This window comes from Pseudomonas moorei, assembly GCF_042846945.1.
Taxonomy (GTDB): Bacteria; Pseudomonadota; Gammaproteobacteria; order Pseudomonadales; family Pseudomonadaceae; genus Aquipseudomonas; species Aquipseudomonas moorei.
Genome location: NZ_AP035776.1, coordinates 2,401,154 through 2,458,824, shown reverse-complemented (window position 1 = coordinate 2,458,824; position 57,671 = coordinate 2,401,154). Strand labels below are relative to the sequence as shown.

General features: G+C 60.4%; 48 protein-coding genes and 2 pseudogenes (2 of these 50 running past the window's edge). 22 read left to right on the top strand and 28 right to left on the bottom strand.

Going from position 1 to position 57,671, the window contains the following annotated elements; translation table 11 throughout:
• The 3 genes and pseudogenes from ACGJAX_RS11365 to ACGJAX_RS11355 all read left to right on the top strand — a co-directional run.
• Positions 1-2,133, top strand: partial view of a transglycosylase domain-containing protein gene (locus tag ACGJAX_RS11365; protein WP_390959847.1) — the 3' portion only. It extends 987 nt beyond the left edge of the window; 2,133 of the gene's 3,120 nt are visible here — the last part of the coding sequence; its start codon lies off the left edge, out of view; its stop codon occupies positions 2,131-2,133.
• Positions 2,134-2,303: 170 nt separating this feature from the next.
• Positions 2,304-3,803: pseudogene (locus ACGJAX_RS11360) on the top strand (dermonecrotic toxin domain-containing protein); the annotation flags it as partial.
• A 32-nt stretch (positions 3,804-3,835) separates the two neighbouring features.
• The gene (locus ACGJAX_RS11355) at positions 3,836-4,123 is read left to right on the top strand and encodes an NEL-type E3 ubiquitin ligase domain-containing protein (protein ID WP_390958938.1); all 288 of its coding nucleotides are present in this window, start codon (positions 3,836-3,838) and stop codon (positions 4,121-4,123) included.
• Here ACGJAX_RS11355 and ACGJAX_RS11350 read toward each other — a convergent pair.
• Together ACGJAX_RS11350 and ACGJAX_RS11345 are read right to left on the bottom strand one after the other, a co-directional pair.
• Positions 4,039-5,490 (bottom strand): annotated as a pseudogene (locus tag ACGJAX_RS11350) (TcfC E-set like domain-containing protein); the annotation flags it as partial. The gene ACGJAX_RS11355 and the pseudogene ACGJAX_RS11350 overlap by 85 nt on opposite strands.
• A gap of 110 nt (positions 5,491-5,600) precedes the next feature.
• On the bottom strand, positions 5,601-6,077 hold the full coding sequence (locus ACGJAX_RS11345) for a CS1 type fimbrial major subunit (RefSeq protein WP_090316659.1): 477 nt from the start codon (positions 6,075-6,077) through the stop codon (positions 5,601-5,603).
• Between the two features lie 501 nt (positions 6,078-6,578).
• On the opposite strand from ACGJAX_RS11345, the gene ACGJAX_RS11340 reads away from it, so the two are divergent.
• On the top strand, positions 6,579-7,154 hold the full coding sequence (locus tag ACGJAX_RS11340) for a PadR family transcriptional regulator (RefSeq protein WP_247257982.1): 576 nt from the start codon (positions 6,579-6,581) through the stop codon (positions 7,152-7,154).
• A complete protein-coding gene (locus ACGJAX_RS11335) occupies positions 7,151-7,936 on the top strand; it encodes a siderophore-interacting protein (RefSeq protein WP_390958936.1) in 786 nt (261 codons plus the stop codon). The genes ACGJAX_RS11340 and ACGJAX_RS11335 overlap by 4 nt, the downstream gene beginning before the upstream one ends.
• A 104-nt stretch (positions 7,937-8,040) precedes the next feature.
• Here ACGJAX_RS11335 and ACGJAX_RS11330 read toward each other — a convergent pair whose 3' ends face one another.
• Together ACGJAX_RS11330 and ACGJAX_RS11325 are read right to left on the bottom strand one after the other, a co-directional pair.
• Entirely contained in the window at positions 8,041-8,700 is a 660-nt protein-coding gene (locus tag ACGJAX_RS11330) for a Pr6Pr family membrane protein (protein WP_390958934.1), read from the bottom strand.
• A gap of 14 nt (positions 8,701-8,714) precedes the next feature.
• Entirely contained in the window at positions 8,715-8,945 is a 231-nt protein-coding gene (locus ACGJAX_RS11325) for a VF530 family DNA-binding protein (RefSeq protein ID WP_007985772.1), read from the bottom strand.
• A gap of 367 nt (positions 8,946-9,312) precedes the next feature.
• Here ACGJAX_RS11325 and ACGJAX_RS11320 point away from each other — a divergent pair, with 367 nt between their 5' ends.
• From ACGJAX_RS11320 to cmoB, 7 genes are all read left to right on the top strand, one after another.
• The gene (locus tag ACGJAX_RS11320) at positions 9,313-10,695 is read left to right on the top strand and encodes a carbohydrate porin (RefSeq protein ID WP_390958932.1); all 1,383 of its coding nucleotides are present in this window, start codon (positions 9,313-9,315) and stop codon (positions 10,693-10,695) included.
• Between the two features lie 212 nt (positions 10,696-10,907).
• Positions 10,908-13,319 (top strand): membrane-bound PQQ-dependent dehydrogenase, glucose/quinate/shikimate family, encoded by a 2,412-nt coding sequence (locus ACGJAX_RS11315; protein ID WP_390958930.1) that lies wholly within the window; start codon positions 10,908-10,910, stop codon positions 13,317-13,319.
• A 311-nt stretch (positions 13,320-13,630) separates the two neighbouring features.
• Positions 13,631-16,048, top strand: coding sequence for an endopeptidase La (gene lon / locus ACGJAX_RS11310; protein ID WP_090316635.1), 2,418 nt, complete (start codon positions 13,631-13,633; stop codon positions 16,046-16,048).
• Positions 16,049-16,265: 217 nt separating this feature from the next.
• A complete protein-coding gene (locus ACGJAX_RS11305) occupies positions 16,266-16,658 on the top strand; it encodes a protease inhibitor I42 family protein (RefSeq protein WP_090316632.1) in 393 nt (130 codons plus the stop codon).
• Between the two features lie 2 nt (positions 16,659-16,660).
• Positions 16,661-17,296: a lysoplasmalogenase family protein gene (locus ACGJAX_RS11300; RefSeq protein WP_390958927.1), complete on the top strand. Its 636-nt coding sequence runs from the start codon at positions 16,661-16,663 to the stop codon at positions 17,294-17,296.
• A gap of 181 nt (positions 17,297-17,477) precedes the next feature.
• Positions 17,478-18,257, top strand: coding sequence for a carboxy-S-adenosyl-L-methionine synthase CmoA (cmoA, locus tag ACGJAX_RS11295; protein WP_390958925.1), 780 nt, complete (start codon positions 17,478-17,480; stop codon positions 18,255-18,257).
• Entirely contained in the window at positions 18,254-19,210 is a 957-nt protein-coding gene (cmoB, locus tag ACGJAX_RS11290) for a tRNA 5-methoxyuridine(34)/uridine 5-oxyacetic acid(34) synthase CmoB (protein WP_390958923.1), read from the top strand. Before cmoA ends, cmoB begins: the two co-directional genes overlap by 4 nt.
• A gap of 134 nt (positions 19,211-19,344) precedes the next feature.
• Here the strand turns inward: cmoB and tadA are convergent, their stop codons facing one another.
• Both tadA and ACGJAX_RS11280 read right to left on the bottom strand, forming a co-directional pair.
• Positions 19,345-19,842, bottom strand: a complete 498-nt coding sequence (gene tadA, locus ACGJAX_RS11285) for a tRNA adenosine(34) deaminase TadA (RefSeq protein ID WP_103405798.1) — start codon at positions 19,840-19,842, stop codon at positions 19,345-19,347.
• On the bottom strand, positions 19,842-21,218 hold the full coding sequence (locus ACGJAX_RS11280; protein ID WP_390958921.1) for a multicopper oxidase domain-containing protein: 1,377 nt from the start codon (positions 21,216-21,218) through the stop codon (positions 19,842-19,844). The genes tadA and ACGJAX_RS11280 overlap by 1 nt, the downstream gene beginning before the upstream one ends.
• A gap of 188 nt (positions 21,219-21,406) precedes the next feature.
• Here ACGJAX_RS11280 and ACGJAX_RS11275 point away from each other — a divergent pair, with 188 nt between their 5' ends.
• A complete protein-coding gene (locus tag ACGJAX_RS11275) occupies positions 21,407-24,409 on the top strand; it encodes a dermonecrotic toxin domain-containing protein (protein ID WP_390958919.1) in 3,003 nt (1,000 codons plus the stop codon).
• 121 nt (positions 24,410-24,530) lie between these two features.
• Here the strand turns inward: ACGJAX_RS11275 and guaA are convergent, their stop codons facing one another.
• The 8 genes from guaA to ACGJAX_RS11235 all read right to left on the bottom strand — a co-directional run bounded on the left by guaA (position 24,531) and on the right by ACGJAX_RS11235 (position 32,014).
• Positions 24,531-26,108, bottom strand: coding sequence for a glutamine-hydrolyzing GMP synthase (gene guaA, locus ACGJAX_RS11270; RefSeq protein WP_090316616.1), 1,578 nt, complete (start codon positions 26,106-26,108; stop codon positions 24,531-24,533).
• Positions 26,109-26,206: 98 nt separating this feature from the next.
• On the bottom strand, positions 26,207-27,676 hold the full coding sequence (gene guaB, locus ACGJAX_RS11265; protein ID WP_090316613.1) for an IMP dehydrogenase: 1,470 nt from the start codon (positions 27,674-27,676) through the stop codon (positions 26,207-26,209).
• A gap of 242 nt (positions 27,677-27,918) precedes the next feature.
• Positions 27,919-28,467: a sugar ABC transporter ATPase gene (locus ACGJAX_RS11260; RefSeq protein WP_390958917.1), complete on the bottom strand. Its 549-nt coding sequence runs from the start codon at positions 28,465-28,467 to the stop codon at positions 27,919-27,921.
• 204 nt (positions 28,468-28,671) lie between these two features.
• A complete protein-coding gene (purT, locus tag ACGJAX_RS11255) occupies positions 28,672-29,853 on the bottom strand; it encodes a formate-dependent phosphoribosylglycinamide formyltransferase (protein WP_103405827.1) in 1,182 nt (393 codons plus the stop codon).
• A 99-nt stretch (positions 29,854-29,952) separates the two neighbouring features.
• Complete coding sequence (locus tag ACGJAX_RS11250; protein WP_390958915.1) at positions 29,953-30,420, bottom strand: preQ0 transporter; 468 nt, start codon at positions 30,418-30,420, stop codon at positions 29,953-29,955.
• Positions 30,421-30,622: 202 nt separating this feature from the next.
• Positions 30,623-30,838 (bottom strand): DUF1289 domain-containing protein, encoded by a 216-nt coding sequence (locus tag ACGJAX_RS11245; RefSeq protein ID WP_390958913.1) that lies wholly within the window; start codon positions 30,836-30,838, stop codon positions 30,623-30,625.
• Entirely contained in the window at positions 30,835-31,359 is a 525-nt protein-coding gene (locus ACGJAX_RS11240) for a gamma carbonic anhydrase family protein (RefSeq protein ID WP_047538150.1), read from the bottom strand. The genes ACGJAX_RS11245 and ACGJAX_RS11240 overlap by 4 nt, the downstream gene beginning before the upstream one ends.
• A 55-nt stretch (positions 31,360-31,414) precedes the next feature.
• Entirely contained in the window at positions 31,415-32,014 is a 600-nt protein-coding gene (locus ACGJAX_RS11235; protein ID WP_090316600.1) for a CoA pyrophosphatase, read from the bottom strand.
• Between the two features lie 147 nt (positions 32,015-32,161).
• Here ACGJAX_RS11235 and ACGJAX_RS11230 point away from each other — a divergent pair, with 147 nt between their 5' ends.
• Both ACGJAX_RS11230 and ACGJAX_RS11225 read left to right on the top strand, forming a co-directional pair.
• Entirely contained in the window at positions 32,162-32,710 is a 549-nt protein-coding gene (locus ACGJAX_RS11230; protein ID WP_247255908.1) for an NUDIX hydrolase, read from the top strand.
• Between the two features lie 51 nt (positions 32,711-32,761).
• Positions 32,762-33,265 carry a murein L,D-transpeptidase family protein gene (locus tag ACGJAX_RS11225; protein ID WP_090316595.1) on the top strand — a complete coding sequence of 168 codons (504 nt, stop codon included), beginning with the start codon at positions 32,762-32,764 and terminating at the stop codon, positions 33,263-33,265.
• Positions 33,266-33,342: 77 nt separating this feature from the next.
• Here ACGJAX_RS11225 and ACGJAX_RS11220 read toward each other — a convergent pair whose 3' ends face one another.
• Entirely contained in the window at positions 33,343-33,654 is a 312-nt protein-coding gene (locus ACGJAX_RS11220; protein WP_390958910.1) for an NGG1p interacting factor NIF3, read from the bottom strand.
• A 5-nt stretch (positions 33,655-33,659) separates the two neighbouring features.
• On the bottom strand, positions 33,660-37,556 hold the full coding sequence (gene purL / locus ACGJAX_RS11215; protein WP_390958908.1) for a phosphoribosylformylglycinamidine synthase: 3,897 nt from the start codon (positions 37,554-37,556) through the stop codon (positions 33,660-33,662).
• A 286-nt stretch (positions 37,557-37,842) separates the two neighbouring features.
• On the opposite strand from purL, the gene mltF reads away from it, so the two are divergent.
• Complete coding sequence (mltF, locus tag ACGJAX_RS11210) at positions 37,843-39,303, top strand: membrane-bound lytic murein transglycosylase MltF (protein WP_248914426.1); 1,461 nt, start codon at positions 37,843-37,845, stop codon at positions 39,301-39,303.
• 124 nt (positions 39,304-39,427) lie between these two features.
• Here the strand turns inward: mltF and pdxJ are convergent, their stop codons facing one another.
• From pdxJ to lptF, 8 genes are all read right to left on the bottom strand, one after another.
• Positions 39,428-40,174: a pyridoxine 5'-phosphate synthase gene (pdxJ, locus tag ACGJAX_RS11205; protein ID WP_247255911.1), complete on the bottom strand. Its 747-nt coding sequence runs from the start codon at positions 40,172-40,174 to the stop codon at positions 39,428-39,430.
• Positions 40,175-40,225: 51 nt separating this feature from the next.
• The gene (gene recO / locus ACGJAX_RS11200; RefSeq protein ID WP_247255912.1) at positions 40,226-40,915 is read right to left on the bottom strand and encodes a DNA repair protein RecO; all 690 of its coding nucleotides are present in this window, start codon (positions 40,913-40,915) and stop codon (positions 40,226-40,228) included.
• Positions 40,916-41,046: 131 nt separating this feature from the next.
• Entirely contained in the window at positions 41,047-41,949 is a 903-nt protein-coding gene (gene era / locus ACGJAX_RS11195; RefSeq protein ID WP_390958906.1) for a GTPase Era, read from the bottom strand.
• Positions 41,942-42,631: a ribonuclease III gene (gene rnc / locus ACGJAX_RS11190; protein ID WP_008056598.1), complete on the bottom strand. Its 690-nt coding sequence runs from the start codon at positions 42,629-42,631 to the stop codon at positions 41,942-41,944. The genes era and rnc overlap by 8 nt, the downstream gene beginning before the upstream one ends.
• Positions 42,632-42,815: 184 nt before the next feature.
• On the bottom strand, positions 42,816-43,670 hold the full coding sequence (lepB, locus tag ACGJAX_RS11185; RefSeq protein ID WP_090316568.1) for a signal peptidase I: 855 nt from the start codon (positions 43,668-43,670) through the stop codon (positions 42,816-42,818).
• Between the two features lie 5 nt (positions 43,671-43,675).
• On the bottom strand, positions 43,676-45,475 hold the full coding sequence (gene lepA, locus ACGJAX_RS11180; protein WP_090316563.1) for a translation elongation factor 4: 1,800 nt from the start codon (positions 45,473-45,475) through the stop codon (positions 43,676-43,678).
• Between the two features lie 171 nt (positions 45,476-45,646).
• Positions 45,647-46,708, bottom strand: coding sequence for an LPS export ABC transporter permease LptG (gene lptG / locus ACGJAX_RS11175; protein ID WP_390958903.1), 1,062 nt, complete (start codon positions 46,706-46,708; stop codon positions 45,647-45,649).
• On the bottom strand, positions 46,701-47,819 hold the full coding sequence (lptF, locus tag ACGJAX_RS11170; protein ID WP_390958901.1) for an LPS export ABC transporter permease LptF: 1,119 nt from the start codon (positions 47,817-47,819) through the stop codon (positions 46,701-46,703). Before lptF ends, lptG begins: the two co-directional genes overlap by 8 nt.
• A 396-nt stretch (positions 47,820-48,215) precedes the next feature.
• Between lptF and ACGJAX_RS11165 the strand changes: the two genes are divergently transcribed.
• The 3 genes from ACGJAX_RS11165 to ACGJAX_RS11155 are packed head-to-tail and all read left to right on the top strand — an operon-like array spanning position 48,216 to position 50,593.
• Complete coding sequence (locus tag ACGJAX_RS11165) at positions 48,216-49,706, top strand: leucyl aminopeptidase (RefSeq protein WP_247255915.1); 1,491 nt, start codon at positions 48,216-48,218, stop codon at positions 49,704-49,706.
• Positions 49,707-49,766: 60 nt separating this feature from the next.
• Positions 49,767-50,195, top strand: coding sequence for a DNA polymerase III subunit chi (locus ACGJAX_RS11160; protein ID WP_090316547.1), 429 nt, complete (start codon positions 49,767-49,769; stop codon positions 50,193-50,195).
• Positions 50,196-50,203: 8 nt separating this feature from the next.
• The gene (locus ACGJAX_RS11155; protein WP_090316544.1) at positions 50,204-50,593 is read left to right on the top strand and encodes a DNA polymerase III subunit chi; all 390 of its coding nucleotides are present in this window, start codon (positions 50,204-50,206) and stop codon (positions 50,591-50,593) included.
• 139 nt (positions 50,594-50,732) lie between these two features.
• Here the strand turns inward: ACGJAX_RS11155 and ACGJAX_RS11150 are convergent, their stop codons facing one another.
• A complete protein-coding gene (locus ACGJAX_RS11150; RefSeq protein WP_247255917.1) occupies positions 50,733-51,500 on the bottom strand; it encodes a sulfite exporter TauE/SafE family protein in 768 nt (255 codons plus the stop codon).
• A gap of 197 nt (positions 51,501-51,697) precedes the next feature.
• Here ACGJAX_RS11150 and xseA point away from each other — a divergent pair, with 197 nt between their 5' ends.
• Both xseA and ACGJAX_RS11140 read left to right on the top strand, forming a co-directional pair.
• Positions 51,698-53,077, top strand: coding sequence for an exodeoxyribonuclease VII large subunit (gene xseA, locus ACGJAX_RS11145; RefSeq protein WP_390958898.1), 1,380 nt, complete (start codon positions 51,698-51,700; stop codon positions 53,075-53,077).
• A 3-nt stretch (positions 53,078-53,080) separates the two neighbouring features.
• Positions 53,081-53,902, top strand: a complete 822-nt coding sequence (locus ACGJAX_RS11140) for a peptidoglycan DD-metalloendopeptidase family protein (protein ID WP_390958896.1) — start codon at positions 53,081-53,083, stop codon at positions 53,900-53,902.
• Positions 53,903-54,021: 119 nt separating this feature from the next.
• Here ACGJAX_RS11140 and ACGJAX_RS11135 read toward each other — a convergent pair whose 3' ends face one another.
• Entirely contained in the window at positions 54,022-54,378 is a 357-nt protein-coding gene (locus ACGJAX_RS11135) for a hypothetical protein (protein ID WP_090316533.1), read from the bottom strand.
• A 387-nt stretch (positions 54,379-54,765) separates the two neighbouring features.
• On the opposite strand from ACGJAX_RS11135, the gene leuA reads away from it, so the two are divergent.
• On the top strand, positions 54,766-56,445 hold the full coding sequence (leuA, locus tag ACGJAX_RS11130; protein WP_247255921.1) for a 2-isopropylmalate synthase: 1,680 nt from the start codon (positions 54,766-54,768) through the stop codon (positions 56,443-56,445).
• A 187-nt stretch (positions 56,446-56,632) separates the two neighbouring features.
• Here leuA and ACGJAX_RS11125 read toward each other — a convergent pair whose 3' ends face one another.
• Positions 56,633-57,424, bottom strand: a complete 792-nt coding sequence (locus ACGJAX_RS11125) for an amidohydrolase (RefSeq protein ID WP_248914419.1) — start codon at positions 57,422-57,424, stop codon at positions 56,633-56,635.
• A protein-coding gene (locus ACGJAX_RS11120) for a methionine aminotransferase (protein ID WP_390958893.1) crosses the window boundary here: on the bottom strand, positions 57,412-57,671 show its 3' end. It continues 889 nt past the right edge of the window; only the last 260 of its 1,149 coding nucleotides appear in the window; its start codon lies beyond the right edge, outside the window; it ends in the stop codon at positions 57,412-57,414. Before ACGJAX_RS11120 ends, ACGJAX_RS11125 begins: the two co-directional genes overlap by 13 nt.

Here is a 57,671-nt window from a genome sequence, read left to right as displayed (position 1 = left end):
GCGGCGAAAGGTCTGGCCCTGCGCGAAATGTTGTCATTGATGATCGCCCAGCGCCGCCCTTCCCATTACCTGACCAAGGGTCGCGACGAACTGGTCGACCTCACCGACAGCCACATTCGCCTGTTGGCACAAAATGGCGTGATCGACGCGCCGTTCGCCGCCGCCGCATTGGCCAGCAAGGTGACCTACCGCGACTGGGCCACCCAGCCGACCATTCAGCCCATCGAAGCCAACAAGGGCATCAGCGTGGCACGCAGCCGCCTGGCCGGGATGCTCAATCGTCCGCTCTACGACCTCGACCGCCTCGACCTCTCGGCCACCAGCACCTTGCAAAATGAACTGCAAACCCAGGCCACCGAGTACCTGAAAAAACTCGCCGACCCGGCCTTCGCCTCGCAGATTGGCCTGATCGGCGAGCATCTGTTGACCCCCACCAGCACCACGCAAGTGCGCTACAGCTTCACCCTGTTCGAATTGACCCCGGACGGTTCGCGGGTGCGGGTGCAGACCGACAGCACCGATCAACCGTTCGACATCAATGAAGGCAGCAAACTGGAACTGGGCTCCACGGCAAAAATGCGCGTGCTGACCACCTATCTGCAGATCATTTCCGAGTTGCACGATAAATATGCCGGCATGACCATCCCGGAACTGAAGAAAGTCGACGTGCCGGAACAGGATCACCTGACCCGCTGGGTGGTCGATTATCTGATTCAGAACAAGGACCGCAGCCTGCAGCCCATGCTCGGTGCGGCGCTGGACCGCAAGTATTCCGCCAGCCCTGGCGAAGCGTTTTTCACCGGTGGCGGATTGCACGTGTTCCATAACTTCCGCAAGGAAGACAACGGCCGCATGCCGACCCTGCGCGATGCCATTCGCGAGTCGATCAACCTGCCCTTCATTCGCCTGATGCGCGACCTGGTGCGCTACACCACGTATTCGGGTCCCAACAACAGCTCCGAACTGCTCAAGGACGACAACGACCCGCGTCGCCAGGAATACCTGGCTTCGTTCGCCGACCGCGAAGGCACTTCGTTCCTGCTGAAATTCTGGAAAAAGTACAAAAACAAGGACACCCAGGCACGGCTCGATACCTTCCTCGACGGCATGCGCCCAACGCCGATCCGCCTGGCCGCCGTGCACCGTTACCTGCTGCCGCTAGCCAGCCAGGAAAGTTTCAACACATTCGTACGCTCGAACCTCAGTGGCGCCAAGCTCACCGAAAAACTGACCGATGATCGCCTCATCCGGCTCTACGACAGTTACGGCCCCGGCAAATACGACCTGCCGGACCAGGGCTTCATCGCCAAGGTTCACCCATTGGACCTGTGGATGATGGGCTACTTGCTGCACAACCCGGACGCGACCTTCAGCCAGATCGTCAAAGCCAGCCAGTTCGAACGCCAGGAAGTCTACAGCTGGCTGTTCAAGAGCAAACACAAGGGCGCCCGTGACAGCCGCATTCGCACCATGCTGGAAATCGAGGCCTTCCTCGACATCCACCAGCGCTGGCAAAAAGTCGGCTACCCGTTCGACCACCTGGTGCCGTCGCTGGCAACCGCCATCGGCAGCTCCGGCGACCGTCCCGCCGCGTTGGCCGAGCTGATTGGCACCATCCTCAATGACGGTGTACGCATGCCGACCCTGCGCATCGACAGCCTGCACTTCGCCGCCGGCACGCCCTATGAAACCAAACTGATCAATGACCCGGAGGTCGGCAAACGGGTGATGCCATCCGAAGTCGCCACCGCCATGCGCGACGCCCTGTCGCAAGTGGTGGATGCCGGCACCGCGAAACGGGTCGCCGGCACGTTCAAACTGCCCGACGGCAAGCCGCTGGCCATGGGCGGCAAGACCGGCACCGGTGACAACCGCATAGAAGCCATCGGTTCCGGCGGACGGGTCCTGAGCTCCAAGTCCCTCAACCGCACGGCGACTTTCGTGTTCTACATCGGCGATACCCACTTCGGCACCCTGACCGCTTTCGTGCCGGGGCGCTCGGCGGAGGCCTTCACCTTCACCTCGGCGTTGCCGGTGCAGGTACTCAAGGGCATGGCGCCGATCCTGACCCCTTACTTGCAACCGGGCACCCATACGATGTGTCAGCCAACCCAGGTGACCGCCGGCCGTTGAGCGATGGCCAACGGCTGAACCGGGTGGCGGTACATATGTATTTTTCACTCCTTGATTTTTGGAGAGTCGAGCCGCACCCGGCACCTTTTACAACCAATCTTTGAGCTTTTTTTGCGCCACAGGCCTACCTAGTCTGGTCGTCCGAATCATGATCAAAGGACGATCAAGCAATGCCCACGACCCCCTCGGCGATTCAGGGATCCGACCCGCTCGACATCGCCCCGCTCGATAAAAGCATCCACTTCCATCAGGTCAAAAAGGCGATTCCTGCCTGGCTGCTGAACACCTCGCCATCGCGTGTGGACGACCTGAAATCGGTCAGGCTGACGCTGCCCGACTGGCACAGGAAGGCGTCAACACTCGCTCACCGCAAGTTGAAAAAAGCCAACCAGCTCGGCTGGACCGCGCAGAACACGGCGGATACGGCACTCAAGGATGTGAAGGATATTTCCGACTTTGCCAAACCCCTGCTGCAGAACGCATTGAAAGACCGCTTCGACGTCGAAGACGATGTCGAGGAAACCTGGCTACGGCTCTATGCCCCGGTGACGACGGCTTGGTGGGTGCATGACTTCTCCGGCGGAACCACCAGCCGCACGGTCTCGCTGCTGGACGCCGCGCTGCATAACTTTTCCCGGGACGAAACCTTCACCGAGGACTCCGAGTTCATCACCCGCCCCGACACACGCGGGCATTTCAACGTCAAACCGCTCAAGCCCAAAGTGAGCATCGAGCAGTTCAAGGCCCTGTGTCGCGAACTGGACATCGGCGCCCGCTATCAACAGCACTTGAATGACGTTTTACTGCCAGCCGACAAAACGGCGAGCAATGTCCTGCGCCACAAAGTCGTTCAGAGCCAGAAAAGCGCACTGAATGCCGCCGCGTACATGGCCCTGATGAAGAACGACGTCGACCAGGCGGCCTTTGACGTGGTGCAAGGCATGCTCAACGACCGTTCGCGGCTGGAGTGGAACGGCAAACCCGTCGGCTATTACAACCTGTCGATGATGGACACACGCCTGAGCGGCATCATCCTGATCGCGTCCGATACCTCCAGCGCCAGCGGCCCGGTCCCGGTGATTGCCTATGTGCCCCACGATCCGCTGCACCCGCTCAAGCAATACCCCTCCTCACTCGATTTCATGGCTGAACTGACACGCCAGTTGCGCGATGGCGAATCCGCCAACAGCTATCAACGCTTCTTCAGCCAATTCGTGCCCCATGAGCAACGGGGCCATTTCTTTGCCGGATTGAACGCGCGCCTGAGCACCGTGAAATGGCAGCCGGCCCCCGCAGGTTCCAACTTGCCGAGCTGGCGCGAAACGCCTGTGGATAAACCCAATCTGCAATTCAGTGTGTCCAGCATCAAGATCGACCGGGAGACGACCTTCAACAATGACCTGTGGGGCTATCGCTACCGGCAGACCCTGAACAAGGTTTTCAACGATGCCCGGGAAATCGCCATCTCCACCGAATACGCCGACCGCATGGCTCGCTGGGCCTGGTGGGACAACCTGGAAAAAATGCTCTCGGACATCCTCAACATTGCCTTGCTGGTGGCGACGCCCTTGGTGCCGGGCCTGGGGCCATTGATGCTGGCGTATACGGCCTATCAACTGACGGATGGCGTGGTCGAGGGCCTTGTCGATCTGGCTGAGGGACGCCTGTCAGCTCCAATTACAGCGCGGAACACTGGAACGACGTGCCCGGCTGGGGCATTGACCGGGCCAATCACTGGTCGGAGCTGGCCGATGAGCCCCAGGCACAGGGCTTCCTGAAAGTATTGCTCGAAACCCAACTAAGCAAAGACTTCAAGGCCGGCGGCCCGGCCAAGGATCAACTGGTGCAGCGTGTCTGGCGCATGCTCGATGCCGTGTACGTCGACACGTCTCTGCGGGAAAAGCTGTTCAGCGCCAGCGATGAATTGCTGGTCTGGCCGGTGAACACATTGCGTTGGCGCACGCGGGTGCCGTCGGGCAGCGTGTCGTAGGTGTTGGTGGTGTCGAGCCAGCTACGGCTGTGGCTGATCACCAGGCTGCCGGCACCATAGTTGTACAGACCTTGCAGGTCGGCACCGGTGCCGTGGTCTTCGGTCTGGTAAAGGTTGGCGTAGACACTGGTGCTGTTGCCCAGGGTCCAGTCGATGGAGCTGCCGTACTGGAGCTTTTCCCGCACCTGGCGTGCCGACAGGCCGAGTATCACCCGTGGGTGCAGCAGATAGTTGATCGAGGCGCCCGCCGTGGCATCGCCACTGCTTTGTTGATCCCAGTTGCTCAACAGTTTGCTTTCCTGCCCGGCGAACAGGTTGTAGCGCCAGCGCTCATCGTGGTTGCGCCAGTTGTTCGGCTTGTAGATCAGCTCCTGAGTGGTCGAGGTGACTTGACCGTCCTCGATCAGCCGTACTTCCACTTCGTAAATGCCGCCAGGCAATGGCCGGGTGTCGAGGGTCTGCAAGCCGGCCGGGACCGACTGTGTATTGATCAACAGGCCATCGCGGTAGATCTCTACCGAGCCCTGACGGTTGGCGGTGACATAAACCGGGTACACGCTGGGTTTCGGACTGTCGATGGCCAGACTGTCGGAGCTGCCATACATCACGCCCACGGCGGTGTCGGGGCTGGTGCCGAACGAACGGGGTTGGCGCGTCAGGCCCTCGGAATTGGGCGTGAAGTAGCCCAGCCGGAGGAAACTGCCTTCCAGTTCGCGCTGAGTGAAAAGCTCATGCACCGCGTGGTAGGTCTTGTCATCCGGCCCGCCCAGACGTGCCAGTTGCATGTTGAAGGTCTGGCTCCAGTTGCCCAGGCTGCCGCTGGCTTCCAGACCGAAACGACCGCCCAGGTCTTGATCCTGGCCACCGTTGAGATTGAGTTGGTTACGCACCATCAGGCCGCTGCTGCCGCCTTCGGGTTGATCGTGGAAACGCTTGGTTTCGCTGTCGCGCTCGGCATTTTCGGTGACGATCGACAGCAATGAATTTTCCAGGTTGTAGTGCACCGCCAGCATTTGTTCCGGGCATTGCCCCGTGCAGGCACCCAAGGCGACGCCGGGCTTGAGAATATCCGCCCAGGTCTGGCGCTCCCCGGCACCGAAACGGCTTTCACTGGTATCGGTGAAATCGAGCAATGTCACCCGGTCATCGCGGGACAAAACAATCATCGCCTCGCCGAGCGGTTGCTGATCGAGTTCGACCCGAACCGCCAGCGGAACGTCGAAGAAATGCTCCTCGAACTCTGACGGCAAGCCTTTGGCCTGGGCCAGCAAACTTCGTGGCGTATTATCAACGGAAGTGGGCGCCGCAAATGCACTGCTACATAACAGCAACGCAAGCGCTGCCGCGATGGGCGTCATCGGGAACATGAACAAGTACTCTGATTACGAGAAAGTCAAAGCCCGGTCGACAGACAGATATGTTTGTCGACCGGTTACGCTACTTGAAGCAAGTAAGCGTTTTACCGTTGAGTTTTAACTTAGACGGAAGGTTCAACCACCAACATGACGACGCCGGTATAGTCGCCCGCATCAGGTTTGCCACCGACCGCACTGACTTTGAACGGCGCGCGATAACGAGTATTGGACTCGGTGTCGCCAACAACTTCTTGCGAAGTAGTTGTCAGCGCCTTGCCGTTGAGTTCGACTTTCAAATCGATGGTCTTGTTACCGGCAATCAGCTTCGGCACGCCTTCAAGTCGGGCGTTTACCTTGCCGGCGGTGTGGAGGACATCAAAGTGCCCGTCGACGGTTCGCATCGAACCGGTAGACGGGTTGTAGCTCATGTCCTGGTCTTTGTTGACCAGATCAGAATCCACCGGAACCGCGTAGAAGTCGTCGGCCGGAACGTGGGCAATCAGGTTGATGGCGTGCTTGGCTTCAGTGGCGGCAAACGCCATGGAAGAACTCAGTGCCAGAACAGCCAGAGGAGCAGCGAACGCGATTTTCTTGAACATCTTTCAGTACCTGTCTTTTAAAAAGGATTAACGCAGAAAGTTCAAGTTGAGCAAAACCGTCACGAGCAGCTATTTGCTCAGCTGAACTTTCAACGCCGAAAGATGATCGATCAATTTATCTGGAAAGTAAGCAGGAACGTTCCTGCAAGTGCGTAGCCAAAGTGCTATCAAGGCAGAAAGAAAAAAATCGATATTATTTAAAATGGAATGTCTTACTGTAAGAGAAATACTACAAATCGCACACTAACGAAAATGACTCGCAGATACTAACGAAGTTGCTTCTGTAAGACCAGTACCACAAGTCCCGCCTTTTAAAGGCCAAACCATAACATTAGAGAGTTAACACTAATTTAAACTTTTTCACCCGTTTTGGTCACACTTTTTTTGCGGTCTTGGCGGGCTCATCGGCTCGACGCTCGGGACGGCCACTGATCGGGGGGGCTTGCCTTTTTCTTAAGATATATCTTAAGTTGTATCTAAACACGACGAGAGAAAGCACAAATGAGAGACCATCATTCCCCCCACCGCGAGCACGGCGATGGCCGCGACGGCTTCGAGAAACGCCCCGGCCGCGAGCGCGGTGGCCGCGGTCCACGGGTCTTCGCCCCTGGTGATCTGAAATTGCTGTTACTGGCGCTGATCGCCGAACAGCCTTGCCACGGTTACGACCTGATCCGCCAGATCGAAGGCATGTTCGACGGCGCCTATAGCCCAAGCCCCGGCGTGATTTACCCGACCCTGACCTTTCTGGAAGAGAGCGAAATGATTCAGGGCGACGCTGAAGGCGGGAAAAAACGCTATTGCGTGACCGATGCCGGGCGTCAATTCCTGGCCGAGCAAGCTGTTGCCCTTGAAGGTGTGCGAGTGCGCATCGATGTCAGCAAACGCTCCCTGCGCGGCCATGATCGTCCGCCGGAAATCCACGAGGCGGTGCACAACCTGCGCCACGCCCTGCAACTGCACCACGGTCGCTGGAGCGCGGAAGAAATCCGGCGTGTCGCCGCCCTGCTCAACGACACCGCCAAAGCCATCGTCGACGGCCCTGCCGTTCAAGCTGTCCAGGAGAAAGCCGAATGACTGAAGTTGTTACCCAAAGCATTCATCGCGTCATGCACGAAATCAAACGCCGTCGCCTGGAAGTGTTGCGGGTGGTCGACCTGACGCCGCGCATGCGCCGGATCACCCTGGGCGGGCCCGAGCTGGCGGGTTTTGTCAGCCTTGGTACCGACGATCACGTCAAACTGCTGTTCCCGCAGAACGCGGCGGAACAGGCCGCGCTGGAAACCCTGGTGCTCGGCGCCGGCAAAGGCGATGGGCCGATGCCAGCCATGCGCGACTACACCCCGCGTCGCTATGACCTGGATACGCTGGAGCTGGACATCGACTTCGTGCTGCACGGCGACGGCCCTGCCTCGACCTGGGCCGAACAGGCCAAACCGGGGCAGTTCCTGCACATCGGCGGGCCGCGCGGTTCGATGATCGTGCCGGACATGTTCGACAGCTATCTGCTGATCGGCGACGAAACCGCCCTGCCCGCCATTGCCCGGCGTCTTGAAGGCTTGCCGGCGAACCGCCGCGCGCTGGTGATCGTCGAGGTGGAAAACGGCAAGGAGCAGCAAGTGCTGCAGAGCGCTGCCGAGGTCAATGTGATCTGGGTACTGCGCGAGGGTGGCAAGGACCATTTGCTGAGCACCGTGCGGCAGATCAAGGTGCCCACTGGCAGCCTGTATGCCTGGGTCGCGACCGAGACCAAGGTGTCACGACAGATCCGTCGGGTGTTGCTCGATGAGCACGGGCTGGACGAGCAGTTTGTCAAAGCGGTGGGTTACTGGCGGCTGGATAACACTGACGAAGAGTGACCGGCTTTAGGGCCCCATCGCGAGCAGGCTCGCTCCCACATTGAATCTATGTGCAGCAAACCTTTGTGGGAGCGAGCCTGCTCGCGATGGCGATGCCACAGACACTACAAATTCAGCCCCTTGGCACGGCGTCGCAGCCACCCATCCAATCCAATCAACAGCAACGCAATCAACACAAACCCCGCCAACAATCCCCCGGCATTGATGAACACCTGTGGATAACCCAGCTTCTCCACATCAATGAACGGATAGGGATAGACCGCCAGCACATGCCCGCGCCACAGCGAATAGCCGAAGTACAGCAGCGGATAAATCGCCCACCGCGCGATGTGCCCCAGCCGCAACCGGCCCTTGGGCACACACCACCACCAATACACCAGAAACAGCAGCGGCATGACGTCGTGCAGCAGCTCATCGGCCAGCCATTGCCAGCCTTCGGGGTGCCACAAATGGCGCAGCAACAGGTTGTAGGCGATGCCGACCACGGCGATGCTCACGGCAATGCCGCTACTGACCGACGGCTGCAGAAACCAGCGCCGCGCCGCCGACTCGCGGGACGTCAGTTCACAGGTCAGGACTGTCGCCACCAATGTGTTGCTCAGTACGGTGAAGTAGCTGAAAAAACTCATCAGCCCACCCAGCAGGCTGGCGCCCAGGGTCCACCGCGAGTAGAAAATCAGGTACATCTGGATGCTCAATCCGGCCCAGCCCAGGACCGCTGCCACGGCAATAAAATGACGACGCGCGCCTGACCCGGTCGCCATCGGGTTGACCCTGTTCAGAGCGGGCGCTTGGTGCGCATCAGTTTCACGTAGAGGCGCTCGACCTTCTCCCGTGCCCAGGGGGTTTTGCGCAGGAACGTCAGGCTCGACTTGATGCTCGGGTCACTCTTGAAGCAGCGAATATCAATACGCTCGGCCAGTCCCGACCACTCGTAGTGTTCAACCAGGGCGTTGAGGATCTGTTCCAGGGTCACGCCGTGCAGCGGGTCAGTATTGTGTTCGGTCATGCCGGGCCTTCAAGCAGAGTGAGGATTGGAAGCCGCGCACCTTAGCCGAGGGCTTCTTCGGGTGGAAGCGATCTATCAAATGTAGGTGATCCTGGGATCTTGGGATCCTGTGTGCGAGCTTGCTCGCGATAAACGCAATGACACCGCAGGGCATCTGGTTTTACGCGTTTTCGTTCAAGTCCATCGCGAGCAGGCTCGCTCCTACAATTGTTACCGAATCCGAAAGAATTCATCTCAACAAAGCGCTTTCTCTATTTGTAACAGAACATTATCCTTGCGCCCGCCTTAGCTGAAACGCTTCCGCCGATTCGCATCACGTCCTGCTGATTCCGATTATTCCCAGAAAAAGATCAAGAATTCCCCCTCTATGCCTGATTTCAAACTTCCGAAAGACAGCGCTGTCTTAATGCCTGTTACCTGCCGAAAAGCCCTGAACCTGATCGGCGGATTGACCGTGATGAGCCTCGCCACCTGCGCCCAGGCCGCTGCGGCCTTTGATGGCGACTCACCGTGGATGCTCGGCGACTGGAACGGCACGCGTACCGAACTGGCGGAAAAAGGCTACGACTTCAAACTCGATTACACCGGCGAAATGGGCAGCAACCTGCACGGCGGCTACGACCACGATCGCACTGCGCGCTACAGCGACCAGTTCGGCCTCGGTACGCATCTGGATCTGCAGAAGATCCTCGGCTGGAACGACGCCGAATTTCAGCTGACCGTGACCGAACGCAGCGGCAACAACATCAGCAACGACCGGATCAACGATCCGCGGGTCGGCGGCTTCACCTCGGCCCAGGAAGTCTGGGGCCGTGGCCAGACCTGGCGCCTGACGCAGATGTGGTATCAGCAGAAGTTCCTCGACCAGGCACTCGACATCAAGGTCGGCCGCTTTGGCGAGGGCGAGGACTTCAACAGCTTCCCTTGCGACTTCCAGAACCTGGCGTTCTGCGGCTCCCAGGTCGGTAACTGGGCCGGCGGCATCTGGTACAACTGGCCGGTCAGCCAATGGGCCATGCGGGTCAAATATCACCTGACATCCGAGCTGTACGCGCAGGTCGGTGCTTATGAGCAAAACCCGTCGAACCTCGACCGCGACAACGGCTTCAAACTCAGCGGCAGCGGCACCCAGGGCACGGTCCTGCCGGTGGAACTGGTGTGGACGCCGAAGCTCAACGGCCTGCCCGGCGAATACCGCGCCGGTTACTACTACAGCAGCGCCAAGGCCACCGACGTCTACAAGGACAGCAACGGTCAGCCCGCAGCCCTGAGCGGCGAGGCCTACCGCAGCGCGTCAAGCAAGCACGGTGTATGGCTCGGCCTTCAGCAGCAGGTCACCAGCGTCGCCAGCGATAACACCCGCGGCTTGAGCCTGTTCGCCAACGGCACGATGCACGACAAGAAAACCAACGCCATCGACAACTACGTCCAGGCCGGCCTCGTCTACAAAGGCCTGTTCGATGCCCGTGCCAAGGATGACATCGGCTTCGCCCTGGCCCGCGTCCACGTCAACCCGGCGTACCGCAAGAATGCCGAGGCGACCAATCAGGCCCATGCCGTTTTCGACTACGACGACCCGGCCTTCCTGCCGCCCCAGGACACCGAATACAGCGCCGAACTTTATTACGGCGTGCACGTCACGAACTGGCTCACCGTGCGCCCGAACCTGCAGTACATCCGCCATCCCGGTGGCGTGGACCAGGTCGACGACGCGCTGATTGGCGGGATCAAGGTCCAGTCGTCGTTCTGACCAATGCCACAAACCCTGTAGGAGCGAGCCTGCTCGCGATGGTCGTCAACGATAACGTTGGTTGCCTGACACCCCCGGGTAGTTCTCGGGTCCATCGCGAGCAGGCTCGCGCCTACAGGGATCACCGTTTTTATCTGAACCATGCCCGCGCGGGATCGTCATCTACAGTGAACTGACGCGGGACTATTTGAAACGTCACGGAGAATCACACTATGAGCACTGATGGTGCCTTGGGTCGAAGCCGGATATGGCCGACCCTGCTCGGCATACTGCTTCTGCTAATGGGTCTGGCCATGCTGGCCGGGGGAATCAAGCTGAGCATGCTCGGCGGCTCGCTGTACTACCTGCTGGCCGGTATCGGCATCGCGCTGACCGGCGTGCTGCTGATCGCCGCCCGTCGCGCGGCACTGGGCCTGTACGCGCTGGTGCTGTTCGCCAGCACGGTGTGGGCCTTGTGGGAAGTGGGCCTCGACTGGTGGCAACTGGTGCCGCGTCTGGCACTGTGGTTCGCCCTGGGCGTGGTGATGTTGTTGCCGTGGTTCCGTCGTCCATTGCTGCGTGACGGCCCCGCGACACTGGGCACCGGTGCGTTGAGCGTGGCCGTGGTGCTGGCCGGTGCGACCGCCCTTGCCAGCCAGTTCACCCACCCCGGTGAAGTCTTCGGCGAGCTGGGCCGCGACAGCGCTGACATGACCAGCACGGCGCCAGCCATGCCCGAGGGCGACTGGCAAGCCTATGGCCGCACCGAATTCGGTGATCGCTACTCGCCGCTCAAGCAAATCACCCCCGGTAACGTCGGCAAGTTGCAGGAAGCCTGGCGTATCCGCACCGGCGACCTGCCGACCGCCGATGACCCGGTGGAACTGACCAACGAGAACACGCCGCTCAAAGCCAACGGCATGCTCTATGCCTGCACCGCCCACAGCAAGGTACTGGCGCTGGCCCCGGACACCGGCAAGGAAATCTGGCGCTTCGACCCGCAGATCAAGAGCCCGGTGGGCTTCAAGGGTTTCGCCCACATGACCTGCCGTGGCGTGTCGTACTACGACGAAGCGGCCTACGCCAAGTCGGAAAACGCCGCATCGGCCGTCATCTCCGAGGCCGGCAAAGCGGTGGCCCAGGCTTGCCCGCGTCGTCTGTACCTGCCAACCGCCGACGCTCGCCTGATCGCACTGAATGCCGACACCGGCAAGGTCTGCGAAGGCTTCGGCAATAAGGGCGTAGTGGACCTGACCCAGGGCATTGGCCCGTTCACACCGGGTGGCTACTACTCCACCTCGCCGGCCGCGATCACCCGTGACCTGGTGATCATGGGTGGCCACGTCACCGACAACGAGTCGACCAACGAGCCGTCCGGCGTGATCCGCGCCTTTGATGTGCGCGACGGTCACCTGGTGTGGAACTGGGACAGCAACAACCCGGACGCCACCGAGCCTTTGGCACCGGGTCAGATCTACAGCCGCAACTCGGCGAACATGTGGTCGCTGGCCAGCGTCGACGAAAAACTCGGCATGGTTTACCTGCCGCTGGGCAATCAGACGCCCGACCAGTGGGGCGCGGACCGCACCCCTGGCGCCGAAAAATTCAGCGCCGGCCTGGTCGCTCTGGATCTGGCCACCGGCAAGGTGCGCTGGAACTACCAGTTCACCCACCATGACCTGTGGGACATGGACGTCGGCAGCCAGCCAACCCTGCTGGACATGAAGACCGCTGACGGCGTGAAACCTGCGCTGATCGCGCCGACCAAGCAAGGCAGCCTGTATGTCCTTGACCGTCGGGACGGCACGCCGATCATTCCGATCCACGAAATCCCGGTCCCGCAAGGCGCCGTGAAGGGTGACCACACCGCACCGACCCAGGCCCGTTCGGAACTGAACCTGCTGGCCCCGGAACTGACCGAAAAAGCCATGTGGGGTGCCAGTCCGTTCGACCAGATGCTGTGCCGCATCCAGTTCAAGCAACTGCGTTACGAAGGCCAGTACACTCCGCCGTCGGAACAGGGCAGCCTGATCTATCCGGGTAACGTCGGCGTGTTCAACTGGGGCGGCGTGTCGGTCGACCCGGTTCGCCAGATGTTGTTCACCAGCCCGAACTACATGGCCTTCGTCTCGAAGATGGTGCCACGCGCCCAAGTCGCGGCCGGCAGCAAGCGCGAGAGCGAAACCGCTGGCGTGCAGCCGAACACCGGCGCCCCGTACGCGGTGATCATGCACCCGTTCATGTCGCCGTTCGGCGTGCCGTGCCAGGCGCCGTCCTGGGGTTACGTGGCCGGTATCGACCTGACCACCAGCAAAATCGTGTGGAAACGCAAGAACGGCACCAGCCGCGACAGCTCGCCGCTGCCGATCGGCCTGCCCCTGGGCGTGCCAAGCATGGGCGGCTCGATGGTCACCGCCGGCGGCGTCGGCTTCCTCAGCGGCACCCTGGACCAGTTCCTGCGCGCCTATGACGTCAACACCGGCAAGGAACTCTGGAAGTCGCGCCTGCCGGCCGGCGGCCAGGCGACACCGATGACCTACACCGGCAAGGACGGCAAACAATACGTGCTGCTCGTGGTCGGCGGTCATGGTTCGCTGGGGACCAAGATGGGCGACTATGTGATTGCGTATAAATTGCCGGAATAAGATTTAGCGGCAGTAAAACGAAAGGCGACGCCCGTGAGGACGTCGCCTTTTTTTGTGGCCGCAGATTTCAAAGCTCCACATGTCCCCTGTAGGAGCGAGCTTGCTCGCGATGGTGTGTCAGCTACGTTGGTGTCAACTGACACTCCATCGCGAGCAGGCTCGCTCCCACAATTGACCGCGCAAAGCCGTGGTTCAGCTAACCTGAATCCCTGCTGAATACACCTTGGAATGACCGGTTAATGCCCAGGCATCATTGAAACCACCGCCAACCTGCCCCATCTAAGACCCATACCCATTGCGCAGGTGCCCAAATGAGCGACCAGCAAGAATTCCCCGAAGACCCGAGCGAATACGCCGACCCGGAAAACGCGACCCATCACTCCACTGGTAAAGGCCTCGCCCTGCCTGGCCAGAACCTGCCGGACAAGGTCTACATCATCCCGATCCACAACCGACCGTTCTTCCCGGCCCAAGTGCTGCCGGTGATCGTCAATGAAGAACCCTGGGCCGAAACCCTCGACCTGGTCGCCAAATCCGATCACCACTCCCTGGCCCTGTTCTACATGGACACGCCCCAGGAAGACCCGCGCCATTTCGACACCTCGGCCCTGCCGCTCTACGGCACCCTGGTCAAGGTGCATCACGCCAGCCGCGAAAACGGCAAGCTGCAGTTCGTCGCCCAGGGCCTGACCCGCGTGCGTCTGAAGACCTGGCTCAAACACCATCGCCCACCGTACCTGGTGGAAGTCGAATACCCGCACCAGCCCACCGAGCCGACCGACGAGGTCAAGGCCTACGGCATGGCGCTGATCAATGCGATCAAGGAGCTGCTGCCGCTCAACCCGCTGTACAGCGAAGAACTGAAGAATTACCTCAACCGCTTCAGCCCCAACGATCCATCGCCTTTGACCGATTTCGCCGCCGCCCTGACCTCGGCCACCGGCAGCGAACTGCAGGAAGTGCTCGATTGCGTACCGATGCTCAAGCGCATGGAAAAAGTCCTGCCGATGCTGCGCAAGGAAGTCGAGGTTGCGCGCCTGCAAAAGGAAATTTCCGCCGAAGTTAATCGCAAGATCGGCGAACATCAGCGTGAGTTCTTCCTCAAGGAACAGCTCAAGGTCATCCAGCAGGAACTGGGGCTGACCAAGGATGACCGCAGCGCTGACCTCGAACAGTTCGAACAGCGCCTGGTGGGTAAAGTCCTGCCGGTGCAGGTGCAGAAGCGCCTCGAAGAGGAAATGAACAAGCTGTCGATCCTCGAGACCGGCTCGCCGGAGTATGCCGTCACCCGCAATTACATCGACTGGGCGACCTCGGTGCCGTGGGGCGTGTACGGCGAGGACAAACTCGACCTCAAGTACGCGCGCAAGGTGCTGGACAAGCACCATGCCGGCCTCGAGGACATCAAGGACCGCATCCTCGAATTCCTCGCAGTCGGTGCCTATAAAGGCGAGATCAGCGGCTCGATCGTGCTGCTGGTCGGGCCGCCGGGCGTGGGCAAGACCAGCGTCGGCAAATCCATCGCCGAATCCCTCGGCCGGCCGTTCTACCGCTTCAGCCTCGGCGGCATGCGCGACGAAGCCGAGATCAAGGGCCATCGCCGCACGTACATCGGTGCGCAGCCGGGCAAACTGGTGCAGGCGTTGAAAGACGTCGAAGTGATGAACCCGGTGATCATGCTCGACGAGATCGACAAGATGGGCCAGAGCTACCAGGGCGACCCGGCCTCGGCGCTGCTGGAAACCCTCGATCCGGAGCAGAACGTCGAATTCCTCGATCACTACCTCGATTTGCGTATGGACCTGTCGAAGGTGCTGTTCATCTGCACCGCCAACACCCTGGATTCGATCCCCGGGCCGTTGCTTGACCGGATGGAAGTGATTCGCCTGTCGGGCTATATCACCGAAGAAAAAGTCGCCATCGCCAAGCGTCACCTGTGGCCCAAACAGCTTGAGAAGGCCGGTGTATCCAAGGGCAGCCTGAGCATCAGCGACAGCGCGCTCAAGGCATTGATCGACGGTTATGCTCGCGAAGCCGGTGTCCGCCAGCTGGAAAAAAACCTCGGCAAACTAGTGCGCAAAGCGGTGATCAAGCTGCTCGACGACCCGAATGCGGTGATCAAGCTTGGCCCCAAAGACCTCGAAAGCTCGCTCGGCAAACCGGTGTTCCGCAACGAGCAAGTGCTGTCGGGCACTGGCGTGATTACCGGGCTGGCCTGGACCAGCATGGGCGGCGCCACCCTGCCGATCGAAGCGACGCGCATCCATACCTTGAACCGTGGGTTCAAACTCACCGGGCAACTGGGGGATGTGATGAAAGAGTCCGCGGAAATCGCCTACAGCTACGTCAGTTCCAATCTGAAGTCGTTTGGCGGTGATCCGAAGTTTTTCGACGAGGCCTTCGTGCACCTGCACGTACCGGAAGGCGCCACCCCGAAAGACGGCCCGAGCGCCGGCGTGACCATGGCCAGCGCCCTGCTGTCGCTGGCGCGCAACCAGCCGCCGAAAAAAGGCGTGGCAATGACCGGTGAGCTGACATTGACCGGGCACGTGCTGCCGATTGGCGGGGTACGCGAAAAGGTCATCGCGGCGCGGCGGCAGAAGATCTTCGAGTTGATTCTGCCAGAGGCCAACCGGGGTAATTTCGAGGAGCTGCCGGAGTACCTGAAGGAAGGCATTACCGTGCACTTCGCCAAGCGGTTTGCGGATGTGGCGAAAGTGTTGTTCTGACCGTTCTCTAGCGACTGCATTACCGCTATCGCGAGCAGGCTCGCTCCCACAGTGGTTGTTGGTGTTCACACAATTTGTGTTCGCAGCAAAAAACCTGTGGGAGCGAGCCTGCTCGCGATGATGTCAGCCCAGACAACACTATTCTGCCCCGCTGTCACACCCTGTCTCATCTCAGTTATGCTCGCCGTTCGTCGTGAACGCCGGAGCCATTGACCTTATGTCCCCCACCCGCCTGTTTGTCCCCCTCGCCCTCGCGCTGTTGGCCGCCTGTGCCACGCAACCGAAGCAGAATGTGACCGTGGAAAAACAAAGCGAATGCCCGGTGAAACTCGCCAACGGGCAAAACCTGATCCTGACCCTGCCGAGCAATCCGACCACGGGTTACCGCTGGGCCATTCAGGATTCGGCCGGCGGCGTGTTGCGTGCGCTCAGCCCCGAGGTCTATACCAACCCGGAAGATGCCGGGGTGGTCGGCGCGGCCGGGGTTTCCACCTGGCGCTTTCAGGCCTTCGCCACCGGGACCGGGCGTTTGCGCCTGACTTCACAACAGCCTTGGGCACCGGAAGTGCTGCCGGTGGACTCTTTCGACTGCAGCATCTCGGTTAACTGACCGTGGGCTGGCTGATTCTGGCGCTCATGGGCGCAGTGACGTTCCTCTACGGCCTGAGCGTGCACGCCGCGCTGCTGTGCCTGCTGGTCAAGCCGCTGCCGGTCCTGGCGCTGCTCGGCTGGTTGCACGACGCGCCACCGAGCGAATATCGGCGCTGGATCAGCCTCGGCTTGATCTTCTCCCTGCTCGGCGATGTGCTGCTGGCGTGGCCGGGGGATTTGTTCGTGTTCGGCCTTGGGGCGTTCCTGGTCGCGCATCTGGCTTACTTGAAAGCGTATTTGAGCGATTGTCGGCGCCTGGCCGTATTGCCGCTGATCCTGGCCTTGGGTGTCGGCGCCGTGCTGCTGGGGATTCTGATTTCTCATGGACTTGGGCCGTTGCTGATCCCGGTGATCGTCTATGGCCTGGCCATCAGCGCCATGCTCTGGCGCGCACTGGCCCGACTCGGCACCGACGTGCCCAAGCGCTCGGCGTTGCTCGCAGCGGGCGGCGCCGTGGCGTTTGTGTTTTCCGACAGCGTGATTGGCATCAGTCGCTTTGTGGTGCCGTTCGAGGCGGCACCGTACGTGATTATTCTCAGCTACTGGCTGGGGCAATGGGGGATCACCGCTTCGGCGTTCACTCAGAAACCGCGTTGACCCCATCGCGAGCAGGCTCGCTCCCACAATTGATCAGCTGTGAATACAAGATTCATATCCGGCGAAATCCCCTGTGGGAGCGAGCCTGCTCGCGATAGCGATCTCACTGACGACGAAGAATCCGGACTTGCCCCGCCGCTTTATCAGACAACCCGCGCATCCCCGCGCCAACTTGGCTAAAATGCCGGCCTTTTCCACCTACGCCGCTGGAACCGCCGTGAGCAAAGAACCCGATCGCCTTTTCGCCCAGCCTTTGGCCCAGGTACCTGACTTCGCCTTCAACGAGGACGTGGTGCGGGTGTTCCCGGACATGATCAAGCGCTCGGTGCCAGGTTATCCGACCATCGTGGAAAACCTTGGTGTGCTCGCCGCGCAGTTCGCCCAGCCCAACAGTGTGCTCTATGACCTGGGTTCGTCGTTGGGTGCCGTGACCCAGACCCTGCGTCGCCACGTGCGTACCGACGGTTGCCGGGTGATCGCTGTGGATAACTCGGCGGCCATGGTCGAGCGCTGCCGCGAGTACCTCAACGGCCAGGACTCGATGTTCCAGGAGTTGCTGCCGGTAGAAGTGATCGAAGGCGACATCCTCGCCCTCGACTTCCAGCCTGCCTCGGTGGTGGCGCTGAACTTCACCCTGCAATTCATCGCTCCGGAGCACCGCACGGCACTGCTGTCGCGCATCCGTCAGTCGCTGCTGCCCGGCGGTGCGCTGATCCTCTCGGAAAAACTGCGCTTCAACGATCCCGAAGAGCACGCGTTGCTCACCGATCTGCACATCGCGTTCAAACGCGCCAACGGCTACAGCGAACTGGAAATCGCCCAGAAGCGCAGTGCCATCGAAAATGTCATGAAGCCCGACAGCCTCGAAGAACACCGCGAACGCCTGCTGGCCGCCGGGTTCTCGAAAGTCGTGCCGTGGTTCCAGTGTCTTAACTTTGCCTCGTTGATTGCCTTGCCATGATTGATCTGTCCCCTCTCGCCCGCCGTCTGGCGGGCACACCGCTGGCCGACTGGGCCAACACCCTGCAAGCGCAACTCGACAAGAAAATGGAAAAGGGTCACGGCGACCTGGAGCGCTGGCAAAGTGCGCTGGACGCCCTGCCGAAACTGCAGCCGAGCGAAGTCGATTTGCTCAACGGTTTGACACTGGACACCGATTGCGACGATGCCACCCGCGCACAGATGCGCACGGCGTTGATGGGCCTGTCACCCTGGCGCAAAGGGCCGTTCGACCTGTTTGGCGTGCACGTCGACACCGAATGGCGCTCGGACTGGAAATGGTCGCGGGTGGCCCCGCACCTGGACCTCAAGGGCAAACGCATCCTCGATGTCGGCTGCGGCAACGGCTATTACATGTGGCGCATGCTCGGCGCCGGCGCGGACAGCGTGATCGGTGTCGATCCGAACTGGTTGTTCTTCTGCCAGTTCCAGGCCGTGCAGCGTTACCTGTCCGAGCCGAATGCCTGGCACCTGCCCTTCCCCTTCGAAGACCTGCCGCCGAACCTGGAAGGCTTCGACACGGTGTTTTCCATGGGCGTGTTCTACCACCGCCGCTCACCGATCGAGCATTTGCTGGCGCTGAAGGATTGCCTGGTCAAGGGCGGCGAACTGGTGCTGGAAACCCTGGTGGTCGAAGGCGACAAACACCAGGTGCTGGTGCCGGAAGACCGTTATGCGCAGATGCGCAACGTGTGGTTCCTGCCCTCGGTGCCGGCGCTGGAATTGTGGCTGCGCCGCGCCGGGTTCAGCGATGTGAAGTGCGTGGACGTGAGCGTGACCACGGTCGAGGAACAGCGCGGCACGGAGTGGATGAAGTATCAGTCGCTCAGTGATTTCCTCGATCCGCACGATCACAGCAAGACCATCGAAGGGCTGCCGGCGCCGATGCGGGCTGTGATTGTCGCGAAGAAATAAGCCGATCTCAAAAACGCAGCAAAAACCTGTGGGAGCTGGCTTGCCAGCGATAGCGGTAGATCAGTCGACATCAATGTTTGATGTGCCGACGCCATCGCTGGCAAGCCAGCTCCCACAGGGTTTGATGTTGTCCTTTATTCAGCAGGTTTGGCGCGCCGCGCCTTGAAAAACTCGCTCAACACCGCACCACACTCCTCGGCCAACACCCCACCCTCATACAACACCCGGTGATTCAAGAAGCCCTGGGTGAAGAACTGTCCCTGGCTCTGCACGATTCCGGCTTTGGGCTCCAGCGCGCCATACACCACCCGCGCAATCCGCGAGTGCACGATCAGCCCGGCGCACATGCTGCACGGTTCCAGGGTCACGTACAGCGTGCTGCCCGGCAGGCGATAGTTGCTCACGGCCTGGGCGGCGGCGCGGATGGCGACCATCTCGGCGTGGGCGCTCGGGTCGTTGCCGCTGATCGGGCAGTTGAAGCCGCGCCCGATGATTTCGCCGTCCTGCACCAGCACCGCGCCCACGGGCACTTCGCCCAATGCGGCGCCCTGGGCGGCCAGGGCCAGGGCTTCACGCATGAAATCGCGGTCACGGCTACGGTCGATGATGGCGGCGGGACGTATCTGACGCATCAGGCCACCTCGATCGCGGCCATCAGGCCGGTTTCCATGTGGTCGATCACATGGCAATGGAACATCCACACGCCCGGGTTATCCGCCACCAGTGCCACTTGCGCGCGCTCGTTCTTGCCCAACAGGTAGGTGTCGGTGAAGTACGGAATGACGTTGTGCCGGTTCGAGGCGATGACTTTGAAGCTCATGCCGTGCAGGTGGATCGGGTGCTGGTATTGAGTCATGTTTTTCAATTCGAAGATGTAACTCTTGCCCTTCTCGAGCCTGGCAATCGGCCGGTCGGCGCAGGTCTTGTCGGTGATGTCCCAGGCCTTGCCGTTGATCTGCCACAGGCTCGGCGGCTTGCCATTATCGACGTTTACCGACACCGAGCCCACCCACTCGAAATTGAAGTTGAGTTTCTCGGCATTGGCCAGATCCGGTTCGGCCACCGGGTTGGCGGGCAGCGCGGGTGGCCATTCGGTCGGCGCATCGGTATTGGCCACAGAGCGCAACGTCGCCAACCGTACAGGGCCGTTGCGCAGCGACAACTCTTCGCCGACCGGTGGCGCCTTGATCGCCAGGCAAATGCGCATGCCGGGGCCGAGCCAGTATTCCTTGCCGAGCGGGCGCGGCTCGACCGGGTTGCCATCCAGCGCATAGATCTGCGCTTCGACACCGGGGATGTTCAGACGATAGGTCAGGGTGTTGTCGAGGTTGAGCAGGCGCACGCGGGTGATCTGGCCGGCGGGCAAATCGATCACCGCTTGCGGGACACCGTTGATGGTCGAAAGACGCCCCGCCGTGCCGCCACGGGCCGCCTCGCGAGGAACGCTGAACGCGACGAAAGCACCCTCTTCATCGACGTGCCAGCTCTTGAGGCTCAAGGTTTTTTCATACTTGAAACCGGTCGGCTCGCGCTCTTCGATGATCAGCGGGCCAACCAGGCCACGGCCGAGCTCTTCGCTGCTGTTCACATGGGGGTGATACCAGTAGCTGCCGGCGTCCGGCACGCGGAATTTGTAGTCGAAGTATTCGCCCGGCAGCACCGGCAGTTGCGAAACGTAGGGCACGCCGTCCATTTCCAGCGGCAGGCGGATGCCATGCCAGTGAATGGTGGTGGCGACCGGCAGGTGGTTGATGAAGCGCACCCGCAGCCATTCGCCCTGACGTACCCGCAGCTCGGTGCCCGGCGCCGACGGGCCGAACGCCCAGGCTTGGGTTGTGTGTCCCGGCACCAGCTCGACGTCCAGCGGTGCGGCGATCAGCTCGTAGTCGTGGCCCGCCTCGGCGTCGGCCCTCTTGCCCAGCCAGTAGCGCGACGCGCCACCCGCCCCCACGCCAACCACTACAAGACCGGCCAGACCACCGAGTATTTGTCGACGGGTAAAGGACATGTACTCAACTACCTCACGTATCAGCTTCGGGCCCTGGGCCCGCAAAAGGCGAATACGATACACCTGCAATTGCGAAACAGTAAGGGTGACGTGTGGCCGCACATCCGCCGAGGGCATAACCATGTAGTGCACATGCCTTGGGTGAACGGGGCATCCTGCGCTCCCGTCTTCTCAAGGAAAGAGAGTGCATGAACCTCAACGAAACACGCCCGCTGCCCAATGCCGCCGATAAAGCGGCGCTCAAGGCCATCGCCACCCGGATCGTCCGGACCTGCCCCGGCCTGCAGGACACGGCCCACGAAGTGGCCAGTGCCCTGCTGAAAAAGTCCGGCATCACCGGTCTCGATCCGGATCAGGTCTACTTCCACCGTTTCGACGCCTCCCAAAGCAGTTCGAAGGCCTTTACCGGCTGGGAGCACGTCCACGCCACGCCGACGTCCTCCATGACCCTGACGCAGTTGGTCATCCACCGCTTTCGCACCAGCGACCAGGACAACGCCGACCTGCTGGACGTCTATGCGGGCTTCTATACGGCCGGCGCTAACGCCGGGACCTACAATGAAACCAACGAAGTGCGCCTGCATGGCAACGAAGTGCTCAAGGCATTCTGGAGCCTCGATTTCAGTTCGATGTACCGCGAGCGCCTGTTCACCTTCTGGAACACTTGCGCCGATGACTTCCGCACCCTGGCCAAATGCAATTTCCTGATCCAGGCCGTGAAGGCCAGGGACGCGCGCCAGCTGAGCGACGAAGACTTTCAATTCGTCACCCATGCCGTAATGGGGCCGATCACCTGGCCGGTGGATCTGACGCAGCTGCAGGCACGGCATCCTTGTGCCGACAATGTCAGGACCCTGGACGTCGACGGTCACGTCGCCACCAACATCCTTCGTTTTGTCTCGCCCAGCGGCCGCCAGATTGTCTACCTGCCCGGTGAAGCCGTCGCCTTCAAGGTGCTGGAAACCGCGACGGACATGCATTACTGGATACTGCAGGAAATGAACGAGGAAGCCGCGCGCCAGACGTTCATGACCCACTTTGCCCTGGCCGATCGCCAGACCATCGCCGAGCACATCACCGATATCATGAACAGGCTGGTCAGCACCTGGGGCCAATACGACCATCATCTGATCAACAAAGAAAATCGCAGCGTCAGCGGCGATGCCTTCAGTTGGCTGTGCCATTCGAGCAAGAACGCCATGTTCGCCGAAGCTGAACTCTCCCTGACGTCCAATGGCGATCTGCGCAAGAAACTGTGGATCGGTTACCTCAGCGCCGGCTTGAAAGTATTCGGCCCCATGGCGGTGGTCGGTTGGCCGGTTGCCCTGCCGCTGGTCGGCGCCAGTATCGCCAGCATGGGGTTGAACATCGACCAGGCGGTTAACGGAAAAACCGCCGTGGAGCGCAAGGCCGGCATTCTTGGCGCCGTGCTGGGCAGCATCGATTTGCTGTTCAACCTCCTGCTCCTCAAAGGGCCGGGATCACTGGAGGAAATCGCTCCGGGCAACCTCGATGAGCTCAAAGAGGCATTGGTTGCCGAGGACTTGAAGCCCGTGGGCTTGCCCACCGAACCGCCCGTTGAACTGGACTCTTCCTTGTCTGAAACGTTGCAGCCCATGGAAATTCCCAAGCACTGGCAAGCCAATGAACTGCTCGAAGGTCGAACACCGATGAGTGAGTCCGGGCAATACCAGGGCATTTATCAACTCGATTCCAACCCTTCCACCGCCATCATGCTGGATGACACCGCCTACTACGTGCGCTATGAAGCCGACCCCAACGGCAGCGGGACCTGGGCCATCATTGATCCGGAAAATCCGCACGCGTTTTCAGGATCGCTGCCTGTGCGTCTCAATGCCCAGGGCGAGTGGGAGCTGGCACCTCGATCCGGACTCAAGGGCGGCGGCAACCGGCATCCGGGATCGTCGCAATCGCCTGCGCCTGCACCGGAGTCTGCTTCTGTCCAAGAGCCGGCACAGCCCATCCTGCGCAGCCCCTCCACGCAATACGATAACGTTAACCGGTACCGTTTCAGGCAACTGGCGCTGGGTGAAACTGAAACCCATATCAAAGTCGTCCGTCAGCCAGATGGAAGTTTTCGCGGACTGAGCACCTACGAGGAGTACATCGCAGCCCCTCGCGCCAAGCTTTCACAGGACGCGCGTCTGTTCTTCGCTCACGACGGTTTCGCCGCTTCGCTACCGCCGCGCCCTGAGCTGCCTGCCGTGACGCCAGCCACCACTGCCGAACAATTGATTACGAAGGTCTTTGAAGCGGCCCCCGGTCTGGTCATCGGCGAAAGCCAGGACCGCATCGCCAGCATGCGGTTTCTGATCGAGAACATGCCGGTCCTGGCCCGACAGGACGTCAAGACGATCTATTTCCATCGCCTGCTCAACGATTTCAACCAAGCGGAACTCGATCAATTCTTCAAGACCGGGTCAATGCCAAGCGATCTGGAAGCGTATTTGCAAAAGCTGCAAAGCGATCCCTCCGGACGCTTCACCCCACTCGAAGTGGTCAAGGCGGCTCAACAAAACGGTATTCGAATTCAGGCAACCGACTGTCTGGCCAGTTACCGCTACCCCGGCGCACCGCTTCCCGACATGCATGAGCAAGCCATCAAGACCTACCTCACCCACACCCTGATGCAGACCGACAAAGCGCTCAACGGAGCGAGCAAATGGGTGGTGCTGACGGATCAGGAAAACATCAACACCTTTCGCGGTATGCCTGGCATCAGCGAAATGCAGGGCGGTATCGGATTGCGCATCGAAGAGGTGTTGCCGGAAGAAAGCCTGCTGATTGAACAGGATCGAGGCATCGAGGTGGGTCGTGGCTTTGCCACTCAACCCGAATCCACGGAGGGAAACTTTGACACCCTGCACGCCGACTTGAGCCTGCAGATGCCACTGCCGTTGCTCGAAAGGACGCCAGAGGAACTGAGCCGGATGCTGTTCAGGCAAGGCATGTTCACGTTTGAGAAGTCGAACGGTAACTGGACACTGATTCATCGCAGCAGAGACCGCCAGGTGGTCCGAACGCTGGTCGAGCGCACGGTTGATGGCAACTACCTGATCAATCGCCCCGCATGGACCGAAGTGCATCAGGTGCCCTACGCCAACATCACAGAGCTGTCCTGGGGCCTCAGCCGCATGGGCATGCACCTTGAAGGCCGGTCGCCGTTGTAACCCCTCGGCTGCTTCGCTGGAGGACTCTGCCACTGAAATGCAAGAAGCCCCCGATCTCGCGATCGGGGGCTTCCCTTTTGTCACTCTCGTTTTGAGCCTGGGTTTACCGGCTCAAACTCGATCATTCCCACTCAATGGTCGCTGGCGGCTTGCTCGACACGTCGTAGGTGACGCGGGAGATGCCTTCGATCTCATTGATGATGCGGCCGCTGACGGTTTCCAGCAGTTCGTAAGGCAGATGTGCCCAACGCGCGGTCATGAAGTCGATGGTTTCCACGGCACGCAGGGCCACGACCCAGGCGTAACGACGGCCATCACCCACCACGCCAACCGATTTCACCGGCTGGAACACCACGAATGCCTGGCTGACCTTGTGGTACCAGTCGGCCTTGCGCAATTCTTCGATGAAGATGTGGTCGGCGCGACGCAGCAGGTCGGCGTATTCCTTCTTCACTTCACCGAGGATCCGCACGCCCAGGCCCGGTCCCGGGAACGGGTGACGGTAGACCATGTCGTACGGCAGGCCCAGCTCCAGGCCCAGACGACGGACTTCGTCCTTGAACAGCTCGCGCAGGGGTTCAACCAGCTTGAGGTTCATTTCTTCCGGCAGGCCACCCACGTTGTGGTGCGACTTGATCACGTGAGCCTTGCCGCTCTTGGCGCCAGCCGATTCGATCACGTCCGGGTAGATGGTGCCCTGGGCCAGGTACTTGATGTTGTCCAGCTTGCAGGATTCGGCATCGAACACGTCGATGAAGGTGCGGCCGATGATCTTGCGCTTCTTCTCCGGGTCGGACTCGCCGGCCAGGTTGTTGAGGAACTGCTCCTCGGCGTTGGCGCGGATCACCTTGACGCCCATGTTCTCGGCGAACATGGCCATCACTTGCTCGCCTTCGTGCAGACGCAGCAGACCATTGTCGACGAACACGCAGGTCAGCTGATCGCCAATGGCCTTGTGCAGCAGCGCGGCAACCACCGACGAATCCACACCGCCGGACAGGCCGAGCAGCACGTTGTCGGTGCCGACCTGGGCACGCACCTGGGCGATGGCGTCTTCAGCGATTTTCGACGGGGTCCACAGGGCTTCGCAGCCGCAGATGTCGAGGATGAAGCGCGACAGGATGCGACCGCCCTGCTTGGTGTGGGTCACTTCCGGGTGGAACTGCACGCCGTAGTAGGCACGCTCGTCGTTGAACATGCCGGCAATCGGGCAGCTCGGAGTGCTGGCCAGGATGTGGAAGTCTTCCGGCATCCTGGTGACCTTGTCACCGTGGCTCATCCACACGTCGAGGCCGAACAGGCCGTCGGCGTCGATGTGGTCTTCGATGCCGTCGAGCAGGCGGCTCTTGCCGACCACGTCTACGCGGGCATAACCGAACTCACGCAGCTCGGAACCTTCTACCTTGCCGCCCAGTTGCTCGGCCATGGTCTGCATGCCGTAGCAGATGCCGAAAACCGGCACGCCCAGATCAAAGACAGCTTGCGGGCAGCGAGGGCTGTTGGCTTCGTGCACGGACTCGGGGCCACCGGCGAGGATGACGCCTTTCGGAGCGAATTCGCGAATCGCTTCCTCGTCCATGTCGAACGGATGCAGTTCGCAGTACACACCGATTTCGCGAACGCGACGGGCGATCAGCTGGGTGTACTGGGAACCGAAGTCGAGGATCAGGATGCGGTGAGCGTGAATATCGAGGGCCATGATTCAGTCTCGTCTAAGTCATTCAGAAACAGTCGTGATTCAGAAACAACTCGGGGCTGAATAAAACAGCCCCGGTCGTTAACTTTTTGCTAGAAGGCTCAACCTACGCGGTAGTTTGGCGCTTCTTTGGTGATCTGCACGTCGTGAACGTGGGACTCGGCCATGCCAGCGCCGGTGATCCGCACGAACTCAGGCCGGGTGCGCATTTCTTCGATGTTGGCGCTACCGGTGTAGCCCATGGAAGAACGCAGGCCGCCCATCAGTTGATGGATGATGGCGCTCAGGGTGCCCTTGTAAGGAACACGCCCTTCGATGCCTTCCGGAACCAGCTTCTCGGCGCCTGCCGAGGAGTCCTGGAAATAACGGTCGGAGGAGCCTTGAGCCTGGGACATGGCGCCCAGCGAACCCATGCCGCGATAAGCCTTGTACGAACGACCCTGGAACAGTTCGATCTCGCCCGGCGCTTCTTCAGTACCGGCGAACATCGAACCCATCATCACGCAGGAGGCACCGGCCACGATGGCCTTGGACAGGTCACCGGAGAAACGGATGCCGCCGTCGGCGATCAACGGAACGCCAGTGCCTTCAAGGGCAGCGGCAACGTTGGCGATGGCACTGATTTGCGGGACGCCGACACCGGCGACGATACGGGTGGTGCAGATCGAGCCAGGACCGATACCGACCTTGACCGCGTCAGCGCCGGCCTCGGCCAGGGCCTTGGCAGCAGCGCCGGTAGCGATGTTGCCGCCGATGACCTGCACTTCAGGGAAGTTCTGCTTGACCCAGCGAACGCGGTCGATCACGCCTTTGGAGTGACCGTGGGCAGTGTCGACCACCACCACGTCAACACCGGCGCTGACCAGGGCCGCGACGCGATCACCGGTGTCTTTACCGGTGCCGACGGCGGCGCCAACGCGCAGACGACCTTGATCGTCCTTGCTGGCCAGTGGGTAAGCCTTGGCTTTTTCGATGTCGTTGACGGTCATCATGCCTTTGAGGGCGAATTTGTCGTCGACGATCAGAACGCGTTCGATGCGGTGCTTGTGCAGCAGCTCGCGGACGTCGTTCTTGTCGGCGCCTTCCTTGACCGTGACCAGACGCTCTTTAGGCGTCATCACATCACGGACGGTGGCTTCCAGACGGTTCTCGAAACGTACGTCACGGGAGGTGACAATGCCGACCAGGTCGCCATTGTGCAGCACCGGAACGCCGGAGATGTTGTTCATGCGGGTCAATTCGAACAGCTCGCGCACGGTAGCGTCGGCGTCGATGGTGATCGGGTCCTTGACCACACCGGCTTCGTAACGCTTGACCTTGCGCACTTCGGCAGCTTGCTGCTCGATGGTCATGTTCTTGTGGATGATGCCGATACCACCTTCCTGAGCCATGGCAATTGCCAGACGGGCTTCAGTGACGGTGTCCATGGCAGCGGAAACCAGTGGGATATTCAGCTCGATGCCACGGGTAAGGCGGGTCTTGAGACTGACTTCGTTAGGAAGCACCTCGGAATAACCAGGCACTAGGAGAATGTCGTCGAATGTCAGAGCTTCTTGGCTGATACGCAGCATCGCGGGGGCTCCCGAGCGGGAAAATGGAAGCGCGCCATTATAGTCAGACACCCCCTCGGGTTCAATGTAAAACTCTGTCTATTATTGGCATTACTGATATACGGGGATCACAGCGGTACGGATTGCTGTTTTTTTGTAGGAGCAAGCCTGCTCGCGATGGTCGTGAACGATGACGCATGCTTCTTTCTGCAAACCAACGTCGCCTTCAGGTTTTTCGCGAGCAAGCTCGCTCCTACCGTTATTCAGAGTTCGACTTTGACCCAACTGACCGGCTGATCGAGCCAATCGGCAAAATCGTCCAGAAAGCTCTGCTTGAATCCGGCCTCGGCCCAGTTGTTGAAGATGAAGCCCAGGTTGGAAAAGCCGCATTCCTGCAGGAACAGAAAGCCGTTGATGTCGTCTTCATGTCCGCATTCCGGACATGTGAAGTTGTCGGTACGCCCCGGCATCCAGTCTTCCAGGCTCTCGAACAAGGCTTCACCTATTTCCCTGCGACACTCGGCACAACCGGCCTCGCCAAGAAATCCCTTGGCCGGCGTATAGATGCAGCGCTTGGTGACGATCTCCAGACCGTTGATCTGTTCGCCAAACGGCAGGGCTTCGGGGTGCAGGACCACATCACGGGCGCCCTCGGCGATGGCGTGGGCCATGCGATTGCCGGTGCGACCGCAGGTGGTCAGCTCTTCCTTGACGATGTTCTTGCGCACCAGCCAACGCACGATCGCCCGGGCCCGGGGTTCGTGTACCGGCAAGGTGGAGATTTTCGGGACGATGATGCTTTGGGAATTCATGGGGTACAGGCCTGATGCTTTTTGAAGAAGGGTCTTGGGCATCCCGAAATTATAGGCCGACCCGGGCCTGATACCTGGCATCGAACCTGTGGGAGCGGGCTTGCCCGCGATGGCGTCAGCACATCAAACATTGATATCGACTGATCCACCGCAATCGCGGGCAAGCCCGCTCCCACAAGGGTTGCGGACCTGCCTGAGAAGCGCTTACAGCTCGACGACCACCGCCTGCGACGCACGGGTCGCTTTGGCGCGAGCGGCTTCGATCGATTCATCGCGAGCCAATGCCACACCCATGCGGCGCTGGCCGTTGACTTCAGGCTTGCCGAACAGACGCAACGCAGTATCCGGCTCGCTCAATGCGGCGCCCAGGTTGGCGAAAGCGGTCTGGGTCGACTGCCCTTCCACCAGAATCACTGCCGAAGCCGAAGGCCCGAACTGACGGATCAATGGAATCGGCAGGCCCAGGATCGCCCGGGCGTGCAGGGCGAATTGCGACAGATCCTGGGAAATCAGCGTAACCAGACCGGTGTCGTGCGGGCGCGGCGACACTTCGCTGAACCACACCTGATCGCCCTTGATGAACAGCTCCACGCCAAACAGACCACGGCCACCCAGGGCTTCGGTCACGGCTTTGGCCACGCGCTCCGATTCTGCCAGGGCAATCGGGCTCATGGCTTGAGGCTGCCAGGATTCCTGGTAGTCGCCCTTCTCCTGACGATGGCCGACCGGCGCACAGAACGTGGTGCCGCCGACATGACGCACGGTCAGCAGGGTGATTTCGTAGTCGAAATCGATGAAGCCTTCGATGATCACCCGGCCTTTACCGGCGCGGCCGCCTTCCTGGGCGTAATCCCAGGCTTTCTTGACGTCATCGACACTGCGCAGCAGGCTCTGGCCTTTGCCCGACGAACTCATGACCGGCTTCACCACGCACGGAAAACCGAGGTCCTCGACCGCCTTGCTGTAGTCCTCGAAGGTGTCGGCGAAGTGGTAGGGCGAGGTCGGCAGGTCCAGCTCTTCGGCGGCCAGGCGACGGATGCCTTCACGGTTCATGGTCAACTGGGCGGCGCGCGCGGTCGGGATCACAGTGAAGCCTTCGGACTCCAGCTCCACCAGGGTCGCGGTGGCAATGGCTTCGATTTCCGGCACGATGAAGTGCGGCTTCTCGGCTTCGATCACCGCACGCAGGGCGGCGCCATCGAGCATGTTGATCACGTGGCTGCGGTGGGCAACCTGCATGGCCGGTGCATTGGCATAACGATCCACGGCAATCACTTCAACGCCCAGGCGTTGCAGCTCGATCACCACTTCCTTGCCCAACTCGCCACAGCCACACATCAATACGCGGGTCGCAGTCGGCGACAATGGAGTTCCGATACGGGTCATCTCAGGTCCTCAAAGGAGCGGATCATCGAGGATACGGCGAAATACGCACGATCCATGGGGAGAAAGCGCGGCATTTTACATGAACCACAGGGTTTGGCTTCAGCTGACGACGGCCTGTTTGCGCAAGCGCCAGGCCATGATCAGCCATACGGCAGTCACACCGGCGAACTTCGAGCCCAGGGCGGTGAGGATCACGGCTGGGGTCAGCGCGCCGATCATGCCGAAGAAAATGAAGGTATCAAGGGGAATACTCAGGGCCGAACTTATCCACAGGCGATCGTGCAGCGGACGCTTGGTGAGGCTGAACACCAGCCAGTCAATGCATTCGGAGACCGCGAACGCCGTGGCGCTGGCCAGGGCAATGGACGGATCGGAGGTGATATAGGACAGCACCAGCGCCGCCAGCATGGCTGCGATGGCCCCATGACCGAAGCGGGTTTGCACCATGTCGCGCAGGATGAACACCAGACCACCCCAGGCTGACCAGATGATGTCCAGGTGCGGCGCGGTGGAAAAAGCGTAGTTGATCAGCACGACGCTGCTGATGTAGGCGATGAGGAAGAGCATGAGGGTACCTGTCAATTTGCGCACAGGGTACTTCATCTTCAATGCACAGATAACCTGTGGCGAGGGAGCTTGCTCCCGCTGGAGCGCGCAGCGCTCCCAAACCAGAAGACGCAGTGTGTCAGATGAATGACATCGAACAGATCGGGTCTGCTGCGCAGCCCAGCGGGAGCAAGCTCCCTCGCCACAAAAAGTCCACTCTAATTCAGCGACCAGATTTGGTCGGCAACATCCACACCAACCCGCTGGCCTTGGCCCGCTCATGGCACAACCCCAGCACCGTGCGGCGTTCGTCGTTGGTCATGCGGCTCCAGCGGGTAATCTCTTCGACCGTGCGCTGACAGCCCGTGCAGATGTCATCGTCGTCCAGCGCGCAAATATTCACACAGGGCGATGATACGGGGCGTTCGGTGGTCGTCATTCTTCTTGCTCAACCAGATCGCGGGCGTAACGCTGGGCGTTATGCACGTAGTGAGCGGCGCTGGCTTCGAGCATTTTCTTCTGCGGTTCGGTCAATTCGCGCACCACTTTGCCGGGCGAGCCCATCACCAGTGAACCGTCCGGAATTTCCTTGCCTTCGCCAATCAGTGAATTGGCGCCGATGATGCAGTTCTTGCCGATTTTTGCGCCATTGAGAATGACCGCATTGATGCCAATCAGGCTGTAGTCCCCTACGGTGCAGCCATGCAGCATGGCGTTATGGCCAATGGTCACGCCGGTGCCGATGGTCAGCGGGTAGCCCATGTCGGTGTGCATCACGGTGCCATCCTGGACGTTGCTGTTCTTGCCGATCAGGATCAACTCGTTGTCGCCCCGCAGCACGGCGTTGAACCAGACGTTGGCCCCCTCTTCCAGCTTGACCTTGCCCACCAGCACGGCATTGGGAGCGACCCAGCTCTGTGGGTGGGTCTCGACACGGGCGTCGCCCAGGCGGTATTTCATCGTGTTGTCCTCAAGGCGCAGGCAGCGGCGTGTTCAGGCCATTGGAGTGATGGCTTCAGGTATTGATAAAGCTTTTGGGCGGTTGGTGCAGGCTGATTTTGGCGTCATAGAGCAGGTTGATCAACTCGACGATCATGATTGCCGTCAGGCCCCAGATCTTGTATTCGCCATAGCGATAACTCGGCACGTACCAGCTGCGGCCCTGATAATCGATGCGGTGGGTGTGTTCGCGCGGGTCCTTGCGGAAGAACTCCAGGGGCACGCTGAACACCGCGGCAATCTCGGCATCGTTGGCCTGGTATTCGACGAAATCGGGAATCACCCCGACATAAGGGGTGACCTTGATCCCGTGCAGGGAAATCAGCGGGCTGAGCGGGCCGATCACTTCAACCAATCCTGGCGGCAAGCCAATCTCTTCTTCGGCTTCGCGCAGGGCGGTGAAAATCAGGTCGGGGTCTTCAGGATCGCGTCGGCCGCCGGGAAAGGCGACTTCGCCGCCGTGGGTCGAGAGGCCACTGGCACGCAGGGTCAACAGCAGCTCCGGCTCGTCACTGCGGGTGATGGGCACCAGGACGGCGGCCTCGGGAAAACGTCGGTCGGTCTCCAACGTGCGCGGAGTGTGGTTACTTACCCGATGCAGTAGCTCGTCCAGCATGAGTGTTCTCGATCTGTGCCTTACCCTGCATCATGCACCAATCGCTTCGGCCGCCCAACCCCTCGTACAGCAGCGTGTCGCGAAACGACAACTTGCCGACGGACACCGCCGCACGCCAAGATAGGCGCAGCATTCAGGAACCCAAGCATGAAATTTTGCAGTCAATGCGGCAACCCGGTGACCCAGCGCATTCCCGAAGGCGATTCGCGCCTTCGTTTCGTCTGCGACCGCTGTCAGACCATTCATTACCAGAACCCCAATATCGTCGCCGGTTGCGTGGCGACCTGGGGCACCAAGGTGTTGCTGTGCCGACGCGCCATCGAGCCACGCCTGGGTTATTGGACCCTGCCCGCCGGCTTCATGGAGAACGGCGAGACCATCGAACAGGCGGCGATTCGCGAAACCGCCGAGGAAGCCTGTGCCCGGGTGCGCAACCTGAGCATCTATACCCTGATCGACGTGCCGCACATCAGCCAGGTGCATGTATTTTTCCGCGCCGAACTGGCGGACCTGAACTTCGCCGCCGGCCCCGAAAGTCTGGAAGTGCAATTATTCGACGAAGTCGACATTCCCTGGGATGAGCTGGCTTTCCGCACGGTGGGCCGTACCTTAGAATGCTTCTTCGCTGACCGGCGGACCGAGGCCTACCCCGTGCGGTCCGAATCGATCCCGCCGCTTGCTCAGCCTGCCAACTAAAAAAACATCTATAAATGAATAATCGAGACACCTTTTTGGGGAATCGTTTCAATGCGCTGGTTGCTTGCCCTGTTTTGCTTGTCGTTCATCACGGTGTCCCAGGCTTCTGCCGTGGAAACGCTGAACGGCAAGGTCATCGAGAAAGTCCTGGTTCTCAAGTCCGCACATCAATTGCAATTGATCAATGACGGCAAGCCGGTCAAGACCTATCGCATTTCCCTGGGCAAAAACCCGAGGGGGCCGAAACTGATGGAGGGCGACAAACGTACGCCGGAGGGTTTCTACTGGATCGACTGGCGCAAGACCAGCAACAACTTCAATCTGGCGATGCACATTTCTTACCCGAACATCACTGACTCCGCCCGCGCGCGCCGCGAAGGTGTCGAGCCCGGCGGCATGATCATGATCCACGGCACCCCGGACACCGAAGACACCCCGGAAGACCTGTTCCACACCCTGGACTGGACCGATGGCTGCGTCGCCATGCGCAACATGGACATGCGTGAAGTCTGGAATCTGGTGCCGGATGGTACGATGATCGAGATTCGGCCGTAATCACCCAAGGGCCTTACGGGCAATAAAAAACCCGCTGAAATCGCTTTCAGCGGGTTTTTCATTTCAGCGGCGAAGAATCAGAAATCCTCCAGCCGCCACACTTCATAAGCCGGTGTCTCGTAGGGGTGGCTGCCTTTCAAGGCAGCCACCACATCGCGGATCAACTCATCGGCCACGACCAGCTCGACTTTCCACTCCTCGACCCGTTCGACCTGCCCTGCCTCGCCAATGAACGGCTGACTGCCCTCCAGTGGACGAAACTGGCCTTGGCCCAACACCTGCCATGCGCAGTGATCGTAAGCACCGATCCGTCCGCCACCGGCGACGAATACGGCACTTTTGACCACGTCGACATGGCTGTCGGGAACAAAAAAGCTGAGCTTGTACACGGCTCTTAGTTCACCCACACACGAGCGTTACGGAACATGCGCATCCAAGGGGCGTCTTCGTTCCAGTCATCCGAACGCCACGAGTTCTGCACGGCGCGGAACACACGCTCCGGGTGCGGCATCATGATGGTTACGCGACCGTCGCGGCTGGTCAAACCGGTGATCCCGCGCGGCGAGCCGTTCGGGTTGGCCGGGTAGTTTTCGGTGACCTTGCCGTGGTTGTCGACGAAACGCATCGCCACGCAACCGGACAGATCGGCTTCCAGCAACGCTTCTTCGCTGGCGAATTCGGCATGACCTTCGCCGTGAGCAATGGCGATCGGCATACGCGAACCGGCCATGCCTTGCAGGAAGATCGAGTTCGACTCCTGGATCTGCACCATCGCCACACGGGCTTCGAACTGCTCGGAACGGTTACGCACGAAGTGCGGCCAGAACTCGCTGCCCGGAATCAGTTCGTGCAGGTTGGACATCATCTGGCAACCGTTGCACACACCGAGGGTGAAGCTGTCGTTACGCTCGAAGAAGCCCTGGAACGCATCGCGGGCACGGCTGTTGAACAGCGCCGACTTGGCCCAGCCTTCACCGGCACCCAGTACGTCGCCGTACGAGAAGCCACCGCAAGCGACCATGCCCTTGAACTCGTTCAGGTCGACACGGCCGGCCAGAATGTCGCTCATGTGCACGTCGATCGCGTTGAAACCGGCGCGGTCGAACGCCGCCGCCATTTCCACCTGGCCGTTGACGCCCTGCTCACGCAGCACGGCGACCTGTGGACGGATGCCTTTCTTGATGTAAGGCGCGGCGATGTCCTGGTTGACGTCGTAGCTGAGCTTGACGCTCAGGCCCGGGTTGTCTTCTTCCAGCAGCACGTCGAACTCTTGATCGGCGCAGTCGGCGTTGTCACGCAGACGCTGGATCTGGTAGCTGGTCTCGGCCCACTGGCGTTGCAGCAGACGACGCTGGCCTTCGAATACGGTGTCGCCGTTGAAGGTAATGCTGATCTCGCCGTTGTTGATCGGCTGGCCGATCACCGACACGCATTCGCCCAGGCCGGCAGCGCTGAACTGCGCGAGGATGTCCGGGGTGGCGTCCTGGCGAACCTGGATCACCGCACCCAACTCTTCGTTGAACAGGATGGCGGCGATATCGGCGGAAGTCTCCGCCAGACCGTCGAGGTTCAGGCTCAGACCGCAATGACCGGCGAAGGCCATTTCCACGGCGCTGGTCAGCAGACCACCGTCGGAACGGTCGTGGTAAGCCAGCAGGTGACCGTCGGCGTTGAGGCCCTGGATCACGGCGAAGAAGGCTTTCAGGTCTTCGGCGTCGTCGACGTCCGGAGCCTGCTTGCCGAGCTTGCCGTGAACCTGGGCGAGGATCGAGGCGCCCATGCGGTTCTGGCCGCGGCCCAGGTCGATCAGGATCAGGTCGGTGGTGCCCTTGTCCATGCGCAGTTGCGGGGTCAGGGTCTGACGGATGTCAGTCACTGGCGCGAAACCGGTCACGATCAGGGACATTGGCGAAGTGACCGCCTTGTCCACGCCTTCATCGTTCCAGCGCGTGGCCATGGACATCGAGTCCTTGCCCACCGGAATGGTGATGCCCAGCTCAGGGCACAGCTCCATGCCGACCGCTTTGACGGTGTCGTACAGACGCGCGTCTTCGCCTGGGTGACCGGCAGCCGACATCCAGTTCGCCGACAGCTTGATGTCGGAGATCTTGGCGATGCGCGAGGCTGCGATGTTGGTCAGGGTTTCGCCGATGGCCATGCGGCCCGACGCCGGAGCGTCCAGCAGCGCCAGCGGAGTACGCTCGCCCATGGCCATGGCTTCACCGGTGTAGACGTCGAAGCTGGTGGCGGTGACGGCAACGTCGGCCACCGGAACCTGCCAGGGGCCAACCATCTGGTCACGGGCCACGAGGCCGGTGATGGTGCGGTCGCCGATGGTGATCAGGAAGCTTTTGCTCGCCACGGCCGGGTGATGCAGGACGCGCTCGACGCATTCGCCGATGTTCAGGGTCGACGGATCGAAATCGTCGCCCAGCTCGTTTTCACGCACCACCGAACGGTGCATGCGCGGGGCTTTGCCCAGCAATACTTCCAGCGGCATGTCCACCGGGCTGTTGCCGAAGTGACTGTCGGTCACGGTCAGCTGCGGCTCGGCAGTGGCTTCGCCGACCACGGCGAACGGGCAACGCTCGCGTTCGCAGATCGCCTTGAAGCGTTCGAAGTCAGCCGGGCCGACGGCCAGTACGTAACGCTCCTGGGATTCGTTGGACCAGATTTCGTGCGGGGCCATGCCCGGCTCGTCGTTTGGAATGTTGCGCAGTTCGAAACGGCCACCACGGTCGCCGTCGTTGACCAGTTCCGGGAAGGCGTTGGACAGACCGCCCGCACCCACGTCGTGGATAAAGCTGATCGGGTTCTTGTCACCCAGTTGCCAGCAACGGTCGATGACTTCCTGGCAGCGACGCTCCATCTCAGGGTTTTCACGCTGTACGGAAGCGAAGTCCAGGTCGGCCGAGCTGGTGCCGGTGGCCATGGAGGAAGCCGCGCCGCCGCCCAGACCGATCAGCATCGCCGGGCCGCCGAGCACGATCAGCTTGGAGCCAACGACGATTTCGCCTTTCTTGACGTGTTCTTCACGGATGTTGCCCATGCCGCCAGCCAGCATGATCGGCTTGTGGTAGCCGCGAACTTCATCACCGTGCGGGGTGGTGATGGATTGTTCGAAGGTACGGAAGTAGCCGGTCAGTGCAGGACGGCCGAATTCGTTGTTGAACGCCGCGCCGCCCAGTGGGCCTTCGATCATGATGTCGAGCGCGGTAACGATGCGCTCAGGCTTGCCATATGGCACTTCCCATGGCTGTTCGAAGCCCGGAATCTGCAGGTTGGACACGGTGAATCCGGTCAGGCCAGCCTTCGGCTTGGCGCCACGCCCGGTTGCACCTTCGTCGCGGATCTCGCCACCGGAACCGGTGGACGCGCCCGGGAACGGGGCAATCGCGGTCGGGTGGTTGTGGGTCTCGACCTTCATCAGGATGTGCACCGGCTCCTGCACCGCACCGTACTGGCGGGTTTCAGGGTCCGGGAAGAAACGCCCGGCCACGGAGCCGACGATCACCGAAGCGTTGTCCTTGTAAGCCGACAGAACGCCTTCGCTGTGCATCACGTAGGTGTTCTTGATCATGCCGAACAGGCTTTTTTCCTGGCTTTCGCCGTCGATGTCCCAACTGGCGTTGAAGATCTTGTGACGGCAGTGCTCGGAGTTCGCCTGGGCAAACATCATCAGCTCGATGTCGTGCGGGTTGCGCTTCAAGCCGACGAACGCGTTGACCAGGTATTCGATTTCGTCTTCAGCCAGGGCCAGGCCCAGCTCGGTGTTGGCTTTTTCCAGCGCGGCGCGGCCGCCACCCAACACGTCGATCGCGGTCAGGGGCTTGGGTTCGGCGTGGCTGAACAGGCCGGCGGCCTGCTCAAGGTTGCCCAGGACGATCTGGGTCATGCGGTCGTGAAGCGCATCAGCAATGAGTTGAGCTTCAGCATCGCTGAACTGGCCGGCAACGTAGAACGCGATGCCGCGCTCCAGGCGCTGGATCTTGGTCAGGCCGCAATTGCGAGCGATGTCGCTGGCCTTGCTCGACCATGGCGAAATGGTGCCAAAACGCGGCAACACCAGAAACAGACGACCGGTCGGCTCCTGGACCGGAACGCTTGGACCGTACTTCAGAAGGCGCGCAAGCACCTGCTGTTCGTCGTCGGTCAGGACGCCGGTAACTTCGGCGAAGTGAGCGAATTCAGCATACAGGCCACTGACAGCCGGGACCTTCTGGCTCAGTTGCTCAAGGAGCTTGCTGTGGCGAAAGGCAGAAAGGGCAGGAGCGCCGCGCAGGATCAACATCTTCGGGACAGCCTCGGGAAGGGGTGTGCTTTGAGGCCGTGCATTCTAGCCTAAACAGCCCGCGACATCACCCGAAACGCTACGCACGGTTGCACCCGGGCGTCCGGGCGGGCGTCCGGGCGAAAAACCAGGGCCGACCGGAGCACTTTTCACCCGTTATTTTCACTGTCATAAAAAGTGCTTAAAGCCCATTCCTGCGGGCTCCAAGTGGGTTTTTCGCTCTCTAGCAGACAAGCCCTTTGCTGTCGAGATATGGCGCTCGTGGTCCTTTGCGTATACTGCGCAAATGTTTTCCCCAATGGCTTTGCGTCCGCGGTTCGCCAAATGGCTGATCGCAACCGGACTCTTCCTGATGCTCAGTGGCTGTGTTGATAAACCCAACACACTGGAGCGCGTAAAGGAGGATGGTGTGCTGCGGGTGATCACCCGAAACAGCCCCGCCACTTACTTTCAGGATCGCAACGGTGAAACCGGCTTCGAATACGAGCTGGTGAAGCGCTTCGCCGACGATCTGGGGGTCGAGCTCAAGATCGAGACCGCCGACAACCTCGACGACCTGTTCAACGAGGTGGGCAAACCCAAAGGCCCGGTACTCGCGGCCGCAGGGCTGGTCAGCAGCGAAGCGCGCAAAAAGCAGGTACGGTTTTCCCACTCCTATCTGGAAGTGACCCCACAGATCATCTATCGCAACGGCCAGTCGCGCCCTACCGAAGCGAAAGATCTGGTGGGCAAGAAGATCATGGTGCTCAAGGGCAGCACCCACGCCGAACAACTGGCGCAGCTGAAGAAGCAATTTCCCGGCATTGAATACGAAGAGTCCGACGCCGTCGAAGTCGTCGACCTGTTGCGCATGGTCGATGAGGGTCAGATCGATCTGACCCTGGTGGACTCCAACGAAGTCGCGATGAACCAGGTGTACTTCACCAATATCCGGGTCGCCTTTGACCTGGGTGACGCCAGCAACCAGAGCTGGGCAGTGGCGGCTGGCGATGACAACAGCCTGCTCAACGAGATCAATGCCTACCTGGACAAGGTCAAGAAGAACGGCACCCTGCAACGCCTCAAAGACCGCTATTACGGGCATGTCGATGTGCTTGGCTATATGGGTGCCACCACTTTCGCCCAGCACTTGCAGCAACGTTTGCCCAAGTACGAACAGCACTTCAAGGCCTATGCCAAGAAAGAGAAAGTCGACTGGCGCCTGCTGGCAGCCATCGGCTATCAGGAATCGCTGTGGCAACCGGCCGTCACATCCAAAACCGGCGTGCGAGGCCTGATGATGCTGACCCAGAACACTGCGCAGGCCATGGGCGTGTCCAACCGCCTCGACCCCAAGCAGAGCATCATGGGCGGCGCCAAATACCTGGCTTACATGAAGGATCAGCTCGACGAGTCGATTCAGGAACCGGACCGCACCTGGTTTGCCCTGGCGGCCTACAACGTCGGCACTGGTCACCTGGATGACGCGCGCAAAATGGCGTCCAGGGAAGGCCTGAACCCGGACAAGTGGCTGGACGTGAAGAAAATGCTTCCGCGACTGTCCGAGAAGAAGTGGTACAGCAAAACCCGATACGGCTATGCCCGTGGCGGCGAGCCGGTGCATTTTGTGGCCAACATCCGCCGCTACTACGACATCCTGACCTGGGTCACGCAGCCGCAGCTTGAGGGCGATCAAGTGGCCGAGGGCAACCTGCACGTGCCCGGGATCGACAAGACCAAACCGGCTCCGGAACCGGCTCCGCTTTAACTGCCCCATCAAACAATTGTGGGAGCGAGCCTGCTCGCGATGAAGCCCTTTCAGTCACTTCAATCGTGACTGTCCGGCCGCCATCGCGAGCAGGCTCGCTCCCGCATTGGTTTTGCGCTCGGTTTTAAGCCTTGGCAGCCGCCGCCAGAATCAGCGATTTCATCTCCGAAACAGCCGACTTGAAGCCCACGAACAACGCATGAGCCACCAGCGCATGGCCGATGTTCAGTTCGTTAATGCCCTTGATCGCAGCCACGGCTTCGACGTTGTGGTAGTGCAGGCCATGGCCGGCGTTGACGATCAGGCCCTGGGCCAGACCAAACGCCACGCCATCGGCAACGCGCTTGAGCTCTTCAGCCACCTCGGTCGGTGTCTCGGCATCGGCGTAACGCCCGGTGTGCAGCTCGATGGCCGGTGCGCCAACACGGCGGGAAGCCTCGATCTGGCGCTCGTCGGCATCAATGAACAGTGACACTTCAGAACCGATCTTCGACAGACGTTCCACGGCAGCCTTGATCCGCGCTTCCTGGCCGGCCACGTCCAGACCACCCTCGGTCGTCAGCTCCTGACGGGTTTCCGGTACCAGGCAAATGTGCGCCGGGCGAATACGCTCGGCGAAAGCCATCATTTCTTCGGTCACGCCCATTTCGAAGTTCATGCGGGTTTGCAGCACGTCCTTGAGCAGCAATACATCACGTTCCTGGATGTGGCGACGGTCTTCACGCAGGTGCACGGTAATGCCGTCAGCGCCCGCCTCTTCCGCATCCAGCGCAGCCTTGACCGGGTCCGGATAGCGAGTCCCCCGGGCCTGACGCAGGGTGGCAACGTGGTCGATGTTTACGCCAAGAAGAATGCGGGTGCTGGTGGTCACAGAAGCGCTCCAGAAGAAGAGAAAGTTCGGTGCACAGCATACATGGGGAATTTACGGTTTTCGAAACAACTCGCGGGAAACCAGCGGTCGACCACCCAGATGCACGGCCAGTGCCTGGCGCATCAGGCGTTTGGCTGCCGATAGGGCCCCCGGTGCTGACCAGTCGGCTTCGGCCATCGCCAGCAGCTCGGCGCCATTGAACAGCCCCGGTTGTAACAGGTAAACCCGCTCCAGCCCCGCATCCACTTGCAAACGGTAGAGTCCATCCGCCGCGATGGCATTGCCATGGATGTCAGTGGTCAAGGCGAAGCCGTAGCCCAGGTCGTCAAGCAGCCGCCATTCGAATGAGCGCAACAACGGCTCAAGCGGCCGGCCTTCGGCCAGGGCCAGCAATGTGGCGGCGTAATGATCGAACACGGCGGGATGCGGATCTTCGGCAGGCAGCAGACGAATCAGTAACTCATTGAGATAAAGGCCGCTGAACAATGCCTCGCCATTGAGCCAGGTGGAAACCCCAGCGCTTTCCATGCGCCCCACGTTCTTGAGCTCGCCCCGCCCTCGAAACTCGACTTCCAGCGGCACGAATGGCCGCGCCAGGGTCCCGGCCTTGCCTCGTGCACTGCGCAAAACCGCCCGCAGCCGACCTTGCGGCGTGAGGAAGTCCACCAGCGCGCTGCTTTCGCGGTAGGCGCGGGAGTGGAGGACGTAGGCGGGTTGGCCGAGGGGTGGAGCTTGCGACATAAGCTTTTCGCCAGGTTGTAGGAGCGAGCTTGCTCGCGATGGTGGATAACGATAACGCTGGCTATCTGAATGAACGCGGCGCTTTCAGATCCATCGCGAGCAGGCTCGCTCCTACAGGGGGCTGCGCTGTATTACAGGTCGCCGTAACCCAGCGAGCGCAGGGCACGCTCGTCGTCGGACCAGCCGCCTTTCACCTTGACCCAAAGGTTGAGCATGATCTTGGAGTCGAAGAGCAGTTCCATGTCCTTGCGCGCCTCGGTGCCGATACGCTTGATGCGCTCGCCCTTGTCGCCAATGATGATTTTTTTCTGGCCGTCTCGTTCAACGAGGATCAACGCGTGAATGTGCAGGGTTTTGCCCTGCTGCTTGAACTCTTCGATTTCGACGGTGATCTGGTACGGCAGCTCAGCGCCCATCTGACGCATGATTTTTTCACGCACCAGCTCAGCGGCAAGGAAGCGGCTGCTGCGGTCGGTGATCTGGTCTTCCGGGAAGAAGTGATCGTTTTCCGGCAGATGATCGGCAATCACCCGCTCCAGCGCATCGAGGTTGTGCCCGTGCTGGGCCGAGATCGGGATGATCTGTGCGTTCGGCAACTGTTCCTGCAACCAGGACAGGTGCGGCATCAGCTCAGCCTTGTCTTCGATGCGGTCGGTCTTGTTCAGCGCGACGATCAGCGGGCCGGTCACGTATTGCACGCGCTCGAGGACCATCTGGTCTTCTTCGGTCCACTTGGTGCGGTCAACCACGAAGATCACCACGTCGACGTCTTTCAACGCCGCCGACGCGGTTTTGTTCATGTAACGGTTCAGGGCTTTCTCGCCCCCCTTGTGCATGCCAGGGGTATCGACGTAGATCGCCTGCACATTGCCTTCGGTCTTGATACCGAGCATGTTGTGGCGGGTGGTTTGCGGCTTGCGCGAAGTGATCGCCAGCTTCTGACCGAGGATGTGGTTCAGCAACGTGGACTTGCCCACGTTCGGACGGCCGACGATGGCAACATAGCCACAGCGCGTTGCAGTTGTATCAGTCATTGCCATTCTCCACACCCAGGGCAATCAGTGCTGCGGCGGCCGCTACCTGTTCGGCAATACGACGACTCACACCCTGACCTCGGCTTTTTTCATTCAGTAAGGTGATTTCGCATTCGACGAAGAACGTCCGGCAATGCGGTTCACCCTGGATATCCACCACTTCGTAACGCGGCAGCTCGCAACCACGGGACTGCAGAAATTCCTGCAGGCGGGTTTTTGGATCTTTGTTGGTGTCGACCAGCGTCAGGCCTTCGAATTCACCGGCCAGCCAGGCCAGCACGCGCTCGCGCGCCACTTCCATGCCAGCGTCGAGGTAGATCGCACCAATCAGCGCTTCCAGGGCATCGGCCAGGATCGACTCGCGACGGAAACCGCCGCTCTTCAACTCGCCGGAGCCCAGGCGCAGGTATTCACCCAGATCGAAACCACGGGCCAGTACGGCCAGGGTCTCACCTTTCACCAGACGGGCACGCAAACGCGACAACTGGCCTTCGCGGGCCAGCGGGAAGCGATCGAACAGCGCCTCGCCGGCCACGAAGTTGAGAATGGCATCACCGAGGAACTCCAGGCGTTCGTTGTTGCGCCCGGCAAAGCTTCGGTGAGTCAGGGCCAGGACCATCAGCTCCTGATCCTTGAAGGTGTAGCCGAGCTGACGCTCGAGACGGCTTAAGGAGACGCTCACGGTTTACCCACGCTGAGTTCGTGGTTGGATTCCACCGCCATCGCCGGGATTCGACGCAGGCTTGGGACAATTAACGCTGTGTTCAAAAATAACGTCCTGAATTTCGTTGTTTTCATGCTTTCGGTGCCGATTGTGTCGACTCCAGAAATGCATTCGGCGCTGTGTTCAACAGCGCCGTGTTTGATTACTTGATCAGGCCAACCCGCGAAAAATTCGGCAGGTGACTGAGTTTCGGTTCCGGCCAGCTCATCCAGACTGCAAAGGCCTTGCCGACGATATTTTTGTCGGGAACCATGCCCAGCAGATCCTTGGGAATGTTCGGATCATCCCAGTAGCGACTGTCGTTCGAATTGTCGCGGTTGTCGCCCATCATGAAGTAGTGCCCGGCAGGCACGGTCCATGTACGGTCCGGCGTTGCGCGGTAACGACTCATTTCCTTGCGGATCAGGTGCTCGGCGGCGCCGAGTTTTTCCTTGTAGAGTTCGGCGCTGCCCAGGGTACCCGGCTCGGAGCCGACCAGTTGCTCGGCAATCGACTGACCGTTGACGAACAGATGCTTGTCGGCGGTGTAACGAACCTGATCACCCGGCAGACCGACGACACGCTTGATGTAGTTGACGTTCGGATCGCTTGGATAGCGGAACACCATCACATCACCACGCTGTGGCTCGCCGACTTCGATGACTTTCTTGTCGATGACCGGCAAGCGGATCCCGTAGGAAAACTTGCTCACCAGGATGAAGTCGCCGACGTCCAGGGTCGGTTTCATCGAGCCGGAAGGAATCTGGAACGGTTCCACCAGGAACGAACGCAGCACCAGCACGATGAACAACACCGGGAAGAACGACTTGCCGTATTCGACCAGCAGCGGCTCTTTGTTCAGTTTCTCGACCACCATCACATCAGGCTGGCTTACGCTGCCCTGATAGGAGGCAATGGCGGCACGCCGACGCGGCGCCAGGAACAGCAGATCGAGCAACGCCAACAAGCCGCAAACGAATACGGCGATGACCAGCAACAGCGGGAAATTTAGTGACATAGGACCTAACTATCCAACCTGAGCACTGCAAGGAAGGCTTCTTGTGGAATTTCCACGTTACCGACCTGCTTCATGCGTTTTTTACCGGCCTTTTGCTTTTCCAGCAGTTTTTTCTTACGGCTAACGTCACCGCCGTAGCATTTGGCCAATACGTTCTTTCTGAGTGCCTTGACGGTTGTCCGCGCCACAATCTGACCGCCAATGGCGGCCTGGATTGCCACGTCGAACATCTGCCGCGGAATCAGGTCTTTCATCTTCTCGGTCAACTGGCGACCTTTGTAGTGCGCATTGTCCTTGTGCACGATCAGCGCCAGGGCATCGACCTTGTCGCCGTTGATCAGCACATCCAGTTTCACCAGATTAGCCGATTGGTAACGATCGAAATGGTAATCCAGCGAAGCATAGCCGCGGCTGGTGGACTTCAGACGATCGAAGAAGTCCAGGACCACTTCGTTCATCGGCAAATCATAGGTCACCTGGACCTGGCTACCGAGGAACAGCATGTCGTGCTGAATGCCGCGTTTCTCGATGCACAGGGTAATGACGTTGCCCAGGTGCTCCTGCGGCACAAGAATATTGGCCCGCACGATCGGCTCGCGCATGTCTTCGATCGACGACAGGTCCGGCAGTTTCGACGGGTTATCGACGTAAATCGTTTCACCGGTCTTGAGCAGCAGCTCGAAAATTACCGTTGGCGCCGTGGTGATCAGGTCCAGGTCGTACTCGCGCTCCAGGCGCTCCTGGATGATTTCCATGTGCAACATGCCGAGGAAACCGCAACGGAAGCCGAAGCCCAGAGCATCGGAGCTTTCCGGCGTGTATTGCAACGACGAGTCGTTTAGGGTGAGCTTTTGCAGCGCCTCACGGAAGTCTTCGAAGTCGTCGGAGCTGACCGGGAACAGACCGGCGTACACCTGTGGCTGAATACGTTTGAAGCCTGGCAGCACGTCGACATCCGGCGTCGAGCTCAGGGTCAGGGTGTCGCCCACTGGCGCACCGTGAATGTCCTTGATGCCAGCGATGATGAAGCCCACTTCACCGGCTTTCAGGTCAACGGTCGCGGTGTGTTTAGGATTGAATACACCGACACTGTCCACCAGGTGGATCTTGCCGGTGGACTTGACCAGAATCTTGTCACCCTTCTTCACGCGGCCATGGCGAACGCGCACCAGGGACACAACGCCCAGGTAGTTGTCGAACCAGGAGTCGATGATCAACGCTTGCAGCGGATCTTCGATGTTGCCGGTTGGCGCCGGAATGGTGGTCACCAGGCGCTCAAGCACTTCATCGACGCCCAGACCAGTCTTGGCGCTGCACGTGACCGCGTCGGTGGCATCGATGCCGATGATTTTTTCGATTTCTTCTTTGACGCGGTCCGGATCGGCCTGTGGCAGGTCGATCTTGTTCAACACCGGCATCACTTCCAGGCCTTGCTCGATCGCCGTGTAGCAGTTGGCAACCGACTGTGCCTCAACACCCTGACCGGCATCGACCACCAGCAGCGCGCCTTCACAGGCCGCCAGCGAGCGGCTGACTTCGTAGGTGAAGTCAACGTGGCCGGGGGTGTCAATGAAGTTCAGCTGATAGGTGATGCCATCACGGGCTTTGTAATACAGGGTAACGCTATGCGCCTTGATGGTGATGCCGCGTTCACGCTCAAGGTCCATGGAGTCGAGGACCTGGGCTTCCATTTCGCGCTCGGCCAGGCCGCCACACATCTGGATGAAACGGTCGGCCAGCGTCGACTTGCCATGGTCAATGTGGGCGATGATGGAGAAATTGCGGATATGACTCAAATCACTCACGGATCAACACTCAAAAAGGCTGCAGGCATAGCCCGCCGAAAAATAGCCGGGAATTGTACCTGATCCACGGCGCAAGCGTCACGTTTGCAGGTCAGACGGCCTGTACAAAAACGCCCCGGTCTTGCGACAGGGGCGTTTTTTATGACCAGTGAAGCCGGGAATGTCCCGTCCTCAACCGGCGCGACGCAACAACAACAGCCCGGCCAGGGCGCAGATACTGGCTGGTACCAGCACTGCAAACAACGGTGAGAAACCGAACACCAGGCTCGAAGGGCCCAGCAGGTCCTGAGCAATGCGGAAGGTGAAGCCCACCAGAACCCCGGTAAATACCCGCTGACCGAGGGTCACCGAGCGCAACGGGCCGAAAATGAAGGAAATCGCCATCAGCACCAGTGCGGCCGTGACCAGCGGCTGCAACACCTTGACCCAAAATGCCAGCCAGTAACGACCATTGTTCAAGCCCTGCTCCGCCAGGTAGTGGATATACCCCCACAGACCGCTGATCGACAGCGCCTCAGGTGTCATCACCACGGTATTGAGCAATTGAGGACTCAATGCCACGTCCCAGCGCTCCTGGGGAGCATTCACCACTTCAGAACTCTTCTCGTGGAACAGCGTGGTGGTGACATCGGTCAACTGCCAGTGCTCCTTGTCGAAGTCCGCGCGCTTGGCGAAGCTGGCCGACAACATGTGCCGCTCGGCGTCAAAGCGATAACGGGTCACACCGTACAGAATGCCGTTGGGCTGAACGGAGTTGATATGGATGAACTCATCGCCCTGACGGTGCCACATGCCGTGCTTGGCACTTTGCGCGTCACCACTGCCCTGGGCCAGGGAACGATTGGCCTGTGCGATGTTTTCGCTGGCGGGGGCGACATACTCGCCAATCAGCACACCGGCAATCATCAGCACCAGCATGGGCTTCATGACCGCCCAGACGATTCGTCCGATCGACACGCCGGCGGCGCGCATGATGGTCAACTCGCTGTTGCTGGCCAGGCTGCCGAGGCCGATCAGGCAACCGATCAGCGCCGCCATCGGCAACATGTCGTAAAGGCGGCGCGGTGCGGTCAGCAGCACATAACTGGTGACATCGGACAGGGTGTAGGTATCGCTGATCTCGCCCATTTCGTCGATGAACGCAAACAACGTTGCCAGGCCCAGGATGATCCCCAGTACCGCCAGGATCGCAATGAGCACGCTGCTACCGATGTAGCGATCGAGCTTAACCACGGGCCACCTCCAGCGCGCTGCGGCGGCTCGCCATCTTCAAGCGCAGGGGCTCCCAGTAAAGCAGGCCCAGGCCGATGACCAGGAAGATGGCATGCACCCACCACAGGCCCAACGCCACCGGGGTCTTGCCCTTGTCCAGAGCGCCGCGCGCGGCAATCAGCAGGGTCAGGTAAGCCATATAAAGAAGAATCGCCGGCAACAGTTTGAGGAAGCGCCCCTGGCGCGGGTTGACTCGCGACAGCGGCACCGCCATCAGAGTCACGATGAAGACCAGCAATGGCAAGGACAGGCGCCATTCGAGCTCGGCGCGCAGGCGCAGGTCATCGCTGTTGATCAGGGAACTGGTGCTCAGCGCATCACGGTCGGTGACTTCGTCGCTGACATCCGGTTTAGCCAGCAATACACCGTACTCGTCGTATTTGATCGCCCGATAGTCGGCCTGCCCCGGATTACCGTCGTAACGGTAGCCATTGTCGAGGATCAGGTAGCGATTGCCATCAGGTTTGATCTCCTGACGGCCCTTTTCAGCCACCAGGACCGAAATCCCGCGATCTTTCCCGTCGGATGAGGCGTTTTTTTGCGAGATGAATACGCCGCCCAGGTTGATACGATCATTCGACAGCTGCTCGGTGTAAGTCACCCGGGTTTCGTCGCGCAACGCCTGGAAACGGCCCGGCTCCAGGGTATCGAACTCGGTCAGGGCATCCTGTTTGTTCAGCAGCAACTGAAACTGATTGGCCCCTTGCGGTGCCAGGCTCAGGCTCAGCCAGGCCACGACCACTGCCACCAGCGTGGCCGGAAAAAGGGTCATGACCAACAGGCGCTGCTGGCTCATGCCGGTAGCCGAAAGCACGGTCATCTCACTTTCCAGATACAGCCGGCCATACGCCAGCAGGATCCCCAGGAACAGCCCCAATGGCAGGATCAGTTGCAGGAATCCCGGTAGACGAAAGCCCATGATCAGGAACAGTGAACCCGGATCCAGAAGGCCCGAAGCCGCCTGGGCAAGGTATTTGATGAAGCGTCCGCTCATGATGATGACCAGCAGCACGGCGCTGACGGCGCTCAAGGTCAACAGGACTTCGCGGGATAGGTAACGAAAGACGATCAAACCAGACACTCCAGGATTGTCAGGCGAAGGCGGCCAAACAAGCAGACATATCAGGCAGCCCACAAGGCAGAGCCGCCGAAAAAGATGGCGCATTATCCTGTGATTGAGTGCACCTGTCACTGCGCAATGCGTGAGGCACCTGCACGAGCGTGCTTGCTCGCCAAGTACGACATCTATTATGCGCGATGCTTGAAACACCAAGGAGGCCGGGTTCTTCGCGAGCAAGCTCGCTCCTACAATCGTATGGCCGAGGGTTGTCAGGCGCCGGTAGCGAGGTTCAAACTGCGGCCTTCGTCGCCGGTCGCTACTGGCGCCTTTCTATTTAGATGCAGGCAAGCGACGCACACCTATTGTGGAGCGCGCTTGCAAGCTGACCATCAATTCAGGGACCCGGACATGGAACTGGTTGTAAAGAGCGTTAACCCGGAAACGTTGAAAACCGCCACGCTGGTGGTCGCCGTCGGTGAAGGCCGTAAACTCGGTGCCGCCGCCAGGCAACTCGACGAACTCAGCGGTGGTGCGATCAGTGCCGTTCTCAAGCGTGGCGACCTGGCCGGCAAGGTTGGCCAAAGCCTCTTGCTGCACAGCCTGCCAAACCTGAAGGCCGAACGCGTGCTGCTGGTGGGCGTGGGTAAAGATGAAGAACTGGGCGACCGCCCGTTCCGCAAGATCATCGCCGGCGTACTCAACACCCTCAAAGGCCTGGGCGGCAGCGATGCGGTCCTGGCCCTGGACGAAATCGTGGTCAAGGGCCGCGACAGCTACGGCAAGACCCGCCTGCTGGCCGAAACCCTGGTGGACGGTGAATACCAGTTCGACCAGTTCAAGAGCCAGAAAGCCGAACCGCGCGCCCTGAAGAAAATCACCCTGCTGACCATCAAGGCCGCCCAGGCTGAAGTGCAACGCGCCGTGACCCACGCCACCGCCATTGCCAACGGCATGGCCTTCACTCGCGACTTGGGCAACTTGCCGCCAAACATCTGCCACCCGACGTTCCTCGGTGAGCAAGCGAAAAACCTCGGCAAAGAGTTCAAGGACCTGAAAGTCGAAGTCTTCGACGAGAAGAAGATCAAGGCACTGGGCATGGGCTCGTTCTATGCCGTTGGCCAGGGCAGCGCCCAACCGCCGCGCCTGATCGTCATGCAGTACAACGGCGGCAAGAAATCCGAGAAGCCCTACGCCCTGGTCGGCAAAGGCATCACCTTCGACACCGGCGGTATCAGCCTCAAGCCAGGCGCCGGCATGGACGAAATGAAATATGACATGGGCGGCTCTGCCAGCGTGTTCGGCACCCTGCGTGCGGTGCTCGAGCTGAAATTGCCGATCAACCTGGTGTGCATCCTGGCTTGCGCCGAGAACATGCCGAGCGGCAACGCTTCGCGCCCGGGCGACATCGTCACCACCATGAGCGGCCAGACCGTGGAAATCCTCAACACTGACGCCGAAGGCCGTCTGGTGCTGTGCGACGCCCTGACCTACTCCGAGCGCTTCAAGCCGCAAGCCGTTATCGATATCGCCACCCTGACCGGTGCCTGCGTGGTTGCCCTGGGCTCCCACACCTCGGGCCTGCTGGGCAACAACGATGAACTGATCGGCCAACTGCTCAGCGCCGGCAAGGCAGCCGACGACCGCGCCTGGCAACTGCCGCTGTTCGATGAGTACCAGGAGCAACTCGATAGCCCGTTCGCCGACATCGCCAACATCGGCGGCCCGAAAGCCGGCACCATCACCGCAGCCTGCTTCCTGTCGCGCTTCACCAAGAACCTGAACTGGGCTCACCTGGACATCGCCGGCACCGCCTGGACCAGCGGCGGCAAGGACAAGGGCGCCACTGGCCGTCCGGTTCCCCTGCTGACCCAATACCTGCTGGACCGCGCCAAAGCCTGAAACCGATGAACCTGGGCGGCGCCGCTTTCGGGCGGTGCCGCTCAAGGCTCAGGAACCGCAATGACCAAAGTAGACTTCTACATCCTGCCCAGCGCCGACCCTTCGGCACGCCTGGATTTTGCCTGCAAGCTCACCGAAAAAGCCTGGCGCATGGGGCACCGCATTTACCTGCATTGCAGCGACGCCTCCCAGCGCGAGGATCTCGATGCACGCTTATGGGCATTCAAGGGCGAAAGTTTTGTGCCCCACGGCCCTGCCGAAAGCGAACCCGACAGCCTGATTGTCCTGGGTCTTGGCGACGACTGCGGCCAGCACCAGGATTTACTGGTCAATCTTGACCTGAAAGTGCCGGCCTTTGCCCAGCGTTTTGCCCGCGTGGCAGAAGTGGTGGTGGAAGACCCGGTGATTCGCCAGGCCGCGCGCGAGAGTTTCCGTTTCTACCGCGAACAGGGCTATCCTCTGCAAGATCACCGTTTACAGCGACTCTGAGCATTCCGATGGACACTCCAAAACCGCTGCAAAAGTCCGTGCACCTGCTGGATGACCTTGAGTCGATCCGCCAACTGCTCGGCGATGACAACCTGCAACCACCGCTGCTGACCGACACGGTCGATGAAGGTGAACAGGAACAGATTCCAATGCTGTTCGATACCGTCAGCGCCCCCGCGCCGATCATCGAACCGAAAGCCCCGGCGCCAGCCGCCGAACCGGCGCCGACCACCCGCAAGGGCGCCGACGCCCTGCTCTACCTCGACAACGAACTGCGCGCTGCCGCGCAATTGATCATGCAGGACGTAATCGACGACTTCGCGCCGCACATCGAAACCGAAATCAAGCGCCGCTTGAATGCGCGGATGGAGCGGTTGCTGAGCCAGTACAACGATTGAACAACGTGAGCCGGGCGCGCTTCTGTGGGAGCGAGCCTGCTCGCGATAGCGTGCGAACCGACTCATCAATGTTGAATGTGACGACCTTATCGCGAGCAGGCTCGCTCCCACACAAAACGCCCTGCCACAGGTTGCCCCCTCAGGTGCTGAGGTAGCGCCCGATCAGCGCGACCCCGCTCGCCAGCACCAACCAGGTCACCAGCCGCACGAAGGCCTCGCGAGACAGGCGCATCGTCAGCCGTCGACCGATCCACAGCCCCAGCGCCATCGCCGGCAACAAGCACAGCGCCAGTACCAACAAGGGCAGCTCGGCGTACACGCCCGCCACAATGAAGAGACTCAACCGCACCACGGTGCTGCAACTGATCAGCGCGCTCTGCGTCGCCCGCGCCTCGTCCTTGGGCAGTCGACTGTTCAGATAAATCGCATACAAAAAACCGCCACTGCCGAACAACGCACCGAACATCCCGCCCACCGTTCCCATCGGCAGCGCCCACACGGCAGACAATTGCGTCGGACGGGCTTTGACCCACAGGCTGTAGATGGCATAGGCGCTGATAAACAGCCCCATCAACAGCAGTAACAGATCGGATTTCAGGTTCAGCAAAAAAATCACACCCAACGTGCAACCGACCGCCATGCACGGCAGCAAACGCAATAACTCCGGTTTCGCCACATCACGCCGCGAGGGCAGCAGATTGCCGAATGCCGCGACAAAATCCAGCAGCACCAGCAAGGGCACGATTTTCGACAGTGGCATGAACACAATCAGAATCGGCCCGGCCACCAGCGCGGTGCCGAACCCGGCGATGCCGAATACGATATAGGCCAGGGCGATACCGACCCCGATCACCAGCCACTCCGTGACTCCGAACGGCCATTGGTTCAACAACTCAAACACATTCATTCCCCTCTCTTCCTTGATGACCGCTGACGACTTTAACCTTGTGGGAGCGAGCTTGCTCGCGATGGCGTCTTAAAATTCACCGACGATATTGCCAGCCGGACCGCGATCGCGAGCCAGCTCACGCTCACAAAGGCATCAACAAGGGAATTGTTCGCACGCATGGAGATTGATCACCGAATGCCTTTAAACTGCGCCCCATGATTAAAGATCCCTTTGCAAGACTCGGCCTGGACCGTGAAGTCCTGACCGTCAGCCAGCTCAACGGCCGCGCGCGGGTGCTGCTCGAAGACGTGTTCAGCAACATCTGGGTCGAAGGCGAAATTTCCAACCTCGCCCGTCCGGCGTCCGGCCACGTGTATTTCACGCTCAAGGACAGCGGCGCCCAGGTGCGCTGCGCGCTGTTCCGGCAGAACGCGGCGCGGGTACGACAAGCGTTGAAGGACGGCCTGGCGGTGAAGGTACGCGGCAAGGTTTCGCTGTTTGAGGGGCGTGGTGATTACCAACTGATCCTCGACACCGTGGAACCGGCCGGCGACGGCGCGTTGCGGCTGGCCTTCGACGCGCTGAAGGAAAAGCTCAGCGCCGAAGGCCTGTTCAGTGCCGAACGCAAGGTACCGCTGCCGGCCCATCCACAGCGGATCGGCATCATCAGCTCCCCCACCGGCGCGGTGATCCGCGACATCATCAGCGTGTTCCGCCGTCGCGCACCGCAGGTACAACTGACACTGATCCCCACAGCCGTTCAGGGCCGCGAAGCCACTGCGCAGATTGTGCGCGCGCTGAAACTGGCCGATGCCCGCGGCTTCGACGCCTTGATCCTGGCCCGTGGCGGCGGCTCGCTGGAAGACCTCTGGTGCTTCAACGAAGAAGCCGTGGCCCGCGCGGTGGATGCCTGCATAACGCCGATCGTCAGTGCCGTCGGCCATGAAACCGACGTGTCCATCAGTGACTTCGTCGCCGACGTGCGCGCCCCGACGCCATCCGCCGCCGCTGAGTTGCTCGCGCCGGATTCCAGCGATCTGGTCCGTCGGGTCGAAAGCCTGCACCGACGGCTGGTGATGCGCATGCGCGACCGTTTGATGCGCGACCGCCTGCGCCTCGAAGGTATCTCCCGGCGCTTGCGTCACCCCGGCGAACGCCTGCGCCAGCAAGCGCAACGCCTGGATGATCTGGACATGCGCATGCGCCGCGCGTTCGAACGCAGTCTCAACACGCGCCGTGAACGGCTGATTCGTCTGGAAACCCGCCTGGCCGCGCAACATCCAGGCCGGCAACTGGCGATGTTGCGCCAGCGCCTCGACAGTCTCGCCGAGCGCCTGCCTCGTGCCATGCGCGAGGGCCTGAAAAACCGTCGCCTGCAGTTGCAAAGCCAAATGCAGACCCTGCATGTGGTCAGTCCCCTGGCGACGCTCGGTCGCGGCTACAGCATTTTGCTCGATGAGCGCGGCAACGCGATTCGCAACGCCGCTCAAACCCAAAACGGACAGCGCCTGAAAGCCAGATTGGGCGAAGGCGAACTGCAAGTACGGGTCGAAGACAACCACCTGACGCCTGTCACCCTTTCATTACTGGATTGACCCATGCCGCGCCTTTTAGCTTCGCTGCTGTTGCTGTGCTTGACCCTCAACGCCCACGCCGACAGCTACATCACCCGCCTGTTGAACAAACCGGTGCCGGGTGGCGTCGCGGTGGTGGACCTCGGCACTTCCGCGCAAGCACCGAAAGCCAGCTATCAGGGCAAACCGGTGCTGGTGGTCAAGGAACAGAACAATTGGCTGGCCATCGTCGGCGTACCACTGACGACCAAGCCGGGCACTCAGTCCATCAACAGCGGTGGCCGTACGCTGAGCTTCACGGTGGGCCAGAAAAAATACCCTGAACAACGCATCACCTTGAAGAACACGCAGCAGGTCAATCCGGACCCGGAGAATCTCAAGCGCATCGAACGCGAGCTGGCTGAGCAGATCACCGCCTACCGCACGTTCAGCCCGAATACGCCCAGCAACCTGCTATTGGACAAGCCTGTCAACGGGCCGCTGTCGAGCAAGTTCGGGGTGCGCCGGTTCTTCAATGGTGAAGAACGCAATCCCCACGCTGGCCTGGACTTCGCGGTGCCGGCCGGTACCCCGATCAAAACCCCGGCCGCTGGCAAAGTGATTTTGATCGGCAATTATTTCTTCAACGGCAACACGGTGTTTGTCGACCATGGCCAAGGCTTCATCAGCATGTTCTGCCACATGTCGAAAATCGATGTGAAGGTCGGTCAACCATTGGCTCGCGGTGACGTGGTCGGCAAGGTCGGTTCGACCGGGCGGGCGACCGGGCCGCATATGCACTGGAACATCAGCCTGAACGATGCGCGGGTGGACCCGGCGATTTTCATCGGGGCGTTTCAGCCCTGAATTCGCAGTGAGGCGAGCGGCCTCTTCGCGGGCAAGCCCACTCCCACCCGATCCATTGTAGGAGCGGGCTGCCCGCAAAGGCAGCATCACAGGCTCAAACCTGATCACTGAAAAACAACTTACTCCGCGTCCAGATCCTCAATCCCATGCACCTCCCGATCCGCCAGGCAGTGTTTGACCCACTCCTGCGTCTCCTGCGAAAAGCCGCTTAACTCTTGAGCCGTAATCAACTCCCGGGCACACAGCCCGAGCAAGTGCGAGCGGGCTTCATGACGTGAAAAACTGAAAACCCCAAAGGCCCAATACAGCTCTTTTTGACCAGCCTTGAGCAGCTCCTCGCTGGCCTCCATCCGCTCGTAAGGTGAGAGGCTTTTATCCAGCACGGTCTTTTCGACATCCGCCATGATCCGCACGCACATCCGCTCGCGGGCCATCGGACGCAGCACACAATAAAGCTTCCAATCTGACTCGTTCATCGCCGACTCCTGCTTGCCAGTCGAGGCTTAAAGCATAGCTGCGCCGCCGGCCGCCCATGCTGAAAGCTTCGATTGCGCACCACTCAAACCCTGCGCAAGCAACTGAACATTCGAAGCCAATCAAAGCAATAAAATCTCGATAAATACATTGTCACGAGTATTCCTCTCAATTTTTTTCGACTGCTTGCCATCCTTTCCCCCCGCGGTTAGGGTTGAATACATGAAAACCTCTCACACCCTCATTCAGCTTCGCCAGCACCGCAGCCTGTGCCTTGTCAGCGCACGACTGCCGGGCTGATAGCGATGCCTCGTCTCACGCGTTACCCCCAGAACATTTGATCCACCGGCAGGCCGCCTTTTTTCGGCCCACACAATAAGGATTTCCCGATGAGCATGCTCAAAGACCCGTCTTCGAAATACCGCGCGTTCCCGACCATCGACATCCCGGACCGCACCTGGCCGTCGAAAACCATCACGGCCGCGCCGATCTGGTGCAGTTCCGACCTGCGTGACGGCAACCAGTCGCTGATCGAGCCGATGGACGCCGTCAAGAAGCTGCGCTTCTGGAAAACCCTGGTGCAGGTAGGCGTGAAAGAAATCGAAGCCTCGTTCCCGGCCGCTTCGCAAACCGACTTCGACTTCGTGCGCACCCTGATCGAAGGCAATCACATCCCGGACGACACCACCATCCAGGTGCTGACCCAGGGCCGTGAAGACCTGATCGAACGTACCTTCGAATCCCTGCGCGGGGCAAAGAAAGCCATCGTTCACCTGTACAACGCGACCTCCCCTTCCTTCCGCCGGATTGTCTTCAATCAGGACAAGGAGGGAGTCAAGGCCATCGCCGTGAACGCCGCCAAACTGTTCGTCAAATACGCAGCCATGCAGCCGGACACCGAGTGGACCTTCGAGTACTCGCCAGAGACTTTCAGTGCCACCGAACTGGAGTTCGCCAAGGAAGTCTGCGACGCGGTGATCGAGGTCTGGAACCCGACGCCCGAGCACAAGATGATTCTTAACCTGCCGGCCACCGTCGAATGCGCAACCCCGAACATCTATGCCGACCAGATCGAATGGTTCGGCCGTCACATCAACCGTCGTGACAGCGTGATCATCAGCCTGCACACCCACAACGACCGTGGCACTGGCGTTGCGGCCACTGAACTGGGCCTGATGGCCGGCGCCGACCGCGTCGAAGGCTGCCTGTTCGGCAACGGCGAGCGTACCGGTAACGTTGACCTGGTGACCGTCGCGCTGAACATGTACACCCAGGGCCTCGACCCTCAACTGGACTTCTCCGACATCGACGGCGTGCGCAAAGTCGTCGAAGAGTGCAACCAGATCCAGGTTCACCCACGTCATCCGTACGTCGGCGACCTGGTGCACACCGCATTCTCCGGCTCCCACCAGGATGCCATCCGCAAGGGCTTCGCCCAGCAGAAACCGGACGCGCTGTGGGAAGTACCGTACTTGCCGATCGACCCGGCCGACATCGGCCGCAGCTACGAAGCGGTCATCCGCGTCAACAGCCAGTCGGGCAAGGGCGGTATCGCCTACTTGCTGGAACAGGAATACGGCATCAGCCTGCCGCGTCGCATGCAGATCGAGTTCAGCCAGGTCGTGCAGCGTGAGACCGATCGCCTGGGCCTGGAAATGACTGCCCAGCAAATCCACGCCCTGCTGCACAGCGAGTACTTGCAGGCCAACACCCCGTACGCGCTGGTCAGCCATCGCCTGCAGGAAGAAAACGGCCACAGCGCCGTCGAAGTGGAAGTCGCCAGCCAAGGCCAGGGCGAAACCAACCTCCATTGGCGCGGCAAGGGCAATGGCGCCCTGGAAGCGCTGGTGGCCGGTTTGCCAGTGCCGGTGGAAATCATGGACTACAACGAGCACGCCATCGGCGCAGGCACCAACGCCAAGGCTGCCGCCTACATTGAACTGCGAGTCAATGGTGAACGCGCGGTGCATGGCGTCGGCATCGACGAAAACATCACCACCGCCAGCTTCAAGGCTCTGTTCAGCGCGCTGAACCGCTCCCTGAGCCAGCCGGAAGCGAAAGCCGCGTAAGTCTTCGCTGTCATGCAAAAGGCCCCGGGGTGCGAACCTCGGGGCCTTTTTGTTTACCGGATGGTTTGTGTGTTGGCTGTTATGACCCCTTCGCGAGCAGGCTCGCTCCCACCTTGGATCGGTGTGAACGCGGACATTGTGGGAGCGAGCCTGCTCGCGAAGGCGGTTTCTCAGACAAGCAAAAATCTCAGGTGAATTCGAAAGTATCCGCATCCAGATTAGCCGGAAACCGCGTGCGATACGCCGCCAGTTCCGCCGCATTGAGCAGCACCTTGAATACCCCGTCCGCCTCACCGGCACTGAGCAACGTCTCGCCCTGGAAATCCAGCACCTGACTGTCACCGGTATACGCAAAGCCTTTGCCGTCCGTCCCGATGCGGTTCACTGCCGCCACGTAACACAGGTTTTCGATCGCCCGCGCCGGCAACAAGCGGTTCCAGTGCTGGCGTCGAGCGCCCGGCCAGTTGGCGGTATACAGCAACAGGTCGGTGTCCTGGGCATCGCGACTCCACACCGGGAAGCGCAGGTCGTAGCAGATCAACGGCCTCACGCGCCACCCCTTGAGTTCGAACTGCACCTGACGCTCGCCCGGGGTGTAGTGATGATGCTCGCCAGCCATACGGAACAGGTGGCGCTTGTCGTAGTGCCACAGTTCGCCGTCCGGCCGCGCCCATAACAGGCGATTGCGATGACTGCCATCGGCCGCCTGAATGATGACGCTACCGGTGATCACTGCCTCGAATTTCGCCGCTTGAGCCCGCAGCCACTGGCTGGTAGGGCCGTTTTCCGGTTCCGCGAGGGTTTCGGACTCCATGGAGAAACCGGTGGTGAACATCTCCGGCAGAATGATCAGGTCTGCGCCGCGCGCCTGTTCCAGCAGCGACTCGAAATGCTCCAGGTTTGCCTGGCGGTCATGCCAGGCCAGGGAAGTCTGGATCAGCGCGATGTTCAGATTCGGTAGCGCACTCAGATCACGCATAGTTTTTCCGCTGCTTCACGCAGGGTCTCCTCACGCTTGGCAAAGCACAGTCGCACCAGGCGCTGGCCTTCGGGTGGCGTCTGGTAGAACACCGAGATCGGAATACTTGCCACCCCATGTTCTTGGGTCATCCACAGGGCCATTTCGACGTCATTGAGGTCCGGACGGATTTGCGAGTAATCGACCAACTGGAAATAAGTGCCGGTCACCCGTTTGAAACTGAAACGCGATGGCGCGAGCAAATCGC

What these genes read in the sequence shown, in the direction of transcription:
- ACGJAX_RS11345 (WP_090316659.1), bottom strand. Translation starts at nt 6,077, where the DNA reads ATGTTCAAGAAAATCGCGTTCGCTGCTCCTCTGGCTGTTCTGGCACTG.
- ACGJAX_RS11340 (WP_247257982.1), top strand. Translation starts at nt 6,579, where the DNA reads ATGAGAGACCATCATTCCCCCCACCGCGAGCACGGCGATGGCCGCGAC.
- ACGJAX_RS11335 (WP_390958936.1), top strand. Translation starts at nt 7,151, where the DNA reads ATGACTGAAGTTGTTACCCAAAGCATTCATCGCGTCATGCACGAAATC.
- ACGJAX_RS11330 (WP_390958934.1), bottom strand. Translation starts at nt 8,700, where the DNA reads ATGGCGACCGGGTCAGGCGCGCGTCGTCATTTTATTGCCGTGGCAGCG.
- ACGJAX_RS11325 (WP_007985772.1), bottom strand. Translation starts at nt 8,945, where the DNA reads ATGACCGAACACAATACTGACCCGCTGCACGGCGTGACCCTGGAACAG.
- ACGJAX_RS11320 (WP_390958932.1), top strand. Translation starts at nt 9,313, where the DNA reads ATGCCTGATTTCAAACTTCCGAAAGACAGCGCTGTCTTAATGCCTGTT.
- ACGJAX_RS11315 (WP_390958930.1), top strand. Translation starts at nt 10,908, where the DNA reads ATGAGCACTGATGGTGCCTTGGGTCGAAGCCGGATATGGCCGACCCTG.
- lon (WP_090316635.1), top strand. Translation starts at nt 13,631, where the DNA reads ATGAGCGACCAGCAAGAATTCCCCGAAGACCCGAGCGAATACGCCGAC.
- ACGJAX_RS11305 (WP_090316632.1), top strand. Translation starts at nt 16,266, where the DNA reads ATGTCCCCCACCCGCCTGTTTGTCCCCCTCGCCCTCGCGCTGTTGGCC.
- cmoA (WP_390958925.1), top strand. Translation starts at nt 17,478, where the DNA reads ATGCCGGCCTTTTCCACCTACGCCGCTGGAACCGCCGTGAGCAAAGAA.
- cmoB (WP_390958923.1), top strand. Translation starts at nt 18,254, where the DNA reads ATGATTGATCTGTCCCCTCTCGCCCGCCGTCTGGCGGGCACACCGCTG.
- tadA (WP_103405798.1), bottom strand. Translation starts at nt 19,842, where the DNA reads ATGCGTCAGATACGTCCCGCCGCCATCATCGACCGTAGCCGTGACCGC.
- ACGJAX_RS11280 (WP_390958921.1), bottom strand. Translation starts at nt 21,218, where the DNA reads ATGTCCTTTACCCGTCGACAAATACTCGGTGGTCTGGCCGGTCTTGTA.
- ACGJAX_RS11275 (WP_390958919.1), top strand. Translation starts at nt 21,407, where the DNA reads ATGAACCTCAACGAAACACGCCCGCTGCCCAATGCCGCCGATAAAGCG.
- guaA (WP_090316616.1), bottom strand. Translation starts at nt 26,108, where the DNA reads ATGGCCCTCGATATTCACGCTCACCGCATCCTGATCCTCGACTTCGGT.
- guaB (WP_090316613.1), bottom strand. Translation starts at nt 27,676, where the DNA reads ATGCTGCGTATCAGCCAAGAAGCTCTGACATTCGACGACATTCTCCTA.
- ACGJAX_RS11260 (WP_390958917.1), bottom strand. Translation starts at nt 28,467, where the DNA reads ATGAATTCCCAAAGCATCATCGTCCCGAAAATCTCCACCTTGCCGGTA.
- purT (WP_103405827.1), bottom strand. Translation starts at nt 29,853, where the DNA reads ATGACCCGTATCGGAACTCCATTGTCGCCGACTGCGACCCGCGTATTG.
- ACGJAX_RS11250 (WP_390958915.1), bottom strand. Translation starts at nt 30,420, where the DNA reads ATGCTCTTCCTCATCGCCTACATCAGCAGCGTCGTGCTGATCAACTAC.
- ACGJAX_RS11245 (WP_390958913.1), bottom strand. Translation starts at nt 30,838, where the DNA reads ATGACGACCACCGAACGCCCCGTATCATCGCCCTGTGTGAATATTTGC.
- ACGJAX_RS11240 (WP_047538150.1), bottom strand. Translation starts at nt 31,359, where the DNA reads ATGAAATACCGCCTGGGCGACGCCCGTGTCGAGACCCACCCACAGAGC.
- ACGJAX_RS11235 (WP_090316600.1), bottom strand. Translation starts at nt 32,014, where the DNA reads ATGCTGGACGAGCTACTGCATCGGGTAAGTAACCACACTCCGCGCACG.
- ACGJAX_RS11230 (WP_247255908.1), top strand. Translation starts at nt 32,162, where the DNA reads ATGAAATTTTGCAGTCAATGCGGCAACCCGGTGACCCAGCGCATTCCC.
- ACGJAX_RS11225 (WP_090316595.1), top strand. Translation starts at nt 32,762, where the DNA reads ATGCGCTGGTTGCTTGCCCTGTTTTGCTTGTCGTTCATCACGGTGTCC.
- purL (WP_390958908.1), bottom strand. Translation starts at nt 37,556, where the DNA reads ATGTTGATCCTGCGCGGCGCTCCTGCCCTTTCTGCCTTTCGCCACAGC.
- mltF (WP_248914426.1), top strand. Translation starts at nt 37,843, where the DNA reads ATGTTTTCCCCAATGGCTTTGCGTCCGCGGTTCGCCAAATGGCTGATC.
- recO (WP_247255912.1), bottom strand. Translation starts at nt 40,915, where the DNA reads ATGTCGCAAGCTCCACCCCTCGGCCAACCCGCCTACGTCCTCCACTCC.
- era (WP_390958906.1), bottom strand. Translation starts at nt 41,949, where the DNA reads ATGACTGATACAACTGCAACGCGCTGTGGCTATGTTGCCATCGTCGGC.
- lepB (WP_090316568.1), bottom strand. Translation starts at nt 43,670, where the DNA reads ATGTCACTAAATTTCCCGCTGTTGCTGGTCATCGCCGTATTCGTTTGC.
- ACGJAX_RS11165 (WP_247255915.1), top strand. Translation starts at nt 48,216, where the DNA reads ATGGAACTGGTTGTAAAGAGCGTTAACCCGGAAACGTTGAAAACCGCC.
- ACGJAX_RS11160 (WP_090316547.1), top strand. Translation starts at nt 49,767, where the DNA reads ATGACCAAAGTAGACTTCTACATCCTGCCCAGCGCCGACCCTTCGGCA.
- ACGJAX_RS11155 (WP_090316544.1), top strand. Translation starts at nt 50,204, where the DNA reads ATGGACACTCCAAAACCGCTGCAAAAGTCCGTGCACCTGCTGGATGAC.
- ACGJAX_RS11150 (WP_247255917.1), bottom strand. Translation starts at nt 51,500, where the DNA reads ATGAATGTGTTTGAGTTGTTGAACCAATGGCCGTTCGGAGTCACGGAG.
- xseA (WP_390958898.1), top strand. Translation starts at nt 51,698, where the DNA reads ATGATTAAAGATCCCTTTGCAAGACTCGGCCTGGACCGTGAAGTCCTG.
- ACGJAX_RS11140 (WP_390958896.1), top strand. Translation starts at nt 53,081, where the DNA reads ATGCCGCGCCTTTTAGCTTCGCTGCTGTTGCTGTGCTTGACCCTCAAC.
- ACGJAX_RS11135 (WP_090316533.1), bottom strand. Translation starts at nt 54,378, where the DNA reads ATGAACGAGTCAGATTGGAAGCTTTATTGTGTGCTGCGTCCGATGGCC.
- leuA (WP_247255921.1), top strand. Translation starts at nt 54,766, where the DNA reads ATGAGCATGCTCAAAGACCCGTCTTCGAAATACCGCGCGTTCCCGACC.
- ACGJAX_RS11125 (WP_248914419.1), bottom strand. Translation starts at nt 57,424, where the DNA reads ATGCGTGATCTGAGTGCGCTACCGAATCTGAACATCGCGCTGATCCAG.